Here is a 56,752-nt window from a genome sequence, read left to right as displayed (position 1 = left end):
CCGGACCGACGATCTCCCAGCCTGTGGGACCGTGCCGGATCTCCGTGGCCGCCCTGCGGCGCCACCATCCCGCCACCTCGTGCGGCAGCGCGTGCCACACGTGGGGGTCGTCATGGACAAGCGCGAGCAGCTCCTCGTATGCGTTCACGACGCGGGGATCACACGCATAGTCCGGATGAGTGAGTGCGAGGGCCATCCCGCCGCGCGCACGGAGGTACCCGACCTTGCGGCACCACAGTCGACCATCGGTGTGCGAGAGGATGGCGAACAGCGTGTGGTCCTGAGGCAGCGTGATGGGGAGCTCGACCAGATCGTCGTTCAGGAACGGCCAGACCGTGCAACAGCCGCCGGGCTGAGGCTCGTACGGGTCCGTGTCGGTCGACGACGAGTCGTAGGCGAAGCCGAGCTGGGGCATCCACTCCCACCTACGCTGGGTGGCGGGAGCTCGAAACCCCACTGCGGCCCAGCGAGCCGCGGCGGCGTGCATGGCCGGAAGCCGCTGCCGGAGGAAGCGGGCCGACCCGAGATCCCGTCCGTCGTGCCGGAGGCCGTGGACGCCCACCTCGCATCCCTCGTCCCACAGCGTTTGGACCACGTCGTCCGGTACCACGTACCTCTCGGCGACCAGGTTCCACGACGATCGGAGACCGTAGGCGCGCTCGCGGGCTCGCAGCAGGTCGCGTTGGCAGAGGCCTGCGGCCGTCTCGACGTCGTGGGTCAGCACCATCGCCCACGAGGCTCCGTCCGGCCATGGTGCCAGCCAGGGCACCGGCCGACCGGCAAGATCGCCGAGCAGGTGGAACATCCAGTCGTAGAAGCCGTGCAGGCCGTCCTCGATGGGCCAGCCCGGAAACGACGCGCGGCGCTGGAGTCGGGTGAAGGCACGGCGAAGACCCAGCTGCACCCTACGCGGCATCAGCGGGCGCACGAGGTAGTAGGTCGACAGCGCTGCCCCCCGCATCAGCCGTTGGATTCCTGATCGGTCTGCTCGCCGGTATCGCTCGCTCCAGAGCGTCGCCATCACCTCGCCGGGGTCGAACGGCAACAGGACGCTGCCGTCCTTCCCGTGCCGCCACACCGAGCCGATCGCTCGGCCTGCGTCGTCCCGCAACGTCTCCCTCGGCTGCCATTGCCCGTCGAACCCGTTCCCGCGGTGCCCGAGGGCAAACCGGACCCTGTCGTCGTCGAGGACTCGGCCGGCAAGGCGGTACCCTGCGCAGTCGAAGCGGATCGGCCGGCGTCTTGCACCGCCGTCCGGCAGAGCGCGATACCAGTACAGGCTCGTCGTCGAGTCCGGGACGGGCCAGAGCCTAGCCAGCACGGGGTCGTCCAGGGTTGCCGGCGCAGCCTGCTGCCGGATCCGATACGGCACCCGGAAGTAGTCGAAGAAGGCGAAAGGTTCGACCGACTCGAAAGCCACCTCGGGGACTGACATCAGAGGCTCCGGTGCCGCGCGAGATAGGGCAGGTGTGCCACCTCGTAGAACCACGGGAGGGGGTCCCGAAGGGAGAGCACAGCCTCGGTGTCGAGACGCCTGAGGGTGCGCAGGTAGTCCCCGGGGTGGAGAGAACCCCGCGCGATGTCGCGCCCGGCGTTCGGAAGGTCGGTGAGCAGGCGAATCCATTTCACGCCCGCGCGGGTCGAGAGCGTGCTGTCCGGCGGACCGACACCGAGTTGGTCGCGGAACAGCAGGTACGGGAAATCGACTCCGGCGGCTGCCCCCAACGAGTGGTAGCCCCACGTACGGGCGTTCACGTCCAGCAGCTTGAACTCGCCGTCCCGTCGGTCCCGCTTGTACTCCAACTCGACGAGCCCCTGGTAGCCGATCGCCGATAGGAACCGGAGCGACGGCTCTTCGAGGTGCGGCAGATCGACCGTCTCGACGAACGTGCTCGCCCGCCCGAAGTCCGACGGGTGTTGACGGCGTCGTCGCACGGTCATCCGGGCGAGCGCGCGGCCGTCCCGCACGAGCGCACAGTACGCGTACTGCTCCTCGCCGCCGCCGGGGACGAGCTGCTGAACGAGCACCTCACCGTCGCCCACGATCTCGGTCGCCCGCTGTACCACGCGCACGAGATCCCGTGGATGGTCCACCCGCCACGCCTTGACCCCGGTCTGGTAGAAGAAGTGCTCCTTGATCGCCGGCTTGACGACGAACGGGCCGGCGTCGTGTACGGCGGCCAGATCCGATGCCGTTCGCAGAACCCACGTCCGCGGGTGCGGGATGCCGGCCTCCGCGGCGATGCGATAGGTCTCCCGCTTGTCCCAGCACGATTGGACGGCGCGCCAGTCCGCAACCGGCACCCGCCAGCGTCGGGAGAGATCGTCCCGATGGCGCGCGAGCGCCGCCACGGTCTCGTCCCTGGTGGGGTACAGAACCCATCCGTCGAGGCCCCACCGCAGGCGGAGATCCTCGAGGCTGCTCAGCGTCTCGCGCTCCCCGCGTAGGCTCGGGACCCGGTGGAACCCCTGCACGTAACGGGAGGCGCGGGAGACGGAGCGCTCGTCGTCGAGAACGCGCACGGGTATCCCGCGTCGCCCGAGGCTGCGGGCTACGCCCAGACCTTGGTAGTCGCCGCCGATGACGACCGCCCCCAGTGCAAGCTGTCGGCTGCGAGGGGCCTCGTTCGGCTCGAGCCCGACCACCGCCGCCATCATTCGACCGCCGCGAGGTCGGAACGGGCCGGGGCCGCCGCAGATCGGTGGCCGGTCGCGATCCGCGTCAATTCGCTGCTGGCGTACCAGCTGCCCGCGACGAACCGCATGATCGGCCCGAAGGTCCACGCAGCAGGAGCTCCGACGAAATGCAGCCCCGGTACCGAGGACTCGAGTCCCGCCTTGAGCAGGGGGTAGCCACCCGCTCTCGCGACTCCGGACGCCAGGCCGGGCGCCAGGAAGGAGTACTGCTCGATGTCGACCCGGTACCCGGTGCCGAGGAGAACGTGGTCGACGTCCGTCTCCGTTCCGTCGGACATTGCGACGCGGACGCCTCCCGAGGCGACCGGCACGATGGAGCGCGGTTCGGCGGCCAGTCGGATCGGTACCGCGCGCAGCCTTGGCAGCAGCCAGGCCGCGCCTGCCGGTCGGACTGCTCGATACGCCAACGGCTCCTGCAACCCTCTCGGGAGCCGGCCGAAGAGGTTCGGCACCGCGACCAGGCGTGACAGCCCCATCGGGCCGACGTCCGTCGGCGCGTAGACGAGCGGTGCCAGCCGGCCGAGCTTGCGGTGGTACTTCCCGCCATGCAACCAGTTGATCCGGCGCGCGCGCACGACGACCTCGACGTCCGTGTCGCACTCCCGGAGCAGCGCCGCCGACTCGAGGGCGCTCTGGCCACCACCCACCACGAGCACCCGGCGCCCGCTGAACACCGCGAGATCCCGGTGCTCCGAGGTGTGGGACACGAGGTCGGGAGGCAGCCCGGCCGCGACGGCGGGACGATGGACGAACGACGCGATACCCGTCGCAACGACGACCCGGCGCGCGCGGACGCGTTCACCGTCGGCGAGATCGAGGGTGAAACCCTGGCGGTCGCGGTCCAGGACCGCGACATGTCGGCGGTCCACGTCCTCGGCGACCTTCCGCTGCACCCACGACCCGTAGTCCAGGAACCTGTGCAGGGGATAGGGAAGCGTGACCGGCTCCCCGACGTCCTCAGCGTAGGAGTCCAGCGACAACGGGCCGCAGTGTTCGGCGATGCTGGTGGCGGTCCGGTTGGAACGGAGCAGCATCCCTTTCGGCATGGTGCGCCAGAAGGACATGGGCTCGCCGAAGAGGCGGACGTCGACCCCTGCCCTGCGCAGGTGCGCGGTGGCGGCGAGTCCGTAGGGTCCGGCTCCGACGACCGCTACCTCAGAGCTGATCACTCTCACTCCATTCCCGGAGGCTCGTGTGGACTCCTCCGTGCGGTCGTTGCCGGTCGGCGATCACCGAACCGGAGGGGGGTGGCGGCATGACCGACAGATAGGTGGCTGCCTGGCGTTCCCAGCTCAGTTCCTCGGCGACCCGCCGCCGGCCCAGCAGGCCAAGCTCGGCCCGGCGGGCCGGGTGGCCGAGCAACGCCTCGACGGCATCGGCGAAGGCGTCCACGTCACCCGGTGGGACGAAGACGCCGCCGTCGCGCACCGTCGCCGCGGTCTCGGGGAGGTCGAAGGCGACGACCGGGAGACCGAAGGCCATGTACTCCATGGCCTTCACCGGTGACACCTCGGGCTGCAGCGACGTGTCGAGTCCGATCCGGGCCTCTGCGAGCCGAAGGTAGAGCTCCCGCTCCGACAGCCATCCCGGAAGGGAGACCCAGGGCTCGAGGGCCATCGACCTCGCCTGCCGCCTCAGGTCCTCGAGACATTCCCCGTCCCCGAGCAGGAGGAAGCGGCAGTCCGTCCGACGCCTGCGGTGCACCAGTTCGGCGCACACCTCGAGAAGCAGGTCGAGCCTGTCCTGCCGACCCATCTTCCCCGCCCAGCACAGGAGATGACCCGGCTCGTCGCGGTTCTCGACGGCCCGGCACGCGGCAGCGATGTTGGCCATCAGGGGGCCGTTGCGGACGACCGCGACACACCGTGGGTTCGCGCCGGCACCGATGAGACGATCTCGGAGGTGATCGTTGACGACGATGGACCGGTCCGCGACGCACTGCGTCCGTCGCTCCAGCCAGCGGAGTGCCTTCAGCACGGGCGCGGGACGCAGTGTGTAGCGAGCGGCGAACAGTTCGGGCATCAGATCGCGCTGGTCGACGACGACAGTCGCGCCGGTGAGGCGGAGCAACCAGGCGAGCGGGAAGTAGATGTCCGGGGGCTGGCAGAACTGGACCACGTGAACGGGATGGCGTAGGCGAACACGGACACAGAGCAGGGCGGCCCAGCCGAACGCGAGCGTGTACTCGCGAAGGTAGCCGGCAGCATGTCGGGGTTCCTTGAACGGCGGGTGTTCGAGGAGCGTCAGCCCGGACATCGCCCGGAATGGGGCGTTCTCCGGCGCGCTACGGGTGACCACCGTAACCCGGTACCCCGCGTCGAGCAGGGTCGGGACCTGCTTGCGCAGTCGGTGGTCCATCCCCAACGGGATGTTCTCGACCACGATCAGGATCTCCCGGGCGCTACGCCTCGATCCGCCCGATTTCCTCGTCCGCCACGTCATCCGCGTCCCCCTCCCGGCCCGGGATGGTCCCGGCGCTGCGGCTCATCGTCGCGGGCCGGGCTCGCCGTCCGGATCGCTCAAACGACGTACATCACCTCGTCCGGGTTCCTGAGCCCGACCTGGCTCCGACCGAGCATCGGCCGTGGGTCGTCTACGTCGTCTGCGGGATGCTGCTCGAACGCCTCCTCCGCGAGGCTGCTGAGCGGCGCGATCGGCATCCTCCTGCGCTGTCGTTATCAAGGGGGCAGGGCTTTGGCTCCACGACCGGCTCCAGGCCGCAGCACCGTTCGAACGAGGGGCGTCCCCGGAGGAGGCGCCGGCGGCGTCCGACCTGCTCTGGCACGAACGGGACTCGCCCTGGGGGTCGCAGCCGCACTCCTGCTCGGGGGATGCGTCGCCGGGCCGTCGACAGCTCCGACAGCAGCACGGCCGCCGCACATCGCCGTGTCGCTCACCTTCTCCGACGGCCACCGCAACCAGTACGACAATGCCCGGCCCGTGCTCCTCGCGCACAGGATGCGGGCGACCTTCTACGTGGTCAGCAGCTGGATCGATCAGCAGCGCGCGTGCTGCATGGCGTGGTGGCAGATCGACGACCTGTACCGCGACGGCAACGAAATCGGCGGGATGGGCCGGGACCACCTGGATCTCGGCGTGCCCTCACCCGGGCCTTGGCGACAGGACGTCGAGCAGAAGCGGGCCCAGGTCTGTGACGATCGTCAACGGCTGGCCGCTCGAGGCTACGACCCGCGGAGCTTCGCCTATCCCAGCGGAGCGGTCGGTGCAGCCTTCCCCGACGGCACGACCGCCCGCGACATCGTGCGCGCCTGCGGCTACTCGACAGCACGGGCTGTGGGAGGCGGATCGACTGCTGCGCCGGCCGACGCACTACCGCCGGTCGATCCCTTTGCCCTTAGGACGGCGGCCCGGCCGGATACCGGCCCGATCACCCTGCCGAGCCTCACCGATGCCGTGACGGCCGCCGACCACGACGGCGGGTGGGTGCCCATGGCGTTCGACCAGGTGTGCCGCCGCGACACCCCTGACTACACGGAGTGCATGGCAACCCCCCACGCTGTGGAGGACACGACGCTGAGCGCGTTCCTCGACTGGCTCCAGGCGGCCGGGCGGCCCGGTGGCGCGCCTGCCGGGACCGTCGTCGAGACCGTGCGCGAGGCGATGGGTGTTCCCGAGCAACCGCCGCTCCCGTCCCGGCCGACGATCGTCTCGCTGACGTTTGACGACGCGCACCCGTCGCAGTACCTGGTTCGTCCCGTACTGCTCGACCACGGCGTCCGGGCCACATTCTTCGTCAACAGCGGGCTCGTCGATCGGGGCAAGGGCGCGGCCATGACGTGGGACCAACTCCGGGAGCTGGCCGCCGACGGCAACGACATCGGCGGGCACACCGTCGACCACCTCGACCTGTCCGCGCTCGCGCCGGCCGACGTTCACACGCAGGTCTGTGCAGACCATGATCGATTGGTCGCCGAGCGACTGAACCCCGTGAGCTTCGCGTACCCCGAGGGCGGGGTGAACCCGGACATCGAGCGTACCGTGCAGCAGTGCGGCTACCGTTCCGCGAGGGCGGGGGGTTCGGTCACGCCGGTCGGCCCCATCTACAGCGAATCCCTGCCTCCGCGCGACCCCTATGCGACCATGGCGCTCGGGGGCGCGACGGGCCCGCTGCGCTCCGACTACCTGCAGTCGGCAGTCTCCTCGGCGGCAGCGCACGGCGGTGGGTGGCTCCAGATCGTCTTCCACATGGTGTGTCAGCCCTCCACCCCCGACTACGCGCGGTGCATCAGTACTCAGACGCCGATCGAGATCGGCGAGCTGCGGGACTTCATCGACTGGCTCACGACGAGGGCGCCACCCGACACCACCGTCCGCACGGTGGACTCGGTCATGGCCGACCGGTGAGGGCCGTCGCGGTCCTCGGCCTCGTCCTCGTCCTGGTTCTTCCCGCGTGCAGTTCCCAGTCGCAGTCCGCAGAGTCCGCACCGGCGCCGTCGCCCCCGCCGACGGCGCCCGCAGCGCCGTCCCCGCCCCTCTCCGCACGAACGGTCGTGGTCGACGGTGATCGCCTGGTGGACGGGACGGGCCAGCCCGTGCGGCTCCTCGGGGTGAACCGGTCGGGGACGCAGTACATGTGCACCGAGGGACCGAACGTGTTCGACGGCCCCACGGACGACCACGCCGTCGCCGCGATGGTCGCCTGGCGGATCACAGCCGTTCGGATCTCGCTCAACGAGCAGTGCTGGCTGGGGATCAACGGGCTTCCGGTCGCCTATCCGGCCGCGGTGTACCGGAGGGCGATCACCGACTACGTCGACAGACTCATCCGAGCGGGCCTCTACGTCGTGCTCGACCTGCACTGGAACGCCGCCGGGACCGCCCAGGCCCGGAGCCAGCAGCCGATGGCCGACCGGGATCACGCAGGCGCCTTCTGGACCAGCGTGGCAGCGACGTTCAAGGACCGCACGGCTGTCCTGTTCGATCTCTACAACGAGCCGTACCCCGATCACGACAGCGATTCGGAGGCCGCCTGGCAGTGCGTCCGCGAGGGGGGCGTGTGTCCCGGGGTCGACTTCGTCGCCGCCGGGATGCAGGAGCTCGTCGACGCGGTGCGTTCGACGGGCGCACAAAACCCCCTTCTCGTCTCGGGTCCGCAGCATGCCGGAACGCTCACGGAGTGGCTCGCTCACCGGCCCCACGACCCGCTGCAGCAGGTCGCGGCGACCATCCACATCTACGGCCCACCCCCGGACGCGTCGCCCTGCTGGACGGCGACCTGCTGGGTCGACATGCTCGAGCCGCTCGCCCGGGACGTGCCCGTCGTCATCGGCGAGATGGGCAATACCGACTGCACGCCGACCGTCGTCGCACCTCTCATGACGTGGGCGGACCGGGCCGGCGTCAGCTACCTCGCGTGGTCCTGGGTGACGAGCAGCTGTGCCGTCGAGCCGGCCCTCATCTCCGGCTACGAGGGGACACCGACCCCGTACGGGGTCGGTGTCCGTGATCACCTACGGAGCCGCTGAGTGGTGAGGATCCGTTCCGTGGTGCGACCTCTGAGTGCTCGCTCATGCCTCACTCACCCTCGGAGCCCGACGAGCCCCTCTCGCCGGGCGTCTCGGTTCCGGAACACGAACCGGCCGACGTCGCACTGGCTTGCGCACCGTTCACGGGCAGCGTCGACGGATCCGGTGCCGCTTGCTCGAGCCGGTCGGAGTAAGAAGGCCCGGGCGCTCCCTCATGGTCCGGAACCGCACGTCCGCGCGGCCGGCGCTGGGGGAGCGGCCGGCTCAACGAGCGTCGAGACCCCTGCTCCGAGGTCACGAGAACGGTGCCGACGAACTCGGCACCCACCTGCGTCAACTCGGCGACCGCTCGGTCGACCTCTGCGGCCGGCGTGCCTGTGCCGACGACGAGAACGACGCCGTCGGCCGAGGCGATCAGACGAACGGCGTCGGCAGACTCGAGAACGGGAGGGGCTCCGACGACCACGTGACTGAACGACCTCGTGAGCGTGGCGGAGGTCGTCGACCACGCGCGTTCGGAGATCCGACGACCGAGGTCGGGTCCGGGCTGTCCAGCGCCGAGCAGGGCCGGCCCGGCAGCCTCTCGTCGCACTGCGGCCTCGACGGGCACCCGCCCGGCCAGGACGTCGAGCAGCCCGGGACCCGTCGTCGACCTCCCTGCGGCGCCCGCCCGGGTGTCGCCGTCCACGACGACGACGTGTCGGCCGTCGACGAGCAGGGCTGTCGCCAGCCGGCGGCCGAAGGTCGCGACGGCGACGTCGCCGACGCCGGTCAGAACCAGGACGTTTCCGTGAGCCCGTGCGCGCGGGACCAGGCGCCCGCTCCCGGACCGCTCGACGGCAGCCCTGATCCGCTCGGCCAGGATCTCGTAGGCGACGTCGTCGACGGTCTCCCCGCCGGATGCATCCGCGCCATCGTCCGTCGCCGATCGGTCCGCATCCGGTCCAGGGGTGAGGGGCGGAACCTCACCGAGGACGTTCAGCCCTCGCGCCTCCAGGCCGTCCGACCCGCGGATGCGGTGATCGAGCCTGTCCCTCGCCATGGCCACTAGCAGGCCGAGCAGTCCTCCGACGACCAACCCGATGAGGATGTTCAACCCCGTCTTCGGGCTGCTCGGACCCGACGGGGCCGCGGCGGGCGTGAGGACGCGAGCGCGCTCCGGCAGGGTCGGAATGGGCTCGGTGTCCTTGTACGTGACGAAGGCTTCGGCGACTTCCTGGGCGCACTCGCGTGCGGCGTCCGGCTGTTCGCGGGTACAGGCGATCTCCAGGACATGAGTGTCGACCGGGACCGTGACGGCGAGGTCCTGGCGAAGTTCCCCCAGCGGGACTGCCAGTCGTCGGGCGGCGGTCGAGACGACGAGGTCCGAAGAGGCGATCTCCTTCTCCGTACCCATGCTCGGTTCCTGCGGTGGCGGGTTGCTGGAGGAGACCAGGGGAAGGACGACGACCCGCGCCGTCGCCTCGTACAGGGGTGTCTGCCACCAGGAGAAGACCGCGGCACATCCCGCCACCAGCAGGGCGATGCCGGCCACCCACGACCATCTGGCTCGTAGGAGGCGGGCGGCACCGCCGGCCGGCCGCCCGGCCACCCGCGGTACGACATCTGTCATCGCTGGACTCTCCCGTCGTGCTCGTGATGTGGAAGTCGAGGGGGTCCCGCCGGTCGGACGACGAGGTCCGCCGTCGCGGTCCTCGGGTCGGTCGAGGCGTCCCGTCGTCTCGCCTCGAGCGCCGCGGCCAGGGCGAGGAGGATGAAGAGGAGGTCACCGGAGCCGCGGTAGGTGAGATGCGGGTCGAAGAGCATCAGCACGGCCACGACGAGGACGGCGACGAGGACTCCCGTCGCGACGACCCCTTCGAGGTCCGCGCGCCGCCCTGCTCGCCAGCCGTACCGAAGGGCCAGCGCCACGAACAGGATGTAGGAGGCCAGGAGGGGAAGACCACCTCCCCAGAGCAACCACGTGTAGCCGCTCTCGATCCACACCCATGGCAGTGCGAGGGTCCGCGGGCTCGGCACCCGCGCGCTCGGTTGGACGCCGAGGACGAAGTTGTAGTCCGAGAAGAGACGCGGCCAGAAGTAGTTGCGGAGGTTTTCGAGCCTGCCCACCCAGCTCTCCGGCAGACCCGACACCCGACCGAACCCTGAGAGTCGGGTCGCGATCACCGATTGCAGCGGCCATGCCGCGGCGAGGGTGACCAGCCCGAGCAGGACCGGTAGGCGTGCGCGACGGAACAGGAGTCCCAGGGCGATGATGACGACGACCAGACCGATGGCCGCCGAGAACTGACCGGATGCCAGGGTGCCGGCGACGAAGAGCGCGCCGAGAGGAGCCAGCAGGGACAGCCGAGCAGCACCTCGCCACCAGAGTGCGGCCACCAGCGCGAGATTGAAGAGCATCAGGTCGGCGGTCGCCGCCGCCAGACCCAGGGTGGCGCTACCCCGGTTGTTCGTCACGAGCGACGTGTCGCCGAACGGCGCGTAGAAGGAGTCCAGGAATCCCTCGACGCCGAACAGGTCGAGTGCCTGCAGCACCGCGATGCCGGCGACGAGGCTCGCAGAGGCGATCGAGATCCACAGACACCGGTTCACCTGACTGGCGACGCGTACGCCCGCACGCACGACCGCGTAGAGCGCAAGATACTTCCAGAGGACCACCGCGTACGAGACGTCGTCGTCCGTGATCGGCACATCGCGAAGGGCCATCCAGAGCAGGGGCACGATCGAGTTGCACACGGCCATCAGGACGAGCGACGCGGCGATCGGACCGATGCGGGGGCGGACTCGGTCCCCGGTCCTGAGGTTCCATATGCCGCGTGCGCACAGCGCGGCCGCGCACAGCAGGAGCAACGCCTCGTTCGGCCGTAGCGCCGGGACGAGGCGTCCCCTGTCGATTCCGGCCAGGAGCGGTGTCAGGCCGGTGAGCAGGTACGCCGCCCACGCGGGGCGTGCGACGACGAGGGCTCCCAGGCCGAGGGCGAGAGCGACAACGAGTACCAGCAGCGGAGCCCGGGCGGTCGCAGCCCCGACGACGATCGCCCCGGACAGTACCGAGGCGAGGACTGCCATCGAGCAGCGGTCCGCCGAGCGTGGCATCGCGACACGAAGGGTCATCTCGTGACCTCCGCACCCTCGACCGCGAGATCACGTCGCCTGCGCCGCAGCGCCGCGAGGAGCCAGGCTGCCTCCGGTGCGCGCAGTGCACACTGGACCCCGAGGTAGGCGGCACCGCCGACAAGGCACGTGACGGCGGTGCCCGCCAGGACCAGGCGATGGTCGGTCGCCCCCGAGAGCAGGTGGGCGCCCACCCAGAGCGGACCGGCCATGACGACCGCCGAGGCGAGTGTCCGCAGCGCGGACGGGACGAGCCGCTCGCGTCCCCCCGGAAGCCCGGACAGCAGAGAGGAGACCCGATGGGTCGCTCCGGCGATCGCCGCGGCCGACACCGCCAGACCGACGACCGCGACCACCGCGGCACCGTGAACCGTCATGGCCACGGCGAGGAGCGCGAGGCACGTCGCCGTCTTGAGCGTAGTCGAGACGAGGGGGGATCGCGTGTCCGACCGGGCGTACGAGGCATAGATGGTGACGAGGAAGGCGGTCTCCGCGACCACACCCGGTGCGAGCGCGAGGAGCGCGGCCGCGACGAGGGCGTCGCCGCCGTCGGCGACCATGCGGCCGTAGGAAACGGTCAAGGCGAGCGGCTCGCAGAGCACGGCGAGGACGGCCGCGGCAGGAGCGGCCACGAAGAGCGCGAACCGCAGCCCGCGCACAGTGGTGTCGCGGAAGGCGGGGTCGTCGTTCCGCTGGTGCAGCCGGGACAACCGAGGCAGCAGCGAAAGCGCGACCGGCGTGGCGCCGAGCGCCAGCGGGAGGAAGAAGAAGTTCTGGGCGACCTGATACGCGATCACGCCTCCCGCGACACGGTTGGCGACGAAGAGGACGCAGAGCAGTTGGACCGCCTCGAGCGCGGCCTGGAGCAGCGCGGGCAACGAGCGCCGCACCAGGGCCTTGACCTCGGCGTCGCGCCAGCCGAGAGCCGGTCGCAGAACTATGCCGGTGCGCCGGGCGCCGTACCACTGGAGCGCGGCGTGCAACCCGACCGCCGCGGTCGTGCCGAGGCCGAGGAGGAGGATCTCGCCCAATGGGATGTCGCTCAGGGACGACGGGACCGGATAGCACAGCCCCGTCGCGACGAGGACCGCGATCGAGCCGAGGTTCTCGACGGCCGGGGCCCCCGCCGGGAGGGCGAAGCGCCGGTGCGCGTTCATCACCGCTGCCGAACACGCCACGACGGCGTACAGGAACACCTGCGGCAGGAGCAGGAGCAGGAAGAGCCGGGCGATGCGCTCCTGCTGCTCGGCGTCGGCGGCCGCCACCGATCCCAGTGCGGTCAGTTGGAGCAGGAGGGGCGCCGCGAGGAAGGCGACGGGCAGGAGACTCGCGACCCCGAGCAGGCTCAGTCCCAGGACGCCTCCGCCGAGTCGCTCACATGCTGCGCGTCGCCCGTGGTCGATGTGACCCACCAGGGCGGGGACCAGCAGCGACGACATGAGCGAGCCGGCCAGCAGGCCGTAGTACACGATGTTGGGCAGGGCGTTCGTCGCCTGGTAGGTGTTGCCGAAGTACGTGGGCCCGAGCACCGCGGCCGTGACGGCGACGCGGACGAACCCGGTCATCCGGCTGACCATCGTCCACGACGCGACGACGACGGAGTCACCGACCGCCCCGGTCGGGGCGGACAGTCCGTCGGGCTCCGCGGCGCGTTCGGACCGGCGCCTGATCCTCATCGCGCTTCCCGACTGGCCAGCACCCCTGCCGTACGGACAAGGATCGACACGTCGAGGAGCAGAGTGCGGCGCCGTGCGTACTCGACGTCGAGGTCCAGGGCCTCGGTCATGCTCAGCCGGCTCCGTCCGCTCACCTGCCAGAGGCCGGTGATACCAGCGGGGACGCTGAACCGTTCCCGGTGCACGTCCCCGAGAAGGTCGGTCTCCCACGGCAGCATCGGACGCGGCCCCACCAGCGACATGTTCCCCTGAACGACGTTGATGAGCTGAGGGAGCTCGTCGAGGCTCGTGCGCCGCAGGATCGCACCGAGCCTTGTCACCCGGGGATCGTCGTCGAGCTTGTAGAGGCCGTCGCTCACCGCGTTCCGGACGTCGGCATCGGTGAGCATCCGCGTCACGTACTCGCGGTGCAGGTGGTCGCTGCACCCGGACCTCATAGTCCGGAACTTGTACATCTCGAAGGGCTGCTCGTGCTGACCTATCCGGGTCTGACGAAACAGTGCCGGCCCCGGAGAGCAGACCCGTACGAGGACGGCGAGCGCGAGGAACAGGGGCGACAGCACCACCAGGGCAGGCGCGGCGACGGCCAGGTCGAGACAACGCTTGCCCCGAAGTCTGGCTCGGCGCACTCCGGCCTCGGGAGGCGCCGTGACGACCGAACTCTCACAGACCAACTCCGATCACCGCCTCACGGCCGATGCGCTTCAGAGCGGCGCAGACGCGATCTACCTGGACCGAGGACATGTGTGGGAACAGGGGAAGGGACAGGACGTGCCGCGCAGCCGCCTCGGAAGTCGGTAGGGCCCTGTCGGCGAACCGGCGGTACGCCGGCTGAAGGTGGCAGGGCACCGGGTAGTGCACGGCGGTGTCGATTCCCTCCTCGTCGAGGATGGCCATGGCCCGCCGTCGATCTGGAACCTGCACCACAGCCAGGTGCGGAGCGGCCCATGCACCCGGTGCGACCGTCACCGGACGGATCGGGGCGTCCTCGAGTTCGGTGTGATAGCGGTGCACGATCTCTCGGCGTGCCGCGATCCACTTGTCGAGGTGGCGGAGCTTCGTGGAGAGCACGACCGCTTGGAGCGTGTCCAGGCGGCTGTTGGTGCCCACCACGACGTGGCCGTGGTGGGATCCGCCGGACGGCCGACCATGATTTCGAAGCGCCCGCAACTCACGGGCCAGGGCAGGGTTCGAGGTGACGACGGCCCCGCCGTCACCGAACGCTCCTAGGGTCTTCCCGGGGTAGAAGCTGAAGCAACCCGCGATCCCGAGCGAGCCCACACGGCTGCCCCGCCAGCGTGCGCCGTGAGCCTGGGCGGCGTCCTCGATGACCACGAGGCCCGCTGCGATCGCGAGGCTGCTGATCGAGTCGACGTCTGCCGGTTGGCCGTACAGGTGAACCACGATCACAGCCCGTGTGCGCGGCGTGATCCTGCGGGACACCGTGTCGGCCGTGAGGAGGAGCGTTTCCGGGTCGACGTCCGCGAACCGCGGCGTGGCCCCGGCGAGGACGACGGCGGCAGCCGTGGCGATGAACGTGTTGGCGGGGAGGATCACTTCGCAGCCACGGCCGATACCGAGGGCGCGCAACGTGAGGGTCAGGGCGTCCGTTCCGTTGGCGACGCTCACGGCCTCGGTCGCCCCGCAGTACGCCGCCCACTCCCGCTCGAAGTCGCCGACGGCGGAGCCCCCGACGAACTGGCCGTCGTCGATCGCCGACGACCACCCGGCCTCCACCTCGTCACGTACCTCATCCGTCGCCAACGTCAGGTCGAGAACGGGGACACGCTCGTCCATCAACGATCCGTCCCGAGCAGGGACGCGGTCAGGGAGTGTCCGTCGCGTTCGGCCGCTCCGTCGCCGGAGGCAACGGTCCCGGTGGAGCCGCTCGATCGTCGGTCGCGCACCTCGTCGAGCCCGACCTTGCGCTGGGTCTGGAGGGCCAGCTGCAACGCCTCGAGGACCTCGACGACGGCGAGCCCGTTCCAGCCGTCCGTTCGCGGGCGCCGCCCCGTGAGACAGCAGTCGGCGAAATGGCGGTCCTGGTTGACGAGGGGCTCCTCCGGTCGCAGGAAGGGCACCGTGATGTCGCCGTACCGGTACACCATGGGAGCCTGCGTCATGTCGCCGGTGTCGGCCGCCGGGTCGACACCCTTGTCGTGGATACGCACGAGGTCCTCGGCGGCTAGATCGTCGTAGACCGCCATCTTGCGGCTGCCGACCAGGGTCATCCGCCGGACCTTGCAGGGGTCGAGCCAGCTGACGTGGATGTTGGCCGCGAGGTGGACGTCGCGGAAGTAGAGACGCAGGTACGCGACGTCCTCGAACCTGCGGTGCGCGTGGCGCGAGCCCCAGGCCTCCACGGCGACCGGTGGCCGGCCGAGGACGTGGTTGATGATCGAGATGTCGTGTGGTGCCAGGTCCATCACCACGTTGACGTCACCTTGGTAGAGACCGAGGTTGAGCCGTGCGGAGTCGATGTAGTAGAGCTCGCCGAGTTCGTTCTCCTCCACCAGCTCCCGCAGTTTCCAGACCGCCGCGTTGTACTCGAAGGTGTGGCCGACCATGAGGACCCGCTCGGCGCGGTCTGCGGCCCGGATCAGTCGCAGAGCGTCAACGGCAGTCGTGGCCAACGGCTTCTCGACGAGGACGTGCTTCCCCGCCTCGAGCGCCCGTAGCGCCAGGGGGACGTGCGTCGTCGGCGGCGTCGCGACGACCACGGCGTCGACGAGCGGGAGGGCTTCCTGCAAGGTCGTGGAACACGCTGTTCCGGGAAAGGCCCGACCGAGGGCGGCCAGGCGGTCCTGCCGCCCGTCGACGAGCACGACTCCGTCGATCTCGTCCAGGCCGTGCAGCACGCGAGCGTGCTTTGAGCCCCAATATCCGCAACCCAGGACGGCGACACGCATGGTCATCTCGGAAGCCCCGTTCCCGGCGTCGTCGGTCGTCGTCACGACCGCGTCGTCGATAGCCTTTCGTGATGCCCCCGACGATGCCGACCTCGACGCGGTGAGGCGTCGCGCCCGCGGCGTAGGGTCCTACGTCGTTTGCTCCGGCAAGGACGCGGACCGGAAGATGTTGCGCAGCGTGATTGTCTCGTAGTCCAATGCGCACTGCTGCGCCGAAAGAGTGGTGAGCTGGCCGTGCCCTAGTAACGCTTCGCCACTATCCGCCGAGTTCGATCGATGGCTGCAGCGGGCCGACGTCTTCGCGATGCGCGTGGCCTCGGCTCGTCGGAAAGGCAGTACGCAACTGCTCGTCGACTCATCGTGGTGTCGGACGATCGGGGGTACTCGGTGCGTGTTCTGCTGTGTGACGGTCATCGCCTGCTTCTCGAAGCCCTGAGAGCCGCGCTGTGCAGTGCCGGGCACGAAGTCGTCGGGATGACCACGGAACCCGCGCAGGTGGCCGACACCGCGCGCCGCTGCGAACCGGACATCTGTCTCGTGGACGTCGCCTTCGCCGACTGCGACGGCTTCGCCACGGTCGCCGAGATCAGGTCGACCACGGGAAGCAGGATCCTCGTGCTCTCGGCGCGGGCCGACAAGGAGACGGTCGACGCCGCCGTCGCGGCGGGGGCTGACGGCTTCCTCGGGAAGTTCCAGAGCCTCGAGGACATCCTGCGCGGCCTCGACCGGGTCGCTGGCGGAGAGGCATTCGTGCCGGACGACATCTGCATCGCACGCGAACCCGCCGCCCTCGCGAAGCGGGTCGAGGAGTCGACCGTCCTGCGGTTCCTGACCGAGCGGGAACGCGAGGCATTGCGACGTATCGCCGACGGGGAGAGCACCAAGGAGATCGCTCGGTCGATGGACGTCGCCTACAGCACGGCCCGTACTCACGTCCAGAACGTGCTGACCAAGTTGGGTGTTCGTTCCCGCCTCCAGGCCGCTGCCCTCGCGGCGAGGATCGGGCTCGCGGAGGGATCGGAGCGGGCTTCGCGGAAGGCTGTCGTCACGCATGTCCGCCCCGGCTCGGACCGGGCGGGTCGGGTTGGTGGCGGGCCGCCCGTCGGATCGCGGCCGGAACGCCGACCCGCATGATCAACATCGTGGTGGTCGACGCCAATCGTGTGTTCGCCGACGCGGTCGCCGCGCGCCTCGGCCAGGAGAGGGACATGACGATCCTGCGCTGCGCAACCGGTGTCACCGCACTCCGACAGGCGATGACCCGCTCCTCGGCGGACGTCGTCATCGGCGACGCCTCCCTTTTCGATCCCGAGCTCGTCGCGCCGGCGGACGGCCTCGCGTTCCGGACCCGTCCACAGGGGATGGATCGGGCCGACGGCGACCCGATGCGCGTCCTCGTCCTGGTGGCGGCGGCGAACGAGTGCGACCGGCTGGCCGACTGTCTCGTGCGAGGGGTGCGCGGTTGGGTGCCGCGCAGTGCGTCCATGGAAGAGTTGATTGCGGCGGTCCGACATGCGGCGGACGGTGGTACGTGGATCCCGCCACGGCTACTGACCGACGCGCTCCGGGAGCTGCTCTGGCCGCAGGCCGTCGAGGACCCGGCCGAAGCGTTGCTGAAGCGCCTCACTCCGCGGGAGCGCGAAGTTCTGTCCTGTCTGGTCGAGGGGCTCGACCGGTCGGGCGTCGCGGCGCGGCTCCAGCTGTCACCGAACACGGTGCGGACCCACGTTCAGAGCATCCTGGGCAAGCTCGGCGTGAACTCCGCCGTGGCTGCGGTCGCGCTCATCCGAAGAGCCGGATCCACCCTCCGGCCGCCACCGCCGGGTGTTCCCGTGCCCACCGTGTCGCCGATAGCGGGCGGGGCGCCGCTCCACAGCGCTCGTCGCCACCAGCACGTCGCTCGCTGACACGATCCCCCGTTCCTACCCCCCACGGTTCCCCGCGCCCGTCCGGCGACCTGCGGGACCGCGGGGACCGGACGCGCCTAGACTCTGCGCCGTGGCAGGTCGGATCCGGGACAGCGACATCGCGGAGGTCCGCGACCGCACCCGGATCGAGGAGGTCGTCGGCGAGTACGTCGCGCTCCGCCGGGCCGGCGCGGGCTCGCTGAAGGGGCTGTGCCCCTTCCACGACGAGAAGACGCCGTCGTTCAACGTGCGGCCCACGCACGGCACGTTCCACTGCTTCGGCTGCGGCGAGGGCGGCAGCGCGATCGACTTCGTCATGAAGATGGAGCACATCGGCTTCGTCGAGGCCGTCGAGCGGCTGGCGGACAAGGCCGGGGTGCGGCTGACCTACGAGGGCGGCGGCTCGAGCGTCCAGCGCGACCGCGGCACCCGCTCCCGGCTGCTCGAGGCGAACAAGCGGGCCGCGGAGTTCTACGCCGCGCAGCTGCGCACCCCCGAGGGCGCCACCGCGATGCAGTTCCTCACCAGCCGCGGGTTCACGGCGAGCGCCGCCGAGCAGTTCGGCTGCGGCTACGCGCCCGCGGGCTGGGACACGCTCACCAAGCACCTGCTGGGCAAGGGCTTCTCGCTCGAGGAGCTGATGAAGGCGGGCCTGTCGAAGGAGGGCCGGCGCGGCCCGATCGACCGGTTCCACCGCCGGCTGCTCTGGCCGATCCGGGACCTGGGCGGGGACGTCGTCGGCTTCGGCGCCCGCCGGCTCTTCGACGACGACGGCATCGAGGCCAAGTACCTCAACACCTCCGAGACCCCGGTCTACCGCAAGACCCACGTGCTGTTCGGGCTCGACCTCGCCAAGCGGGAGATCGCCAAGCGGCGCCAGGTCGTGGTGGTCGAGGGCTACACGGACGTGATGGCGATGCACCTCGCCGGCGTCCCGACCGCCGTCGCCTCCTGCGGCACCGCCTTCGGCGCCGAGCACATCACGGTGCTGCGCCGGCTGCTGGGCGACGACTCCTTCGACCGGGGCGAGGTCATCTACACCTTCGACGGCGACGCGGCGGGTCAGGCCGCCGCGCTCAAGGCGTTCGACGGGGACCAGTCCTTCGCCGCGCAGACCTTCGTGTGCATCGCGCCGAACGGGCAGGACCCGTGCGAGCTGCGCCAGACGGCGGGCGACGCCGCGGTCCGCGATCTCGTCGCCCGTCGCGAGCCGCTGTTCGAGTTCGCGATCCGCCAGATCCTGCGCGAGCACGACCTGGACAAGGCCGAGGGCCGCATCCAGGCGCTGCAGCGGGCGGTCCCGGTCGTCGCCAAGATCAAGCGCGAGGACCTGCGGGACGAGTACGCGCGCCGGCTCGCGGGCTGGACCGGCTGGGACGACATCGCCATGGTCGTGCGGCGGGTGCGCGAGGAGGCCGGGGTCGCCCCCGAGCGTCCGCGCGGGCGTCGCGCGGAACCGGTCGCGGCGCCCCGGCGGGACGATCCGCGCCTGCACCTGCAGCGCGAGGCCCTCAAGTCGGCCCTGCAGATCCCCGTGGTCGCCGGCCCGGCCTACGACGAGCTGCCCGAACAGGTCTTCACCCACCCCGCCTTCGCCGAGGTGCACCGCGCCATCCAGAAGGCGGGCGGGGCGTGCGCCGGGATCGAGGGCCCGGCGTGGATCGAGGCCGTGACCGCCGAGTCCGGCCCGGAGGAGCGCGCGCTGGTCAGCGAGCTCGCGGTCGAGCCGCTGGAGCTGCCGCGCAAGGTCGCCGACGAGGCGCGCTACGTGGGCAGCGTGCTCGCCGGCGTCAAGCTCGCGCTGGTGGAGGCGCAGATCGCCGAGGTGAAGTCCAGGCTGCAGCGCACCAACCCGACCGAGGACCCGGAGCTCTACAACGAGCTGTTCGGCGACCTGGTGCCGCTCGAGCAGTACAAGATCGCGCTGCGCGAGCAGGCGTCCGGAGCCCACCGATGACGCTCCCGACGACGCACTATGGAACCATGATGCGAATCTCCCTGTCGGTATTCCACGTCGTGGAACCATGATGGGATTCCTCGCGCGGTTGTTCGGGCGGGAGGACCTCCCCGAGGGGTTCGCCGGCGAGCTCGACCCGGAGGAGCACGTGGTCGCGGTGGCGGCGGTCGTGCGCGGCGGTCACCTCGTCGTCACCAACCTGGGCGTGTGGTTCCCGGGCGAGGCCGAGCGGGTCGGCTGGCACCTGGTCAGCAAGGCGACCTGGGCGGAGGGCGCGATGACCTTCGTCGTGGCCACCCAGGAGGACCTCGGGAAGGCGTTCCTGCTGCAGGACGGCCCGCCCCGGCGCTTCCCGCTCGACGAGCCCGGCAAGGTGCCGCAGGCCGTGCACCAGCGCGTCACCGGCTCGATCGTCTCCCGCGAGCGCGCCACGATGCCCGACGGCCGGGAGGCCTGGGTGATCGAACGTCACGTCCCCGGCCGCGACGGCACCGTCCGCCAGATCCGCCCCGACCCCCGGTGAGTGCGGACGGTCGCCGGGGCGACCTCCGCAGCACGCGGGCCGACCAGGGAGAACGATGACGACCACCTGGGATCCCGCCCTCTACCTCGATTTCGACGACCACCGGGCCCGGCCCTTCCACGACCTGCTGGCCCGGGTGCGCAGCGCCGAGCCGCGCCGGGTCGTCGACCTCGGGTGCGGGCCCGGCCACCTCACGCCCGTGCTGGCCGCGCGGTGGCCGGGTGCGGTCGTCGAGGCGCTGGACGCCTCGCCGGACATGGTCGACGCGGCACGCGCCGCGGGCGTCGACGCCCGGCTGCAGCCCGCCGAGGACTGGACGCCCGCCCCGGACACCGACGTCGTGGTCACGAACGCGGTGCTGCAGTGGGTGCCCACCCACACCGAGCTGATCCCGCGGTGGATCGCCGCCCTGCCGGCCGGGGCCACGTTCGCGATGCAGGTCCCGGGCAACTTCGGCGCGCCCTCGCACGCGCTGGTCCGGGAGCTGGCCGCGGAGTGGGAGCGGCCGATCGTGCTGCGCGGCGAGGCGGCGGCGGCCGAACCCGCCGCGTACGCGGACCTCATCGCCGCCACGGGAGCCGCCGCGGACGTCTGGGAGACGACGTACCTGCAGCGCCTCACCGGCGAGGACCCGGTGCTGCACTGGATCAGCGGCACCGCCCTGCGCCCGGTGCGCGACGCGCTGGGGGAGGAGGAGTACGCCCGGTTCACCGCGCGGCTCGCCCCGCGCCTGCGGGCCGCCTACCCCGCCTCCGCCGACGGCAGCACCTGGTTCCCCTTCCGGCGGATCTTCGCGGTGGCGCGGAAGGCCTGAGTGCTCTGGTCGGCCCCGGCCGGAGGTCCCTGCCGGGTCCGCCGCCCCGCTCCTACCGTGTCGTCCGGGCGCGGTCAGGGCACGGGCCGCGCCCTTCGCCCCTCCGGATCTCCGGCTCGTCAGCCGAACGTGAACACGTAGGCCTCGGCGCCGGGTTCGAGGAAGGTGATCTCGAGCGTCCGCTCCCGGACCTCGTCCCGCTGGCGCACGAGCTGGTAGAGGCGGCCCTCCCCGAGGGAGCCGGTGCCGTCCTCGTCGACGTCCACGCCGTGCGAGCGGCCCGGGGCCTCGCCGTCGAGCAGCACCCGGAAGGGGATCGGCTCGCCCGGGCCGTTCAGGACGAGGTGCGCGTCGCGCGCGTGGAACCGGTAGGCGATGCTCCCGCCGGCCCGCTGGAGCACCACGGCCTCGCGCCCGATCGTCCAGTCGCCCTCCAGGGCCCACCGGGCGAAGGGCAGGTCACCAGGGATCCGGTAGGTCGCGGGCTCGTCGAAGGCGACCGGCTCCGGCGACGCGAAGTCCTGGCCGCGCGCGTACCCCAGGTAGGTCTCGGGCGTCCGCAGGTGCTCCCAGTCGGCCTCGGCCTCCACACCCAGGCCCTCGACCGGGCCCTCGCCGGAACCCCCGGCCGACAGCTCGCGCTCGACGCCGAGCAGCCGTTGCAGGACCCGTTCGGAGGTCGCGTACCGTCCCTCGCCGAAGTGGTGGTCGCGGACGACGCCGTGCCGGTCGACGAAGTAGAGCGCCGGCCAGTAGTGGTTGTCGAACGCCCGCCACACGGCGTACCCGTCGTCGACGGCGACCGGGTGGTCGAGGTCGCGCTCCGCGGTCGCCCGGCGCACGGGGGCGATGCCGTGCTCGAACGAGAACTCCGGCGTGTGGACCCCGACCACGATCAGCCCGTCCTCCCGGTAGGCCCGCGCCCACGCGCGGATCCGGGGCGCCGTGCGCAGCCAGTTGATGCAGGTCAGCGTCCAGAAGTCGACCAGGACGACGTGGTCGTGCAGCTCCGCGGGGCCCAGCGGTCCGGAGTTGACCCACCCCGTGGCGCCGGCGAACGAGGGCATGTGCAGGCGTTCGGACACCTTCGTCATGGCGCGGACCCTGCTCGCGGTGCCGGCGGTGCGCACCCGCCGAAGGTCCCGGCCCGTCGTCGCGCCGGCGCACACTCCGGCGGCTACCCGGCGGCACGCACGTCCGGCCGGTCGGCGGTGTGCACGGAGAGGCCCGCCCGCCCCGGCGCGAGGTGCGGGCGCAGCACCAGCCGGTCGTCGTAGTCGTCGCCGTGCTGCGGGCGGAAGGGCAGCGGGGCGTCCGTCCCCAGGCCGGCGAGCCGGGCGCGGAGCGCCGCCCCGGCCCGGACCCGATCCTCCTCGGTGAACCGGTCCGCGCCGGACACGAGCAGCGGCGGCAGGACCGTGGCCCCGGCGTAGAAGAGCGTGCCGTGCATCAGCGGGAAGAGCAGCTCCTCGGCGTGGCCGTTGATCCCGCGTGGCCCGAACGCCGAGTCCGGGCCCCCGGTGCTGGTCACGACGAGGGCCCGCTTCCCGGCCAGCACCCCGTCGCCGTAGCGGCGGGTACGCCCGTCGGCGCCCCGCACCCCGTAGGCGAAGCCCTCGACGAACACCCGGTCCACCCAGCCCTTGAGGATCGCGGGCATCCCGAACCACCACAGCGGGAACTGCAGCACCAGCGCGTCGGCGCGGCGCAGCTTCTCCTGCTCCGCGCGGATCTCCGGCGGCAGCGTCCCGGCGTCGTACGCCCGTCGGGACCCGGCCGAGACGAACAGCCGCTCGTCCGGGTCGAGCCCGTAGTCCGCCCGTGTCAGCACCGGGTCCCAGCGCATCGCGTACAGGTCGGACACCTCGACCCGGTGCCCCTGCTCCTCCAGCGCGGCGCGGCCCTCCGCGGCGAGCACTCCGGTCAGCGAGCGCGGTTCCGGATGCGCGACCACCCACAGAACGTCCATGCCCCCGATCGTCGGCCCGGGTGGCACCACCGAACCAGTGGCTCGATGGACAGCATGTGCGAGGATCGGGCCATGACGCGCGCACGGCACACGGTCGCGGTGCTGGTGCGGGACGGGCTGCTGCCGATGGAGCTCGGGATCGTGCACCGGCTGTTCGGGCAGGCCCGCGACACCGCCGACCGGCCGCTCTACGAGGTGCTGACCTGCACGCTCGTGCCCGGCCCGGTGCGCACGGACGCCGACTTCCCGGTCCTGGTCGAGCACGGGCCGGAGGTCCTCGACACGGCCGACACGGTGATCGTCCCGGCGTCGGACCTCGACTACGCGCCGGCGCCGCCGCCCGCCGGCCTCGCCGAGGCGCTGGCCCGGATCCGCCCGGGTGCGCGCATCGCGTCGATCTGCACCGGCTCCTTCGTGCTCGCCGCGGCGGGGCTGCTCGACGGCCGTCCCGCGACCACCCACTGGAAGTGCGCCGCCCGCTTCCGTGAGCTCTTCCCGGCGGTCGACCTCGATCCCGACGTCCTCTACACCGACTCGGACGGGATCCTGACGTCGGCGGGCGAGGCGGCCGGCATCGACCTGTGCCTGCACATGATCCGGACCGACCACGGCGCCGCGGTGGCCAACGAGGTCGCGCGCGGCACCGTCGTCCCGCCGCACCGCGACGGCGGGCAGGCCCAGTACCTCCGACGACCGGTGCCCGAGCCCGCGGTGTCCTCGACGGCCCGGGCGCGGGCGTGGGCGCTGGAGAACCTGCACCGCCCCGTCACGCTGCGGGAGCTGGCCGCGCGCGAGTCCACCAGCACCCGCACCTTCACCCGCCGTTTCCGTGACGAGATGGGCACCTCACCGGGGCAGTGGCTCACCCGGCAGCGCGTCGAGCGCGCGTGCACGCTGCTGGAGGAGAGCGACCTGTCCGTCGACGACGTCGCGCAGCGTGCCGGGTTCGGCACGGCCGGCTCGATGCGGCTGCACCTGCAGGCGGAGCTGGGCGTGTCGCCGACCGCGTACCGGCGGACCTTCCGCACCCGGGCGCTCCACGCCAGCAGGTGACGACGGAGTGCGGTGCGGCGGGCCCGGCTCAGCGTGCCGACCCGTTGGCGCTCGGCGAGGACTCCTTCGGGCCCTTCACGACCTCCTCGACGCGGGCGCGCACGACGCCGGCCGCGCCCTGCACCGCGGGGTGGTCCGCGACGCGCTGGTAGGTGCGGTGCAGCTGTTCGTAGCGCTCGCGGCCGGCCTTCGCGCCCAGCACGTAGCCGACCGCGGCACCCAGCAGGAACTTCAGCATGTCGCCTCCACGGCGGGTCGGTCGTGATCGGTCGTCCCATCCTGCCCCAGTACCGCGGTCGTGTCCGCGCGGAGGGCGGGGAGGGGGGTGGGAACCGCCCGAACCCCCGTGTTGTAGGGTTCTCCCGTCAGCGAGCGGGACGCCGCTCGCGGACCGGCGGTCCTCCGTAGCTCAATTGGCAGAGCATGCGACTGTTAATCGCAGGGTTACTGGTTCGAGTCCAGTCGGAGGAGCTTTCTCCCCAGGTCAGAGCGGGTCTCGTCTGATCTTGCGAAGATCCAGTCACAGGATAGTCATATGATTCACTTCGTGATGTGATCTTGTGCCCTGTCCGCGTCTGCGGACCTTAGGTCCGCACATGCGGCACCTCACTCCTGCGCCGCGAACCAGGCTCGGACCTCCGCCTGCTCGTAGCGGACGTAGCGCCCAACCCGGCGGGACTTCGGGCCGTAGCCGCGCTGGCGCCACTGGTACAGCGTCGCGACGGGCACTCCGAGGAACTCGGCGACGTCCCTCACGCCCCACAGCCGATCCTTCATGGCAGTCCGCCTCTCACGCGTCGGGCTCGGTGACAGCTCTGGAGGGTTGTGGCTGATCGTGGTCGTCGTCGTGCGCGGTCGTTCGGCCAGACGGGCGGTCAGCGGCTCAAGGCGAGACGAGTCGCTCCTCGGCGACCTTCAGGCGACCTAGGTCGAGCGCCGGGCGTCCCCCGTCGAGAGCCGGACCAATCCGCTCGCTCGCCCTGTGCTTCCCGGGCGGAGCAAGATATACAGAAGTGAACCTTCTGCGGTCGCGGGGGCGCGACCGAGAGGGGTGCGAACGGGGGCGTCCGCACTGCCGATTGATCCACAGCGGGGCGTGCTGTGGGGGCTTTCATCCCCAGGGCCCTCTCGACTGTCGCGAAGCGGGCGGGGCGGTGGTGGTCTCGACGAAGGTGCGCTCGCGTCCTGCGGGCGTGCTGTTCGTAGGTGACCAAGTGGGCGGCCCCGGGCCGGCGTTGCAGCGCCAGCCGCGGGGCCTGACCGCCCCTGCAGTGACAGGAGACGGCCGTGCGCAACCCTTCCATGCCTCCGCCCGGTAGAAGTCGAATCGGAAGATCCCGCCGCCATCGACGGACCGGACAGACATGGCCGCCACCGACCGGCCTCGCCGGGCCGCACCGAGGGATGCTCATCCTGGTCGTGGCAGCGGCGATGCTGATGGCAGGCTTCGCTCTTGGGCTGTGGGCGGCGTCCTGGTGAGCTGATGTGTCGGCCCAGGCTGCAGCTGCACGCGGCGGTGAGCTGAGCGGTCCCGAGCGGATCGAGGATCCATCTGTAGCAAGCCTGCGGGGGTGAAGCCGCGCGCAGCTCGACGTCCACGATCTGCGGTGCGAAGGACGCGATCGGTGCGGGTCGCGTTCACTGCGCAGGAGCACGCTCTGGTGGCCGAGGCAGCGCTGAGCGCAGGCGCCGCGGTCGGGGCGTGGCTGGGGGAGCAGGCGCTGCAAGCCGCCGCGCCCGAAGCCACGCCGGACAGCCTGCGCGGGGTGGTGGCCGAGCTGCTGCGACTGCGTCTCGAGCTGACCGCGGCCGCCGAGCTCGTCGACCGCGGCGAGCTGGCACGGTTGATCGACCGGCTTGACGAGCTGCTCGACCGGCTGGTCGCCGGCGCAGGGCGTGTCCGGTGATCGCGAAGGTCGTCCATGGTTGGCGGGCGGGCGGGCTGTTGGCCTATCTGTTCGGCCCGGGCGTGGCCGATGAGCACCGGAATCCGCGGGTGGTCGCCACCTGGGACGGCCGCGATGCTGGCTGGCAGCCCGCCCGGCGTGGGGCGGGGGAGCACGATCTGGAGCTCGGCTCGCTGATCCGGGCGTTGCAGGCGCCCGCGGTTGCGGCCGGGCTACCGCTGCGAGCACCGAAGGACGCCGGCCGGGGCTATGTGTGGCACTGCTCGGTGCGGCTGGCCGAGTCGGACCGGGTACTGCAAGACACGGAGTGGGCGTCGATCGCGCGCGAGTTGCTGCACGACGCCGGCGTCGCCATCCGTGGTGATCGGGGCGGACCACGGTGGGTGGCGATCCGACATGCCGAGGACCACATCCACATCGCCGCGGTGCTGGTGCGCCAGGACACCAGCCGCCGGTTCTGGCCCCGCCACGACTACCCGAAGCTGCGCGCCAGCGCCCAGCGGATCGAGGCCCGGCTGGGGCTGCGAGCGACCGCCCCGGCGGCGAAGGTCGCCGCGAAGCGCCCGCACCGGGGCGAGCTGGCCAAGGCCGAGCGTGAGTCGCGTCGCCCGGCACGAGAGGTGCTGCGGGCCGCGGCACGCCGGGCGGCGTTGCGGTCGACGTCGGTGGTGGAGTTCGAGCAGGCCCTGCAGCGCGAGGGGCTCCTGGTCATGATTCGCCGCGGCCCGTCCGGGGACGCGCTGGGCTACGCGGTGGCGCTGCCACCGGACCTATTGGCGGCGGGCGAGCCGGTCTTCTACTCGGGCAGCAAGCTCGCCCCAGACCTGTCGATGCCGCGGCTGCAGCAGCGCTGGGACGCCCAGCCGCGCGGCCCGCTCTCGCGAGTAGCCGCTTCGACCGCAGCGCGACGTGTCGGCCGGATCGCCGATGCACTGGGCGCGGGCCACGGAGACTTCGCCGCCGCGGGGCAGGGCCTGTGCGACGTGCTAACCGCGATGTCCGCCGTTGCGGATGTGGGCGACCGTTATCGCTTCAGCGCTGCCGCGGACCAGATCCGCGCTGCCACTTCGACACAGCTGCGCCTGCAGGGAGGCGGGGAGTTGACGCAGCTTGCCCGCCGCTTGCTGCTCGTCCGCCGCTTGCAGAGCGACGGCGAGCAGGCCGGGGTCGAGCTGACGCTCGCGCTCGCTCGCCTCGCCCTCGTCGTCGCCGAACGACATCGCCGACGTCCGCATGCCCGGGCGGCGATCGAGTCCGCGGCGCGGATCATTCGCTCGCTCGAACCCTCCGCCCGCTCGGCCCAGGCACGAGTCGCGATCAGCCGCGAACGAGCCCGGAGCCAGACACGCTGACCCTCACCGGCATGAGCATGTTCTGGAGTGCTGTCCTGCGCCGTCTCAAGGGGCTGCGGTGAGCACCGTCGGTCGCCGGGCCGAGCAGGCGGTGATGGCGGTCGCGCGGCTGGCCGGGCCGCAGCGCACCGAGGTGCAGATCCTGCACGCCGGCACCGACGACGCCGCCGTCAGCGTCCGGATCGGGAAGGTCCTGCTCTACATCCACCAGGAGAGCACCGCCGAGCACTTCCAGCGCGTGTGGGAGGAGGCCAAAGACGCCATCGACGCCCTCCCGGCCTCGGCCGACCAGCGACTCACCCGCGCCCTGCGCGGTATGCCGGAGCCGGCCATCGCGGCGAACGCGGTTGGGATGCCGGCCTGCGCGGTGACCACCGGCAAGACCAAGGGCGACCCGCCCAAGCCCTACATCCGGGTCCAGCTCGGTCGCATCGCCTACGAGGTGCGGGACCGCGACGCCTTCAACACCTGCGCGAACTCCTTCGCCTACGCCCGAAAGCAAGCCGCCCTGGCGTTCGTGCAGCCGGGGAAGAACCTCATCGTGCACGGAGCCTTCGAAGTCGCCGGCGACGTGTTCTACCCGACCAGCGACATCGACGACCTTCGCGCGCCGAAGAAGCGTGCGGCTCCCACGACGACCGAGCGGCTCCAGGCGAACGCCGGCCTGGCGGTTCCCAAGCCGGCACCTCAGATTCAGGCCCACTAGGTTGCTACGCGGGGGCACGCAGTTGCCGCGCCGATAACTCCCCTCCAAGATCAGGAAAGCCCCTGCGCCCAGGCATCGAGATCTTCTGGAGCGCTTGCCTGGCGTGGATCCACGACCTCGCGGAGAACGTTGGCGAGGCCGCGGACGGCTCGGTGCACACCGATTGGGAGGCGAGCGATCACCCCGGAGTCCGATGGCGGCGCGATGCAGGACGTTGCCGATCTGTATCGCGCTAGCGCTATCGCCGATGATCTCGTCGCGGTACGCGTCGGGCAGCTCGGCATTGGTGGAGTAGGCCTGAGGCTTTGCTGTGGTGTCGCGGTCCACCTGTTCTGGCTGCTTATCGTGTGGCTCCGCCCGGTCGAAGAGGGGGCGCGGAGGTCGCCGTACTTCCCCTACACCGGACGCCGCGCTGGGCAGATACAACGCCAGACCCGAGCATTTGTTCGACCTACTCGCACCACCACAGCGGATCCCGCCTCGGCGTCCGCTCGTCGGAGAACTCCGCGAGCTGATCAATACGCCGAACACCTCAGCCTCGGCGGCAGCCGAAGAGTGCGTCCCAGCCAGGGCCTACAACCTGATCAGGCACGTCCTCGGCTAGCGGGCGGCGAGCACCGTCGAGCGGATGGAGGCCGGTGACCTCAACCTGAGGCGAATAGCCGATATCGTGCAACCATCCCGCACTCTGCAAGATCATTGCCTCATCCCAAGAGGCTCCGCAGCTGCTTCGACTCGTGACGCAACCGCAGCAACGCGCTCCCATCTCCTCGGCATTGGCTCCGCCAGGAGACGCCGAGCGAGACCTTCAAATCTACTAGCCAGGCACACCCACCATCACAGACCGAAGCCGAGCCTTGTGATCTCCGATCGCAGGAGATCTTTTCGAGCTACTGACGCGCACTATCCGGCGGATTCGACGATTGCTCTAACTGCAGTTCTCGCTTACGTTGCTCCTCCTTCAGGTCCTTGACCTTCCTGGCGAACGTTCGAAGATCTTCGAGCTCGCCGTTGCCGTAGGGGTCGATCGTCAACTCGACCGCCTTGAATTCTTTCTCAATCGCATCTGCAGTCTGCTGCTGATTGAAACTACGCTCGCGGAACTTGAAGTAGCCAGTGAAGCCAGCGGCCACACTCACCAGTCCTGCGACAACAGCAGCGGTCCAACGGCTCCACTCTGCTTCAAGGCCAGCACTTGTCAGACTAGTCACCACAATCGACCCCACGATAATTACACCTTGGAATGTATTGTGAACTCGACGATTTCGCGCTGCCTGCTGCCGGTACCGAGAAACATCCTCCTGCGAAGAAACTCGGTAGACCCTCAGGGATGAGACCGGGTCAGCCTCAGTCAGCGCCGCTGCACGAATCTGATCATTCTCCAGAACCACCAGATCATAGCGCATCTGCGAAAGAGTGGGGCGCCGGCTTAGAACAGCACGAGATGCGAACACCGTAGAAAGTAGACCGGCAAGGAGGCCAATGTAGCTGAAAGGTGCTGGATATGACTGCCAAATCCCGACGACAGTGGCCCAACCCAATAAGGCAGCAACGCACAGACTACTCAGAAGCCACGTCAGTCGGAGCCTCTGCCCAACCTTGAATTCCCTGATCTGCGACTGCTTCAGATCCAACCGTTTGTCGATCTCACGTCGCTCATTCTGATGAACGACATCTCTATCGGTGGAAGTCAAATTGGCACTCCAGTCACATCAACTAGAACTGCTGGGAGAAGGTCCTATAGGATGGCCTCGTGTCACCATGGACCTCGGTACTGAGTAGCTTTATTGGTGGGGCCCTCGCCTTGGCGGGCGCAGCCTTGGTGCAGCAGCTTACGAAACGAAGGGATCACGAAGCACGAATCTGGGAGAAGCGGGCAGAAGCTTATGTCGCGCTCCTTCAGTGGAGACTATCGCCTCCCAATGATGAGTACATTTCAAATCCTTATGAGCTAGAGGCTGCGACGGACGCATGGCTAGAACGAGGTCACCCGCTTCTCGCCGAGGTCAGCCTTTTCGCCGGGCCGGCACTACGACCGCATCTCGATGATAAGCCATACCTCTTCCAGGCAGCGCATGCCTTCTCGAAGCTGAAGCCGGGCGAGTTGGCAGCCCTAGCGCGTGCTGACGTTGAGAGCCTCACAATGAAGCGCGCTCGCCGATCCAGAAACTTGCGATCGTAGCTGCCCTCCAGTGGCCGGATTACCCGCTTACCGGTCAAAGCGCGCTACGTGTGGGTCTAGCGCCGCCTTGCCGCTCCGCTCGCGGCGGCGCCGAACCCTGCGATGAACGGTCTCTAGATGATCTGATGAATGCCATGAACGATCCCCGCCACATCGTCGATCGCGGCGACCGCATCCGTCGAGGTCATTGGTTTGAACTGCCCAACGTTACCCGGATCCGCATCGCACGAATGAACGATGTCATTGCGCCGCCTGACAATAACGCGTAACCGTAGGATCGTCCTCTCCGCGTCAGCACCAAATGCGAGAGTCCATAATTTCGAGATTCCAACCATCGCGAACGCTTGCGCAACTGCGTCCGGTCGCTGAAACGTCTCAATGCTCAGCCTCTGCGCGACGTGCATTCGTGCCCGAAGTTCACGTTCCATAAGATTGGGTGCATCCAGGAGATCCGACACAATGCCGAGATGGAAGCCGAACTTGGATGCAGAGCCAGAAGGCCGTCGCCCAAGCAGTATCTCCACACCAAAGTCCAGCACGACGCAGTGGACGTAGGTATCTAGCGCAGCAACTGCTTGAACCAATGCTGACCGGTACAGATCAGTGGCATCGAGCCGTCCGCCGGACAAGCCTATGATTGAGTCGCCTAGACCCACGATCTCACGAGCCCTCGCGATGTTGGCGTCGAACTCCGACAGCCTTGCCGTCGACATCTACTGCGTCAAAGATTCGATCCGGCTGACGAGAAGCTCAAATGTTTCTCTGAATGTCTGAATATTACTTCTCGTGATGTCGCCAGCTCGGCCGCCACGGCCCGCTTCTTCGGGCGTCAGAGTAAACACAGGCTTACGGAGTTGTTGCGATGTGGCGATAAGCGTGTTGAAGTCAGATATCTCGGAAATCACCATTGAGTCGGCAACGCCTGCCTCACTGTATTGCTCAGGCGTCAGCAACATCCCCGACCTTTCGAGAGCTGGCTTCAGAACATCGCTGATGGAAGCACTCAGCTTGTCGAAGTACGCTTGAAAAGCCTTGGTAGGCCGACTATTTTTCAATCTGAACCGCTGAATCACGACCCCCAGAAACTTTAGGTCCGGGGCTGGGAACTCGTAGTCCGCGTCTTTCAGTGCCTCAAGTTCCACCGCACGACTAGCCCATGTGCCCCATCGAGGTAGGACGCGAGCCAGGGACTCGACCGCCATTACTGAGAAGATGTCCGGACTGCAAGGGACGATGAAGTAGTTGGCGGTCGCCACTAGGTTCTGATTGACAGCGCCGAGGCCTGGACTCAGATCAATGAGAATGTAATCTGCGTCGTATTTCTCTGCGGTGATCTTGAAAAGATGATGAAAGCTGCCCGGCAAGTTGCGCAGACCTTGCAGCGACTCCGAAAGTTGATGTGCAATACTCAGCGAAGACTCGTCCTCGGCAAGGGCGACGTGGCCCGGGATTAGGAAGAGGCCAGAGCGAGACTCAACTTCCACGCAATTGACTGGCGCAAGGGGAATGGGTCTTGAATTGAATGCGGGAGAAAGTGCATCTTTCAGGTTCCGCCCAGGGTTCGTTTTGTAGAAGTCCTCGAGGGCGTCCTCGCCGCTAAGATCGAGGACCATTCCCGTTAAATTGCACTGAGGATCCGCGTCGACCATAACCACACGGTGGCCGCGTTCAGCCAACATCCAACCGACGTTGAAACAGGTTGTCGTCTTGCTCACGCCGCCCTTGTTATTGAAGAACGCGATAGACCTAGCCAACTTGCTTCCTTCGTCGCCGTTCCAGTGCGCAGGCTACGTCGTCGGACGAGCACGCAGCGTTACTGACCCGTCTTGGGCCCTACAAGATCGTCACACGCCGCGCCCGCGGCGTCCAGGGGTCTTCAGGTCGCTGCGCGACCGGCTGCCCCGCCGCCACTTGCCACCACCACAAGCAAGGCGACATGCACGAGGGCTCCGGGAAGAGAATGGTCTGCTCCCTGCAGCCCCCTGTGCGCCCCACCTTCACCCGGGGACGTCCGGACCGGCCACCGCCGATGACAGACGTCCTCGGAGCTCAGCGGTAGATTCCGGGTCAGCCCGGACTACCGCGCACGACGATCTTGCAATCTCTGGTTCACAGGTCGCGGTCGGGTCGGCGACGGGTCGACGGATAGCACTCACTAGGTGCGGGGGAGACGGAGCGCCCTCGGAGTACCGCCGGAGGTCCACGGCAGAAGTCCACGACGAACCGACGCCCGCGGCAGGTGCGCTCCTGTGTTCCCGATCGTATGAGGGGCAACGGCAGCTATCGGGATCCCGCCGCTGTCGCGGATCTTGATTCCGCGTGTTCATTGTTTGAGTAGTCGCGTGTGGGTGTCTTCTCCGGTCGATTTGTTACCCGGTCGTGCTGAGACCGAGGGCAATAGACGCGGCTCCCACGAGGGAAGGTCCGTACGGCACGAGCGATGCATCGCGGCGCCTCAGGAAGTCCGCGCTTGCGGTCGCAAAGAGTAGGACGGCGCTTAGCCCGGCCGCGTTCATGAAGCATGTCCAACTGATTGTTGCCGTTGCGGCAGCGAGACTCGGTGCCAGCTTGAGATCACCCCATCCGATTGCAGCCGGTGCGACGAGGAGTATCAAGCCCGCCGCGCCCAGCGTGACCGTCGCGGCGACGACCATGCGCTGGAGTGGCTCTGAGTTCTGCAGCATGGCTAGTATCCCTATTCCGGCAACCGCGAGCGAAAGTGAGCCGGTCAACATATCCGGAAGGCGGCGCTCGAGAACGTCCACCTCGGCCGCCACGGTGCCGAGGACAGCGACAGCGGCCAGAAGCAGAGTGGTGACACTTAGCGGTTTCGCTCCGGCGGCTGCGCCTACGCTCGCCATCCAACCGCTGATGACGGCGATATGACGGCCTGGTAGCACGTTCTCACGAGCTGTCGCTCGTACCAGCCGGATGACGATGGGCGTGAGGAGCAACCCACAGGACATGCCGAGCAGATAAGGGAGCGCCGCAATCATTCGTCGTCGACCGCTCGGCTGAGGCCATTGGGGAAGAGCTCGTGGAAGACAGCGAAGCTCTCGGGCGGGAGGTCCTCGCCTATCTCGAAGTCGCGCTCGGCGAGGAGCAGTTCGGCGTACTGGCGCATGGCTCCGGTGTTGCCCTCGGCGTGTGCGATGCGCATGAGGTCGAGGAAGGGACGGTCGTGGGTGGAGTCGGGGTCGACAAGCCGGCCGATATCGGCGGCCCAGTGAGCCAGTTCGAGATCGTCGTCGGTAATCGCGAGGTCGACGAGTTCGTGGGCGGTGTCGATGACGAAGCCTGGGATGAGAATGTCGTGGTGTTGGTCGGCGTCGCGTAGCCATGCGTAGCCGCGGTCGCGCACTGGTCGCAGGATCGGACCTCGCACGAGGCCGAGGGCGCTGACGTAGTCGGCTCTGGCCTCAGTGGAACGTCCAGCGGCTGCTCGGGCCTGGGCGCGCTTGCGAAGTCGTCGGAAGAGGTCCCAGTCGAGGAGGTGCCCGACGATGCGGTAGCGGTCGTCGCCGCTCGTGCTGATGGTCGGGATGAATTCCGTCTCTGGCTGGTCGGGGTGCTTGCCGACCCATGGGCGGATCTCGGCGATGGTGCGTCGCACGCTCGATGAGCTCACGGTCTTGCCTTCGGGCCAGAGGTCGGTGGCGAGCTTGTCGCGGGTGACTCCGCGTTCATGGAGCGCGAGGTAGACCACGACCTCGCATTGCCAGGCCGCTCGTCCGGTGGGAGGTGTGCCCGGTGCACGCAGCGCCGGCTCGCCGAGAATGCTGATGAGCGGGCGTTTTGGTTGGCCAGGTTTGAGCCATTCAGACAGGTCGTCGTCCAGATGCGGGTCGTCGTGCTCGACACGTCGCAGGTGTCTGCGTTCGCGGGTCAGCCGTTCAGAGTGGTTGGCTGCTTCGGCATCCCCATCAGCCCTGGAGGGGCTCGGCGCGGGATCGTCCTTGCTTGGCTGGGCGGCGGGTTGATCGGAGGTCGGCGGAGCCCAGGAGCCGTCGATCGTCATGTCGGAAGCCCAGGTCTGAGTGCCGTCCACCGCCGGTACGGGCTCGTCTTCGTTCCTGGCTGCGGTGCGGATCGCAGCGAGTAGGGACACCGCGATGTCGCTCGGCATCTGCTCGGCGATGATCGGGACGCCCGGCAGGTCGACGTCGGCCACGGTCCGGTCCTCCTGGACCGTCAACTGAGGACCCGGCAGTGACGTTGCAGAGCTTGAGGTCACGATGGCGGCGCAGGTGCGGGGCCGCTCGAGCAGTCGGCTGCAGATGCTCGTGAGGCTGGGCTGGTTCTCGAGATCGACCCCGGCAACGACAAGGATCGTGACGACGAGTTCGTCGCCGATCTCGCCGGCTGCGCGAAGCTCCGGTGCCGGCCGGTGCGCCGATTCCAGGCTGCGTTCGGCGCCGTCTACCGCCGATATGAACAGGGGCAGCGCCTGCCGCAGGCTCCGGAAGCAACGGATCCGATGGCGAGGAAGGGCCTCGAACTCGTCCTCGAGCCCCACGACCATCAGCTCGGTGTTCTCCGCCCAATTTGCTGTTGCCAGCTCGAGTGTCATGTTGCGAAGCAGGTCGCGTGCACGTCCCCGTTGACCGACGAGATGCAGAACCCCATCCGCCTCCAGGTCGACGAACACCGTCCGTCCGTCATCGAGGCGGCCGACCGACGTCAGCGCCGGGTAGCCGATACCGACGTCGATGCGGGCGGCCTGGTCAGCGGTGAGCCGCCATTCGCCGTCCTGACCACGCGCGAAGCCACCGGCCAGGTCCGTCTCGCGCGTGCCCAGGAGTTCGACGCTGTCACTGCCGACCACCGCACCGGTGATGTCGGGAAGCGGTGTGGTGGCCGAGGCAAGGCGAAGAGCGCTCTCGAGCAGCGCGAGGTCAGGGTTGCGAACGTCCGCTCGCACAGCTGCCACCTCCGCGACGGCGTCGATCGGATCTGGCAGCGCAATCTGTCGGCGATAGCGGCGTAGACGGCGCTGGCGACGGCGTAGGTGTGCGAGAAGGCCGAGGACACCTGCCGCGACACCGCCGCCGACCGCAACTCCCCCGACGACATCAAAGGGGGCTGTGTCTGTGCTGTCATCCGCCGGGGGCTCGGGCGCTGGCTCTGGTGCGACGGGCGGCACCCTTAGTGGTGTCGGGTCAGCAGCAGGCCCTGGCAGCGGGCGGGATGGTGTGGGCGCTGGTTCTCGGGCCGGGGTCGGGCTTCGCTGACCTTCGGTCGGCGGCGTCTCCCTACTGAGGCCGGTCCTAGGGATGTGGAGAAGCCAGCCCGGCTTGATGACGTCGGGATTTCGCAGAGCTCCGCCGCCGGGTTGAGCGAGGCCCTGGGAGGCCTCGTAGATCTCGCCGTAGCGTCTCGCGTCGCCGAGCTGGTCTCTCGCGATCGACGCCAGAGTCTGACCGGCATGGACGACCACGACGCCGTTGTCGACGGTCTCCGTCGGCAGCGTGAGCCGCCAACCCGGGATGAGGCGGGCCGCGTCGGTGAGCCGGTTCCCGTCCGGTTGTGTTCTGCCCCGGTTGAGATCGAGGATCTCCCGCCAGCGGAGCGGATCTCCGAGCTCGCGGGAGGCGATGTCCCAGAGGGTGTCGCGCTCCTTGACGACATACAGGTGTGCCGGTTCGGCAGGCGCGGGATTCAGCTCAAGCGCCGCCGCGACCAGCACCGGTGCTGCTGGGGTCGCAGGGGCGTGGTTCGTCGCGAAAGTTGACGCGAGCCAGAAGATGAGCAGACCGGTGATCGCGCGCGGGCTGGTCCGCCGCAGCGAGACGGCGCGCGCGCCATGGCGGACCATCGTTGCCGTGTCCACGACGCATCCGAAGGCCAGGTAGGTCCAGAACAGCCAGCCGGCCACCACGATCAGGCCGAGCAACAGCCTCCCATCCTGCGGGTGCAGGATCGCAGCGGATGCCTCGTCAAGCCGCGGTAGCGAATCGGGTAGATGGCGTGCGCCGAGCCGGAGGAGCGCGAGCGGAAGGCCGATGAGTACCGCAGCCAGACCGACGAGTGCGACGAGCACACGGCTCGCCCGGCCCAGACCCATCATCCGACGCCTCCCGACGGCATGAGCAGCGGCTCGGACTCCGCAGAGCCACGTGTGTCGAGCTCATCGATGCCGATGAGGCCGAGCAGCGCTGTGGGGCGACGAACGACTGCCTCGACCCGCACCCGGTCGTCGCCCACGACCTCGATGGAGCCCGTCGCCCCGGACCGGTCGAGGTATCGCTGCGCCTCGACGGCGGCTCGCGCAGGCTCCAGACGGACCTCGCCTGCGCGGAGCGCGGCGATGTCGAGTTGCTGAGCGCCGGCACGCGCGGCTTCCTCCGCGATCGAGTCTGCTGTCGCAATCTGCTGAGCCTTCCGCACACCGTCAACTCCGAGCCCGGCGGCAACCACCAGCACGAGGGCCAGCAGCGCGCCGGGGACGGTCAGGGACCCACCTCCGATCTCGTCCATCAGCGCTCCCTCAGGGGATCGATACTGCTCGTTGCGGTGGCCCGGCTTCGGTGCGTTCCGCGGATGCCGGGGATGCCCAGGTCGGACCACGGCACGTCGCACACGACCTCAGCGCGCACTTCTGCCGCTGCGCCGAGTGCGGGCGTGCTGCTCACGTCCACCCCGACGTCGAGTGCGGTGCACCGGACACCGCGCGCGCTGAGTGCCTCGCGAGCCGCCGTTGTGGCCACCGTCGCGGCGCCTGCCGGTTGTCGTTGGATCGACGCCAGGCGCGCGGCGGCTCGGGCCGCCTGCTCGGTCGCGGACTCGGCTGCGGCGACTCGGACGCCGGCGACGGTGAAGGCCACCAGCAGCCCCAAGATCCCGGCCACGATGGCGGCCTCGACGGCCGGTGCGCCTCCACGCTCGTCGGTTCGTGGGATCACGCCGCCGGCCTTTCCAGGGCACCCGTCGCCTGTCGAGTCACGGTCAGCGGTAGCCCGGGAAGCAACGCCGCGACGCTCGCGCTGACCGTGACGGTGAGCCGTCCGCCAGGTTCCTCGTGGGCCTCTGCCTCGACTTCGCGGAGCAGGTTGCCGGTGGTGCGGTTGGCAAAGGCCGCGGCAGCCTGCCGGGCGACGTCCGGAGACTCGATCCCGCGGTATCGGCCGGCGCGAAGGCCGTCTTCGGCTGCGGACAAGGCGAGCTGTGAAGCCATTGCGAGCATGGCGACCTGAACGCCGACCAGGACGAGAGCGAGGGTTCCGGACCAGAGCAGCGCGAGCTCGACGCTGGTGGCGCCGCCGCGCTCGGAGTTGCTCACTCGAGTGCTCCGAGCTTCTTGGCGACGAACGCGCCGACCGCGGTCGCGATTACGCCGCCGATCACCGCGCCGGCCCCGATGTGGAAACCCTCGTCGGAGTTGCGACCGCCACCGCGCTCGTCGATCGGGCCCGTTCGCTGTATCAGGGCGACGTAGAGTTCGGTGACGGCCAGCCGCAGACGTGTTGACGCTGTACGCATGGTGGAGACCTCCAGAGGGATTCACAGGGACAGCAGGACCGTCGTGGCGGGATAGAGGACCCATGCGGCGATGAGGAGGACCTGCAGGGCGCCCGGCGTGCTCATCCGGCCGCTGGCTCGGTTCGCCTCGGCGCGGGCGTCCTCGCGCAGCTCGTCCTCCAGGGTTTCCGCCCGGGCCAGGAGTGTCTCGATCACCGCACCGCCGTCCGTTCCCGCCGTCCGGGTGATGACCGCGAGATCGTCGAGCTCGGGCAGGTCGATCGTCTCGCTCAGCTGGCGGAGGCCTTCCCAGGGCATCTGCCCGCTGCGCTCGGCGAGGTCGAGCTGACGCGCGATCTGCCCCATCGCCCAGCTTCCTCCGAGCAGGCTCGCCGGGGCGCGCAGCGCGGTGGCCACCCCGGCGCCACCTCGACGCAGGAGACTGACCTGTTGGAGGTAGGCGACGAGGGCGTATCGCATCTCCTCGCGACGAGAATCGGCGTGCCGTTGGATCCGACGCGCCGCTCCTGTCCAGCCAGCCGCTCGGCCGACAACGGTGAAGGCAAGGGCGACAACGCCGGGTAGCTCGATGCTTAGCAGCTCCATCACCAGCAGTAGGAGCGGACCGGACGCCGCACCGCCGAGAGTCTCCAACGCCCGGCGGGCGAGGACCTCGTCCCGTTCCACGCCGACAAGCCGCAGATCCTTCGCGTCGACGGCGTCGGGCAGATGGCGAAGTAGCCGGGCAGCCCGCACCGACGGCGCCCGCCGTTCGCCGGAACGGCCGGGACGGCCGGGCCGGTGACGCTCGTCCAACATCCGCAACCCGTCGACGAGGGCGGGATGCCAGGGCCGGAAGAAGTCGAAAGCGATAGCCAGGCCGAGACCGAGAAGTGCGCCCGCGATGGCGCCGAAGACGGTCGTGGTCATCGGAGGCGACCAAGGAAGCGAGGAGCAGCCGAGCCGAGGGCGAGCCGGCGCATCCAGATCAGGAGAGCGGCGGTGCCTACCAGGAGCGCCGCCATGACGAGCTGGCCACCCAGAGTCCGATACGCGTCGGCGAACCCAGGGGCGAGTGCAAGGAGGACGAACACGCCGGCCTGGATGACGAGGAGCATCACGATCGACTGTCGGGACTCCGCGCGGTCGGCCTCGACCTCTCGCCGGCCACGGACCTCGCGCTCGACGGAGGTCGCAAGCTGCCGCAGGACCATGCCCACACCGGGCGTCTGGTGAAGAAGCGCGAGCGTGAGAGCGGCCGAGATACTGTCAGCAACCCGGTCGTCGATCTCGTCCGCGAACGAGGCAAGGGCGGTCACTCTGTCCTCCCGCCCGTGCCTCAGCGCTGCGGCCAGGCGTCGGACCGGTCCGGCGATCCGCTCCGGAGCCGAGTTGCCGGACGCGATGATCGCCTCGGTGAGCCCGGCGGCGCCTCCACCGACGAGCACATCAGCCATCCGTCGACACCACGTTGCCAGGTTGGCCAGGACCTCGATCTGCTCGCGGGCCACGCGCGCCGACCCGAGCAGCCAGGGCAACCACATTCCCGTGCAGACGATTGCGAGCCCGATGAGGGGCCACCCCGTCAGCGCGGCGGCGGCGATGCCGCCGATGACCCAGGCGAGGATGCGGAGACGCTGCGTCGGCGAAGTGGCGTGAACCTTCCGGAGTGCGCGGGCGAGGTGACGAGCTTGGGCCTTGAGCCGTGTGGAGCGTTCAGCGGAGCGCTGGTTGAGCGGGCCTGCCAGCCGGGCCACCGCCATACCAAAAGCGGCGCCCGACGCAGCGGCGAGCAGCACTGTGGAGATCATCCTTTACGCACCTGCCCGTTCCGAGACTGCGCCCCGACGAGAAACCCGAGATCGATCCCCGCCTCGTCGAATCGCCACCGCATCTGCGGCAGCATGTGGAAGCGTGCACGCGGATCATCGGCAGAAGAGTCCGGGCAGAAGATCCGGTTCATGGAGACAGCGCCGGTCTCGACGACGCCGGTGACCTCGGCGATCTCCGACACCACTCGACCGCGGCCACCGAGCGCCGGATGGTCGAGCTGCCGGAGATGTACGACGTAGTCGATGCCTTGGGCCGCGAGCCTCGTCACGAAGGAGACCGTCCAGCCGTTGCCTGCTCCCTTCATCGCCGCTGTCACCAGCCGCTCGAACGCGTCACCGGCGGAGCCCGCATGCAGGGTGCACATCGAGCCGGGCATGCCCGAGTTCATCGCCTCGAGCATCGGCAGGGCTTCGGCGCCTCGGACCTCGCCGACGACGACTCGTGTGACGGACATTCGCAGGGTCTGGTGAACCAGGTCCGCGAGCGTGATCTCGCCGGCTCGTTGGCCGCCCATGCTCTCCGTCGAGCCTGGTCGGGCTTCAAGCGCCAGGACCAGCGGTGAGGAGCCGGGCAGTTCGTGCAGGCCCAGCTCGAACTCGGTCTCGAGCGTGGCGATGCGTTCGGTTGCAGGGATCTCCCGGGTGAGACACCTCAGCAAGGTCGTCTTGCCCGACGACGGTGCTCCTGTCACGACGACGTTCGCCTTGGCCGCGACGATCGCTCGAAGGAATCCGGCTGCCTGTGTGGACAGCGTGCCCATGCGCACGAGGTCGTGCAGCGTGATGCTCTGCAGGCGGTGCCGCCGGATGGTGACGGTGGGCCGTGGCACGACCTCTCGCATGGCGGCGAGACGGGAGCCGTCGGGAAGCCGCATGTTAAGGAAGGGCTGGGCGGGGGAGAAGGAGCGCTCCGACGAGCCGTGGTGAGCAGCGATGTACTGGATCTGCTCCACGAGCGCGGCGTCGGACTCGGCGATCGGGTCGGGTGCCACGCGCAGCGCGCCGCCCCGCAGCCGCAGGTACGGGCGGTCGCAGCCGGTGATGTGCACGTCTTCGATGTCGGGGTCGTCGAGGAGCTCCTGCAGGCGGCCGAGTCCCCAGATCGCGTTGTCGACCTGCCGGACGACTGTGGCCTCTGCTTCCGGCGACAGCAGGGCTTTGCCCGAGTTGAGTCGTCGGCGCGCCTCGACGGCGAGCTCCTGCTCCACCCACGACCTGACGAGTTGTCGCTGATCCGCTGCTGTGAGCCGCTCCCGGCCTTCGTGTCGCTCCAGCCGGCCGATGACGGCGACGCGTAGCCGTTCGATCAGATCAGCGGTCATGAGCTCGCCGTCCTTGCCCATGTCTGAGGTCCGGAGAGCACTCGTGTAGCGAAGGCACGAACCGCTTGTGTGAGTGGCGATCGGATGTGCCGGGGGGCGGGTGGGGCCGCCTCGGTCCAGACGAGCGCAGCGCGCCGGTCGAACGGGATCTCACCGATCACGGGCATTCCGCACGCACGCGAGACGTCGGTGGCGGAGTAGGGACGGCCCGGATCAACGATCACGAGCCCCGTCGGCGCACCGTCGGTCTCGCTCTGCAGCGCTGGGAGTGTCCTGGCCGTTGCCCGGATCGCCCGCAGCGATGTTCCGGTGACGACCGCGACCAGATCGCTGCATCGCAGCATCGCGTTGGCGGGATGTGAGATCACGAAGCGGCCGAGGTCGACCAGGACGTCGGCGTCCACGATCTCGGTCACTGTCGCAGCGAAGCTCTGCCACGGGACTGCATTGGCTTGCCCGGCTGTGCCGAACCCCGCGAGGAGATGCGGCCCATGCTCGACTGGGCGGCTTACATGCTGACGGAGTGCTGACTCGGGTCCGGTGAGCCGGGCCTCGAGCAGGACGTCGACGATGGTGTGCTCGGCGGGGACGGCGCCGCCGGTGAGTCCGGCGAGCAGATCCCCACCCTGCGGATCGAGATCGAGCGCTATGGCCGGTCGCGGCCACGTTGCTGCCGCGGCCAGAGTGAGCGTGCTGACACCCGGGCTGCCTTTGACCGACACGAAGGTGATCAGCATCGGTCACCGATCTTCGAGCAGCACGATCGCTGCATGACCGGTCCGAGCGAGCCGAGCAATGGCCGCGGCGTCGGCAGCATCCACCAGCACGTCGACGGTCCTCCTGCCGTCCGCACCCAGGTCCCGCACGACCTCGGCGGTGATGCCGGTGCTCGTCGAGGTCTCGGTGTCGATCACCCCGATGCGATCTTGGGCGGTCAGGACGCTCGCCGGCGCTTGCCCGATCTCGACCGCGATGCCCACGATCGCTTGCCCCGGCCCGGGCAGCGGCGAAGCTCCGGCCGATCCGGGCACCACGATCTGCCCGGGCATCAGGGTGACCGCCGCGGTCTGCCCCACGATCTGGTCGAGCTCTGCCCAGGGCAGCGCCGTGAGTCCGGAATCGGCGGGAACCTGCGCGGCGACGAGGTCATCAGCATTGATCTGAGAGCCGACGGGAACTGTGCGAGCAACGGCGACGATCTGGACCCGCTGCGCGACCGTGTTCAGCACCGCGACTCCGCCCAGAGCCCCGAGGATCGTGAGGGCCGCCGAGATCGCGAGCGCGCGTCGTCGGTGTAGGCGCCGGGGACGAACGGGCACGAAGTCATCGACAGGCGCATCATCCATGCGCGTGGTCACTCGCCACCTCCCACGACCAGCACCTGGATTTCGTCCACGGCGATCGACGTTTCGGATGTCAGGCGCAGCTCCTGGCCGCCGGCCACGGGTGCACCGCCCGAAATTCCGCGCCAGCCGACCTGCCAGACCGCAGTGGCTGTGACGGGCCACCGCCCGGTGCCTCCGGTGCGCTCGGGAAGGGAGCGCTCGCGATAGACGTAGCCGCAGTCCGGTGAGGCGCCGACTTGTCCGTTCCACGGAGTGCCAGGTCCTGCGCAACTCACCGTCGCTCCGCTGGGTCCCAGGGTCCACTCGACCGAGGTGAGTCGGGCTGTGGCGGTGACGCGTGCGTCGCCGACGGCAGCGGTTGCCGTGGGCGCGGAGTCGGGGATGTCGTCGAGCCAGAGCCACACGGGAACGCCGACCACGGCCGGCGCGCCGCCCGCCAGGCGGATGCTGGGCTCATCGAGCTGAAGCTGGTTGATCGCCGAGCGAACGGGGATCCCGGGGTCGTCGACCGGCGCTGCTCCGCCAGTCGACCTGGGCGCTGTAGTCGCGGCAGCCGAGGCGAGCTGCGGCGAAAAACCGAAGACGCGCTGAAGCTCCTCGACGACGTCGTCTGCCTCTTCCCGGACCACGGCTGTGGTCGGGCTCGAGATGGTTTCTCGGGCATGTGGGCTTGTCGACGGCCGGGGTTGCACGGCGGGTGGCCCGGCCGGCCCGCCCGGCCGGCCCGGCTCCGCTGCCGTGATGAGGCATCGCCCCGAACTCATGATGACTTTGCACTGGGCAGGCTGTTGCAGCGCGGGTAGCGGCCCGGCGGCCGGAAGCATAAGGACCATCGAGACCGCGACGCGCTGCGCCGCCTCGTTCAGCACGGCTCCGCCAGGGCGGGCGCCGTCCGCTCCACGAACCACCGCTCGCCCTCCCGTGCGAGCTCGGCACGGTAGCGGTATCTGGTGCTCTGGTTCTGCTCGTCGTCGAGGACGCCGCTGCCCGTGTCGGACACCAGGCGCGAACCGCTGAGGTCGATGCAGTCGAGGACCGCCACCCGGTCCATGGTGGGCACGCTAGTCGGATCGAGTTGGGGCGCGACGGTGACAGAGCCGTCCACGTGCGCGGACAACGAGGCGTAGTTCCGTACCTCGAGAAGCAGGTCGTCGAGGGCCTGGCTCCGAGCGACGGTGGCGAGCGGAACCGACCAGTCCTGGCTGCGCGGCGCCTGCATCGCCAACTGGCTGAGCCGCCAGAACTCGGCGTACACCGCCAGGGCATCTGACGACGATGCCGTTGGGGTGGGCGGAGGCGGTGGGTTGCTGGGGGACGTCTGCGAGCAGCCGGCGATGGACGCCACGCAGATCGCGGTGGCGGCAGCGAGCGGGTAGGCGCGTGGACGGCAGTAGTGGAGCACGGCTCCGAGCCTGGCCAGGGCGGCTCGCCTGTTGTTCGCGTTCGTTCGCTGCTCGATTCGCACTCGCTGCTCCTGTCGACGAGGCCTGTCCGTGCTGATCACCTTCCCGACGCGGTCAAGGTGACAGGTCATGTCCGTCCGCGGAGCGGAACGACCAGCGATCGCCCATATGGAGTAGTAGAGGCGAGCGAGCGCGAGCGGCTGACGAGCACGCAGCTCGCTGGGCGAGAGCGTCGGCGAATCAGCGACCGAGCAGGCGCCGGCCACGGTGAAATCCGCCGATGAGCTGGAGGAACGTGTGTCGGGCAACAAAGGACAGCGGGGGAGTGGTTTGGTCCGCTCGGCGCTCGAGATTGCTGGGCGGGGGTGGCCGGTGTTCCCGCTCCGTCCGGGTCGTAAGGAACCGGCAATTCGCAACTGGGAACGCCGGGCCACGACGGACCCCGATCTGATCCGCCGTACCTGGGAGGTCGCCCCATGGAATATTGGCGTCGGCTGTGGACCGGCGGGCCTGCTCGTCGTCGACCTGGATGCAGGGGACCGCGGTGACCACGGGCGTCAGCGCCTGGCCGCCCTGGCTGCGGGCGCGGGCCAGGTGATTCCGTCGGACACCTATACCGTTCTCACGCCCGGGGGCGAGCATCTCTACTTCTTGGCGGGCGACGGCGGCTACCGGAACACCGCCGGTCGCCTCGGCGCGAAGATCGACACGCGCGGATCGGGGGGCTACGTCGTGGGGGCCGGCTCGGCCGTGGCGGGCCGCCGCTATCGCCTCGCTTGCGACCTGGACCCGGCCGCTCTACCCGGCTGGATCGCTGATCGTCTCGCCATGACTCCGCCGACGCCGGCACTCGCGAGCGTTCATACCGCCAGCAGCAACTACATCGCCGCCGCGCTTCGCGGCGAGGTCGGGCGAGTCGCCGAGGCAACGGCCGGCAACCGTAACCACTCGCTGTTCGTTGCCGCCGTCCGCCTGGGCCGTTTCGTCCACGCCGGACGTCTCGACGAGGGCGTGGTCCGGGACGCGCTCCTGCGCGCGGTCGACCGGCATCGAGGGCCGGGTGGACTGACCGACGGAGAGATCAACCGGACTATTGCGTCCGGGCTGCGTCGATACGGGTCGGCCACAAGCGGCACTCCGTCGCCGACCTCAGCCGAGTGCCATCGTTCCCGCTAGTTGCCCAGCCGTAGGCCGCGTGGATACCGGCGCATGCGGAAAACTCGTAAGCTGTGAATTCGCTAAGAGAATGCGGTCATCGTATGATACCCGGTGATTCGGCTGGACTTCTTCTGCTGAGCCCGCATACTGCGAGACGACCCCTCAGGACCATCGAACGGAAGTGGAAGAATATGGCCCAGGTCACTGAAGTGACGCTGGTTGACGACCTGGATGGCGGCAAGGCGGACGAGACCGTCGCGTTCTCCTTGGACGGTAAGTCGTTCGAGATCGATCTGAGCGCTGCGCACGCCTCGCAGCTTCGCGATGCGATGGCGTCGTACATCGATGCGGCACGGCGCGCGACGACTGGCGGTGGACGTCGCAGCCTTGCCCGCGTTGCGTCGACCCCGCCCAAGTCGAACCGCGAGGAGAACACGGCTGTCCGCCAGTGGGCGCAGCAGAACGGATACAAGGTCTCCGAGCGCGGACGGATTCCGTCCGAGGTGTTGCATGCCTACGCCGACCGCGACGACACGCCCGCCCCGGCCGTGGTCGAGGAGAAGCCGAAGCGTCGCAGGCGCAGGAAGGCCGCCGACGCAGCCTGATCCGGCAGCGGAAGGGGCCGAGGCCGCTGCCTCGGCCCCTTTCTCGTGCTCACTCGTCCGACACGGCCCGGTCGAATGAGCGGGCGTCGGATCGACGGCGGCCTCGAGTGGCTGCGTGAGAGCGCTATCCACAGCAATGGCCGCCTCCCTGAATTGGTCCACAGGGCTGGCAGCGAGATCCGGCGTGGTGAAGCACCGCGTCATGGTGTCGTCATGTCGCTTCTCCGACGAGCACTCGCACTGTGGGCGGTAGGACTGGCGCTCTGGCTCGCCCTTGCCACTGCGTTCCCAAGCAGCCCGGTCCTGCGTGCGCTCGCGGGAGTCGGCTGCCCCGACCATCCGGCCTTCGAGGTTCAGCAGGCGGCCGGCGTCCAAGTCCTGTCGGTCGAGGCGGACTCCTGCCCGGGCATACCTGCAGAGGAGGCGGTGAGACGGATGGCCCTGGCCGGCTGGACGGCCTCGCCGTACTCCGTCGATGCCGTTTCCGCGACCGTGTCTCGCACCGTGAGCGGACGTGCACTGAGCATCGTTCTGCGCGCCGACGAGCTGAGGGCGGCTACCGGCACGAGCTTGGATGGACTTCCCCGGGCAGAGAGCCGGGTTGGGCCCGCCACCCGTGTGACGGCTGTCGCCGAGACGGCAGTTCCCGCGTTGGCGAGCGGGGTCGCGCTGCTCGTCGTCGCCCGCCTGCTGCGTTCTACTCGGACGGCGACCCTCTGTCCTGCGTTGGTCTTCAGTCGGCGACGCTGAGGTGGATGTGGTCGTAGTGCCCGCCGGTGGGGTCGCTGACGTTGTAGATTCCGCCTCCGTTGTAGGGCACTCCCCAGCCGTTCTCGTCCGCCGTCGTGCTGTCCCAGTAGCGCCCCTGCCAGATCAGATAGTGCACGTGCAGGGGCGCGGCGTTGGTCCGGAGCCAGTTCGCGATCTGCCAGCCGTGCGCGAGCTCGTCTCCGACGGGGAAGGTGCCGGCCGTGGTGGGGAAGATGTCGCAGGCTCGGCCCTTCGGATGATCGCTGCTGGGATTCTGCAGGTGAGGATCCCAGCACGACACGGCCCGGATCGCTCGGCCAGTAGGCCCGAAGGCTGCCAACACCGCGTTCAGCGCGTTCAACGTGGCAGGCGTCAGACAGCCCCTCGTCGTCGGATCGTCCTCGGTGCAGCCAGCGCTCGATCCCCGGAATGGCTGCGCGGGAGCCGGCCCTGCAGAGTCCGAGCTGTTCTGATCGGAGAAGACCACGCCGATCATGCCGAGGAGAACGGCAAGCATGAGGGTGATGACGAGCAGGACGGCACTCAGACCCGCAGCACCCACAGCGATTACTCGCACGGCTCAGGCGGCCGGGTATGGCGCGGTGGGCAGCGTGGGAAGCGGGGTGTGACCGGCTCGGGCGCCGAACCGGTCGTCGTGACCGCAGTCCACGAACGGTCCGTCCGCGGCGAGCAGCGCGCGCAGGCACGGATCGAGGTGGTCTCGGATCCAACTGGACATGGCGGTGCCGGGATCGGGAGCGAGTTCGGTCCAGGCCCGGCGGAGTGCCTCGAGCCGGAAGACTGCTTCGGCGTGTTCCCACCACAGTGGGCACCAGTGCAGCTCGCCTCGCAGCGGGCGTGCGATGACCGAGGTGACATGGCGGTGGACCCAGCGGACGAGACGGTTCGGGTCCAGACCTGCGGTGGGGATGTCATCCTCGTCCGGCCCGGTTCGGTCGAGAAGGTCGTCGAGCAGGGCGCTCTGGTGTTCGCGCCACGTTTCGAGCGCGGCCAGGCGGGTCTCGGTCTTGGCATCGTCTGTCACGGTGTCTTCTCCTGTGGTGACTCGTACAAGGCGCCGAGGACCCGGTGAGCGGTCTCGCGGAGTTCGTTGAGAGCGGAGTCGGCGTAGGCGCTGATGTCCGCGGCGTGTCTCTCGCGGTACCACGGCAGCAACTGCACGAGTCCGGCTCGTCGACCGGAGGTGAGCAGTACGGCATGGGTACGTTCAAGTGCCCGTAGTGCATCCGGCGGCAGGATCGGTTGGCGTGTGGTGCTGGTCTGCCAGGTACGGCCGTTTCCTCGTCCGTAGCTGGTCGATCTCTTCTCGACGTCGTGATCGCCGATCAGGCCGGACAGGCGCTGGAGGAAGGCGTGATCGTCCACGCCGGCACCGACCAGTTTGATGGTCGCGGCGGACCAGAGAGAGTCCATGCCCTGAGCGCCCCAGACGCCGACGCCCTGCTGGTAGCTCTGGAGCATCGTCAGGACCTGGATGCCACGGGAGCCGTAGTGGCTGTACAGCTGGGGGAGTTGCTGGATCGGGCAGATGTTGGCAGCTTCGTCCAGAACAGCGACGACGGGTGGATCGAGTCGGCCCCCTGCGGCTTGAGCCTGCATCTCGGCGACCTCGAGCAGACGGTCGACGAGCGCCGCGACGACGGGCGCCGCCGTCCCGGCGCCTTCCTTCGACAGTAGGTGCGCCGTGACCGGCTGCTCGGACGCTGTGATCAACAGTTGCGAGGGGTCGAGCTCGACCTGCATGTCGTCGGGGGCGCTTCGCCACGTGTTGGGCGGCGTGATCCAGCGCAGGATCCGTTCGGAGGTGAGGGCTTTGGCCGCGGTGCGTGCGGTTTGGTAGATGCCCTTCGCGGTGATGTCGGCGCCGCGCAATGCTGCGTCCAGATCGGCGGCCTCGACGACCGCGCCAACACGGTCGAGAGCGGCGACGGCGTCGCGGCGGCCGTGCTGCAGCCAGATCACGACGTCGCGCATCGTCCGACGACCGAGCGCGGCAGCCAGCAACGTGCCGGTGAGCACCTGCTCGCCGGCGGCGTGGAAGAACGGATCCCGGCGCTGTCCGCCGATGGTGCCCATGAAGTGCCCGGCCAGCCGCGCGGCGGCCTCGTAGCGATGGTCGTCGGGGGCGTCGCGGATCGAGCGAAGCGGATCCCACCACCATGTCTGTGGGGCGTAGGCGATCTGCTGCGGGTCGAAGGTCCAGACGGGGCCGACCTCGGCGCGGGGGCCGGAAGTGAGGGCCCAGAGATCGGATTTGTTGGAGGTGGCGACGACGAGGCCGGGGGCGCTGAGGACTGCTGGAACCGCTACGGCGCTGGTCTTGTTCGACCTGGGACCCATGATCACGAGGGCCACGTCCTCCCAGGACATCCACACCTCGTGCCCGCCGAGGATGCCGAGCCGGATGCCGCGGTCCGCGGTCGTGAGCGTCCGATCATCCGGCAGGCGACGAAGTGAGCGGGCTCGCTTCTCCTGCGCGGTCCCGGTGAGGTCACCGAGCTCGGTGGCGCGAAGGAGCGTCCGCGGGCTGGCCTGTCGGAGCAGCCGGCGGGTTCCCAAGCCGATGAGCACGACGGCGAGGGCGAGCACGACGAGCGCACAGCCGAGAACGGCCGCGAACCATCCGCGTGCCGGGGCATCGGTATAGACGAGCAGGCGGGGTGACCAGTCCGGCGGGGCCCAGCTGCCGGTGGCCGCCAGCCGGGACACACCGGAAGCGAGCCATACCGCAGTGGTGGTGCCGGCTCCGAGAGCGATCGCGCTGAGCAACGCGAGTGGGGCTGCGGCCTCCCCGAGACCTGGTCTGATCATGACGCCTTCCGGAAGGCGCCATCGGTGTCGTAGAGGCGGCGCTCGCTCGGTGTCAGGGTCAACGCGACGGGGAGCCCCATCCGTTCACCGGACTTGATCAGGTACTTGCCCCGGCCCGGGTGCGCGCGCCCGGAGTGCCAGGTGGGTGGGGCCGCCCACGAGGTCACGAGGGCCGCCTCCCCGGTGGTCAGCGAGGTGATCCGGCGGAGCCCGTCCAGTTCCCTCTCCGCCATGCCGCCGAGAATGAGGACGCCGTTGCGACTGGCCATGCCGCGGGCTTTCGCCCTGTCGGACTCGGTGGGCAGGGCCTCGAGGTCGTCGAGGGAGTGAGTGACCTGGACGGAGACGACGCCGCGATGGCGGTTGAGTCGAGTGATCCTGTCGGACCGCTCGACGAGTCCGGGAGCGACGCGTAGGGCTCGCCAGAGCTCGTCCTGGACCTGGACCACGTTGCGTCGGCGGCCGTCGGCGGTGTTCGCATCGATGACGCCCGCCGCCCAGGCCCAGGAACACAGCATCGCAGCCGCCACCGCGTCGTCGTCCTCCTCATCGAGCGCCGACAGGTCGAGAGACAGCGCGGTGGTGCCCGTGTCGGCGCGGACGCTGGAGCGGCGATCGAAGATGCCCCGCAGGGCTCCGTCGCAGAGCAGGCCGAGGGTGTTGATCAGTTCGCGGGCAGAGCGGCGGTACTCGTGCTCGTCGCTGGCAGCGGTGATGGCGACGAGGTCGTCCGCAGCGGTGCTGAGGACGTGAAGGACGTCGGGGATGAGGGGCTGACTGGTCTCGCGCACGCCGACGACGAGATCGAGGGCCGCGCCGAGCAGCCGCCGCTCGGTAACAGTGATCTCTGCTCGCCGCACGATCGTGGTGAGCGCCTCGAGCAGCGAGAGCCTGCGGGCGCGGATCGTCTCCGCGAGCCGTTCCCGTTCGGCTCCCTTCACGGTGTCGAGGGCAGCGGCAAGTGGGCCGGCGTCGAGTGGGTTCAGGGAGTGGGCGCCGCGACCTACCTCCCAGACCGCACCGCCGAGGGCAGCGATCAGCTCGCTGTACTCGCCCTTCACGTCACCCGGCACCACTGCCGTCATGCCGAATCCGACGAGGCCGACCAGTAGCCGTTTGGTGAGGGAGGACTTGCCGATGCCGGGCTGACCTTGCACCCAGACTCCGGTGTTCGAGACGAGCCCTGTGCGAAGCCATCCGGCGGGGTCGAGACCGATGGGCTCCGAGGTATGGAGGTGCCTCCCGATCGGTACTCCCTGGACGACGGCACCGGAGGAGACGGCGAACGGGTAGAGGCCGCAGGCCTGGCTGGTCGTTGCGGTGTAGCGGGCAGCGGCCTCGACGTTAGCGGCGCGGCCGCCTTCGCGTACGGGCCAGCCCCACCTCCGCGGTACCGGCGAAGTAGTCATGTTGTCCTCCGAATCAGCGCCCGCCGCGGCGACGGGTGAGGTCGACCGGATCGAGACCGACGCCGAGCGCGACGGCGAACCCGGAGGCTTGGCTCCCGCGTAACCGACGGAGCCTGAGCTTGGCCTGGCCGGCGCGGGTCTCGACGTCGCCGACCGCGGCAGGAAGATCCGCGGGATCCAGCACGGTCGTGGTGACGTAGAGGCTGAAGCGGCCGACCCCGGCTCCCTCGGCCTCCTCGCGGGCGGACTGCAGAGCGCGGTTGCGATCGTCGCGGTCACGCTGGGTCTCGTCGCGCCGGGTGCGTTCGGCCCAGGCGCGCCGGATCTGGCCGCTGGTGATCTCTGCCTCGACCTTGGCCGCGGCGTGTTCGGCGTCGTAGGGCTCGTAGAGCAGGGTGACCCGTCGGGGGAACGGCCCAGGGGCGAGGAGCGGGGTCAGGATGTGCGGGCTGACGGACTGTCGCGGTGCCTCACGCATACCCCAGGTGACTGACACCCCGGAGTCGTGGCGATAGTCGTCCCAGGTCTCGGTGGCCGCGACCGGGCCGGCCTCCGACCACTCCTCGAGCAGGACCCGGTCGGTGGCCAGGTCACGGCGGGCCGAAGGATCGAAGGCCGCTCGCAGCCGGCCGGCCAGCCACCCGGTTCCGGCCCGACCGAGCACGGCGACACCCGCGCCGGCGAGGGCCTGCTCGATCCCGGGCAGCCCGCGCCCGGCGGTGATGGTCGCCTCGACAAGGTCGCCCGGGCGGGGTGACGCCTGCTGCGGGTCCATGGTGACCGTGACGCGGGCGTCGATCTCGGCCGTGGCTTCCGGATTGGCCGCGACCAGCTCCTCGAGGACGCGCCGGGCCAGAGCGGGAGCATCCGGATCGAGCGAGGCCGCGACATGGTCCCGGGTCGTTGTCCCGCCGGTCGGCGCGGTGTCGACGGTGACCGAGAGGTGCGTGACGAGGCGCTGATACCCGAGGTCAGCGAGGAGTGCGGCCCAGCCGGCCACCCAGCGGTCCATCTGATCGTTGTCGGCGAGGTCGAGGCCGACAGGGGAGACGCGTAGGACCGCCGAAAGACGTCCCGTGCGGCGATCCCACAGCCAGCACTGCCGACCACCGCGCCCGTCGTCGGCGTCCACCGGCACGACCGGGGCGAGGACGCCCGGAAGGTCGACGCCGCGCGGGTGGGTGGTGAGGATGCCGCCGGCCCAATCGGTCCACCCCGCGGCCCGAGCCCGGCGAAACCGCAGCACACGCGTGAGGACGTCGGCGAGCGTGACGCCGCCGACGCGGACCACCACTGCCGCGACGACGACTACTGCCGCCCCAGTCAGAGGGATCGCCGCGCGCGGAACGGTCGAGAAGGCCAGCAGCGGGACGAGGATGGCCAGGAAGAGAACGACTGTTGAGCCGGTTCTCAACGAGCCGATGCCCCAGCCGCGTTCTGCACGCCAGTTCCCGTAGAGGCGGGGCAGGGAATCGCTGGGAGGGGTCACTTCTTCGCCCCCGGCTCCTCATCGGTACCTCCCGTCGCCGTGTCCCGCGCCTTCTTCACAGCCGCGGACCCGACGGCCACCGCCGCCGTCGCAACAGATCCCGCAGCTCCTGCAGCCGGGCCCGCACCTCGCGGTCCGGCTCCGGCGGATCCAGGACCGGTGGCTTCCTGGGCCGAGGCGCGTTGGCCCGGGGAGCGGCTGGACATGGCTATGGCACCTGCCGCGGACACCAACCCGGAGCCACCGATGCTCTGGCCGCCGACCTGGGTGCCGGACCAGGAGAAGAACTTCATCAGGGCCGGCATGGCGACGAGCGCGAGAAGGAGCACGACCAGCCCTGCCAGGAGGGTGCTGATCTCGCCGGGCTGGTTCGACGATCGGGTGGACAGGTAGGTGAAGCCGACGAAGTAGACGAAGGCGGCGGCGGGCTTGTAGACGGCGATGGCGATCAGCCAGGGCAGCAGCCGCGTGAGCCAACCCCGTGTCGTCCGGGTGAGGGAGCCGGAGGCGGCAAGCGGAAGCATCGCCGCGAGGACAAGCAGCCCGGCCTGCCGCACAAGCATGAGCACCCACTGCAGCAGAGACAGGACCGCCGCCACCAACCCGACGAGCAGCAGCACGAAGTTGTTCTTCATGCCCTCCTGACTACGGAGGTTGTCCACCATAAGTACGGCGAAGTTGTTCGCGGCGTCATCGAGGATGTCACGGCTGAGTTGATCGCCGGCTCGCAAGCCCGCCTGCAGAACGATGAGTCCGAGGGCTGACACCGCGACGAAGCGGAGCAGCCCCGTCGCGACGGTGATCAGCGGCTCGGCCTTGCGGGACAGGATGAGACGCCCGGCCTGTACGACGACGGAGACGGTCAGGATGACCAGGACGAGATAGCGCAGCTCGCCCTGCGCCGCGAGCACTGCGGGGTCCAGAGGGTTGACGCTGTCGGTCTGCGCCCACCAGGAGGTTGCTGCCACCACGAGGTCGGCCGCGCCTTGCGTGACGCGGAAGACGACCTCGTCGAAGGCGTTCTGGACGATCTGAGTCGACTTGCACTCGAGATCGAAGACCCCGCAATCAGCTCCTGCCTGCGCCAGCCCGTTCATGACCGCCCCCCCCCCCGCGATCACGTGCTGCTCGGCCGGCAGGGGGCTCGTTGGCGCCGGAAGGTCGATCTGCCAGGGAAGGGTCTTGTCGTGTCGACACATCGGCTACACCTGGAACGCGCCGACGATGACCGCTGCGACTGAGGCCAGGGCGAGGCCGCCGAGAATCCAGGCGGATCCGATCAGGCCCTCGTAGGCGGTGGCCGAGCGGTTGCGCCGTCCGACGATGATCATGACGGCGCAGATCAGGAGACCTGCTACCCCGGCTGCGAGCACGCCCCACTTGAGCCAACCCAGAATCATGTCGGCCATCCCGTCCAACCCGGGCGGACGGGTGGGAGCCGGGTTGGGTGGCTGGGCCACGACTACCACCTTCACCGAGCACGCTCCGGACGCAGGACGTGCCCGACCATCGGCACGAGCGTGCTCGCGACGCGGGGCGCGATCGGGGCGGCGCCGGCAATCTGGTCGACGGCGTCGAGCCAGCGCCGACTGCTGCGGTCGAGATCGCGCCGCGCTGCCGTCGTGAGGGCTTGGATGTCGTCGATCGGGCGGGGAAGCTCGCGCCAGCGCGCGACGTGGGGGAGCAGGACCGTGCGCGCGGTGTAGGGCGCGATCAAGGTCATCCGGGCTGTGACCGCTCGGCCCGGCCGTGCGCCATCGACGGCGTTGACAGCCAGGATGGGCTGACCGGGCATCCGTCCGATGGCTGTGGCGGCGCGGAGCAACGACTCGGTGGTCGCTCGGCACACGAGAACCTGAACGCGCTGTCCTCGGTGCACACCGCCGTCCTGGGCGCGAAGCGCGGTGGCGAGGCTGGTGGTCCCGACGCCACCGGACACGCCCGCTACTAGCGGTGCGTCTGCGGACTGGGCAAGGGCATCTGCTGGCATGACGATCTCCTGACGGCGAGCTGTGTCGCCGAAGATCCGTCATGGCCGCTCCGGTCCTGTTCGCGCTTGCTCTTCGACAGAAGTGAGCAGCGCCGAACGAGCTCAGGAGCAGCACCAAGGCGGGACGAGCGGGCGGCCGCCGCGTGGGCGGCTCCTGCTCGTCGGCTTCCCGGCTCAGGTCGGCGCGGTCGGTCCGGGCGGAGCGTTGTTCGACGTCGCCGAGCGCGGCCTCACCCATCACCTGGGCGAGGTCCGCCGATTCTCGGCCGACTGGGACGTGGTGCGTCGCTTCGACTGCGCGAGCGGGATCCCGATGCGTTGGAGGCCTACCAGCGGCACGGCCGGCTCATCGAAGCCGGCACGGTCGACCAGGCCGAGACCGTGGCCGCGCGGGCATGGATGGCCGACACCCTCGGCGGCCGGGACTCGATCCTCATCGTCGGGAGCAACGACGCCGCCGCGCGGGTCAGCGCCGCGCTGCGCGCGCAGCTGGTCGACCTCGGCCATGTCGGGGCGGCCGGGGTCGAGCTAGGGATGCAGGGCACGGTCGTAAAGCGGGAACGGGTCCGGGTCGGCGCCCATCAGACGGCCCAGCAGCTCCGGAACGGTCTCGGTCGACGTCATCGGCGCTCCCTCGTGTCCGTGTGCCCCGACGCTATCCGCGGGCCGCGCCCCGGCGCTCTGACCGGCGCGCACGGGTTTCGGACAGACGCGCAGGGGGGCTACAGTCCCGCCGATCCCCTCCCACCACGGCAAGGACGCCAGGGATGTACGAGGTCGAGACGGTCAGGACCCGGCATGCGCCCGCGGCGCAGCGCGCCGCCCTGTGGAGCGAGACGATCACCGCCTTCCAGGGCAGGCACAGCTACGACTACCCGGTCCCAGAGCGATTCGACGCGACCGCGACCCGGCAACGCAGCGACCGGTTCCAACTGGTCACCTGGCACATCGCGCAGGGCCAGACGATCCGGCGGGCCCGCGGGGACGACGACGACCACTACCGGCTGCTGTTTCCCTCGTCGGCCGGATCGATCTGCGGCTGCCGGACGGGGACCGCCGCCTGACCGCGGTGGACGGCCTGCTGATCGCCCCCGACGCCCCGTACGACCTGCGGCTACCGCCGGGCAGCCGGGGGCTGGTCGCGACACTGCCCCGTGCGGACGTCGAGGACCGCACCGGCCGGTTCGCCCACCGGCACCTGCGCCTCGGCCAGGCGTCCGGGCGCGTGCTCGCCCTGATGCTCACGACGCTGGTCGACGACCGCGCCTCGCTCACTCGCCGCGCCTTCGACACCGTCTGCGGCCAGGCCGCAGAGCTGGCCTGCCTCGTGGACGGGGACCTGGCAGCGGTCTCAGAGCACGACCTCGTCGCCCAGCTCCGGCTCGTCGTGCGCCGCCGCGCAGCCGATCCCGAGCTGACGGGAACTGCGCTCGCCCAACACGTCGGATGGTCCCTGCGGCAGGTCCAGGCCGTGTTGCAGCGGGAGGGGACGACCCCGAGCACGCTGATCCGCGAGACCCGGCTGCAACTCGCCCGCACGCTCCTCGGCGGGACCGCGACGATCACCGCCGTGGCCCGGGCCAGCGGTTTCCGCTCCATCGATGCCTTCGAGAAGACCTTCCGTCGGCGGCACGGGATGAGTCCGTCGGAGTACCGGAGGTCCTGCGGCGCGTGCCGGGGACGGTAGGTACCCCGTGGTTTCCTGCGCGTCGAGACCCACCCGTGGTGAGCAGGACGGGTACCGCCGGGTCGTCAGTCGTCCGGGCGCATCCCCGCCATAGCAGGTCGACAAGCGCTTCGGTATGGCCGCGCCAGTCGCCCGCGGGGGTCGAGGAACAGCAGGCGCCCAGGCCGCGCAGGACGTTCTCGGGGGCGAGGCCGGGGCGGACGGTGCCGGCCTCCGCGTTGGCTTCGAGCAGGGTGCGCTCCCGTCGACCATGGCTTTCGTAGGCTTGCCCGGGACGTCCTCGTCGTCGGCGTTCGTGGCGGCGCCCAGAGCGTCCGCGAGGCCGCGCTTGGTCATCATGTACCGCGCGGGGTCGTCGACGGCATCAACCTCGCCCGCACCATCGAGCCCCGCGGCCTGCGGAACTTCGTCGACCACGCCGTTCCCGAGCTGCAGCGCCGGGGCCGGTACAAGACCGAGTACACCCCGGGCACGCTGCGAGAGAAGATGACGGGTGCCGGCGCGTTGCTCGGAAGCAACCACTACGGAGCCCGCCGCCGATGACCCTCTCCTGCGAGCCGCTCACCCCGACGGCCTTCCTCGAGCGGGTGGCTGCAGCACTCGGTCTTGACGAGCGAACAACGGCCCTACTCGCGAAATTGCCACCCCAGACTTGCCGCGCCGACCGACATGCCCGGTGGTCGCCGTCCTCCACGCAGACGTGGCAATCGACGCTGCGTTGGAGGCATCGGACGTAACCAGCGAGGGGCAGTCGGTGCCGATTAGGCTAGCTGCTCGGTTCGACCCTGCGCCGGAGGATCTTTCCCGTCGGTCCCTTGGGCAGGCTTTCAACAATTCGGATCGACCGGGGGTATTTGTAGGCGGCCAGCACCGACTTGGTGAAGGACTTCAGGTCTTCGGGTTGCGCGGTTTCGCCGGGCTTGAGCGACACGACCGCAGCGACCTCCTCCCCCAATGTCGGATGGGGGACTCCCACGACGGCCGCCTCGGCGACCGCGGGGTGCAGGTACAGTGCTTCCTCGACCTCCCGGGGGTACACGTTGTACCCGCCTCGGATGATCAAGTCCTTCTTCCGGTCGATGATCGTGTAGTAGCCGTCGGCGTCTCGGGTGCCGATGTCGCCGGTGCGGAACCAGCCGTCGCTGATCGCGTCGGAGGTGGCGTCCGGGCGGTTCCAGTAGCCCTTCATGACGTTCTCGCCGCGGATGGCGATCTCGCC

55 protein-coding genes, 1 tRNA gene and 1 pseudogene (1 of these 57 cut by a window edge) are annotated in these 56,752 nt (G+C 69.6%); 17 read left to right on the top strand and 40 right to left on the bottom strand.

The features are described 5' to 3' along the window. The 4 genes in view from ACFQH9_RS28415 to ACFQH9_RS28400 are tightly spaced (at most 8 nt apart) and all read right to left on the bottom strand, a layout consistent with a single transcriptional unit that may run on beyond the window. Positions 1-1,435: the 5' portion of a polysaccharide deacetylase family protein gene (locus ACFQH9_RS28415; protein WP_379570858.1), read on the bottom strand. It extends 125 nt beyond the left edge of the window; only the first 1,435 of its 1,560 coding nucleotides appear in the window; the start codon lies at positions 1,433-1,435; the stop codon falls past the left edge of the window. Continuing rightward, positions 1,435-2,646, bottom strand: coding sequence for a carboxylate--amine ligase (locus tag ACFQH9_RS28410; protein ID WP_379570856.1), 1,212 nt, complete (start codon positions 2,644-2,646; stop codon positions 1,435-1,437). The genes ACFQH9_RS28415 and ACFQH9_RS28410 overlap by 1 nt, the downstream gene beginning before the upstream one ends. 8 nt (positions 2,647-2,654) lie before the next feature. Then, on the bottom strand, positions 2,655-3,866 hold the full coding sequence (locus tag ACFQH9_RS28405) for an FAD-dependent oxidoreductase (protein WP_379570854.1): 1,212 nt from the start codon (positions 3,864-3,866) through the stop codon (positions 2,655-2,657). Then, on the bottom strand, positions 3,853-5,079 hold the full coding sequence (locus ACFQH9_RS28400; protein ID WP_379570852.1) for a glycosyltransferase family 4 protein: 1,227 nt from the start codon (positions 5,077-5,079) through the stop codon (positions 3,853-3,855). Before ACFQH9_RS28400 ends, ACFQH9_RS28405 begins: the two co-directional genes overlap by 14 nt. A 504-nt stretch (positions 5,080-5,583) precedes the next feature. Between ACFQH9_RS28400 and ACFQH9_RS28395 the strand changes: the two genes are divergently transcribed. Then, positions 5,584-7,062: a polysaccharide deacetylase family protein gene (locus ACFQH9_RS28395; protein WP_379570850.1), complete on the top strand. Its 1,479-nt coding sequence runs from the start codon at positions 5,584-5,586 to the stop codon at positions 7,060-7,062. Positions 7,063-7,229: 167 nt separating this feature from the next. Beyond that, on the top strand, positions 7,230-8,183 hold the full coding sequence (locus ACFQH9_RS28390; RefSeq protein ID WP_379570848.1) for a glycoside hydrolase family 5 protein: 954 nt from the start codon (positions 7,230-7,232) through the stop codon (positions 8,181-8,183). A 49-nt stretch (positions 8,184-8,232) separates the two neighbouring features. Here the strand turns inward: ACFQH9_RS28390 and ACFQH9_RS28385 are convergent, their stop codons facing one another. From ACFQH9_RS28385 to ACFQH9_RS28360, 6 genes are all read right to left on the bottom strand, one after another. Next, the gene (locus ACFQH9_RS28385) at positions 8,233-9,717 is read right to left on the bottom strand and encodes a hypothetical protein (protein ID WP_379570846.1); all 1,485 of its coding nucleotides are present in this window, start codon (positions 9,715-9,717) and stop codon (positions 8,233-8,235) included. Between the two features lie 74 nt (positions 9,718-9,791). Continuing rightward, entirely contained in the window at positions 9,792-11,297 is a 1,506-nt protein-coding gene (locus ACFQH9_RS28380; protein ID WP_379570844.1) for a hypothetical protein, read from the bottom strand. Then, the gene (gene murJ, locus ACFQH9_RS28375) at positions 11,294-12,973 is read right to left on the bottom strand and encodes a murein biosynthesis integral membrane protein MurJ (RefSeq protein ID WP_379570842.1); all 1,680 of its coding nucleotides are present in this window, start codon (positions 12,971-12,973) and stop codon (positions 11,294-11,296) included. The genes ACFQH9_RS28380 and murJ overlap by 4 nt, the downstream gene beginning before the upstream one ends. After that, positions 12,970-13,602, bottom strand: coding sequence for a sugar transferase (locus tag ACFQH9_RS28370; protein ID WP_379570840.1), 633 nt, complete (start codon positions 13,600-13,602; stop codon positions 12,970-12,972). Before ACFQH9_RS28370 ends, murJ begins: the two co-directional genes overlap by 4 nt. Positions 13,603-13,636: 34 nt before the next feature. Then, positions 13,637-14,770, bottom strand: coding sequence for a DegT/DnrJ/EryC1/StrS family aminotransferase (locus ACFQH9_RS28365; RefSeq protein WP_379570838.1), 1,134 nt, complete (start codon positions 14,768-14,770; stop codon positions 13,637-13,639). Further along, positions 14,770-15,831, bottom strand: a complete 1,062-nt coding sequence (locus tag ACFQH9_RS28360; protein ID WP_379570836.1) for a Gfo/Idh/MocA family protein — start codon at positions 15,829-15,831, stop codon at positions 14,770-14,772. Before ACFQH9_RS28360 ends, ACFQH9_RS28365 begins: the two co-directional genes overlap by 1 nt. Before the next feature lie 49 nt (positions 15,832-15,880). Here ACFQH9_RS28360 and ACFQH9_RS28355 point away from each other — a divergent pair, with 49 nt between their 5' ends. The 6 genes from ACFQH9_RS28355 to ACFQH9_RS28330 all read left to right on the top strand — a co-directional run bounded on the left by ACFQH9_RS28355 (position 15,881) and on the right by ACFQH9_RS28330 (position 21,083). Continuing rightward, the gene (locus ACFQH9_RS28355; protein ID WP_379570834.1) at positions 15,881-16,075 is read left to right on the top strand and encodes a hypothetical protein; all 195 of its coding nucleotides are present in this window, start codon (positions 15,881-15,883) and stop codon (positions 16,073-16,075) included. Between the two features lie 194 nt (positions 16,076-16,269). Further along, the gene (locus ACFQH9_RS28350; RefSeq protein WP_379570832.1) at positions 16,270-17,016 is read left to right on the top strand and encodes a LuxR C-terminal-related transcriptional regulator; all 747 of its coding nucleotides are present in this window, start codon (positions 16,270-16,272) and stop codon (positions 17,014-17,016) included. Then, on the top strand, positions 17,013-17,789 hold the full coding sequence (locus ACFQH9_RS28345) for a response regulator transcription factor (protein WP_379570830.1): 777 nt from the start codon (positions 17,013-17,015) through the stop codon (positions 17,787-17,789). Before ACFQH9_RS28350 ends, ACFQH9_RS28345 begins: the two co-directional genes overlap by 4 nt. A 91-nt stretch (positions 17,790-17,880) precedes the next feature. Next, on the top strand, positions 17,881-19,746 hold the full coding sequence (gene dnaG, locus ACFQH9_RS28340; RefSeq protein WP_379570828.1) for a DNA primase: 1,866 nt from the start codon (positions 17,881-17,883) through the stop codon (positions 19,744-19,746). A 67-nt stretch (positions 19,747-19,813) separates the two neighbouring features. Then, complete coding sequence (locus ACFQH9_RS28335; RefSeq protein WP_379570826.1) at positions 19,814-20,269, top strand: hypothetical protein; 456 nt, start codon at positions 19,814-19,816, stop codon at positions 20,267-20,269. Between the two features lie 55 nt (positions 20,270-20,324). Beyond that, on the top strand, positions 20,325-21,083 hold the full coding sequence (locus ACFQH9_RS28330; protein WP_379570824.1) for a trans-aconitate 2-methyltransferase: 759 nt from the start codon (positions 20,325-20,327) through the stop codon (positions 21,081-21,083). Positions 21,084-21,202: 119 nt separating this feature from the next. On the opposite strand, the gene ACFQH9_RS28325 is transcribed toward ACFQH9_RS28330, so the two are convergent. Both ACFQH9_RS28325 and ACFQH9_RS28320 read right to left on the bottom strand, forming a co-directional pair. After that, a complete protein-coding gene (locus ACFQH9_RS28325) occupies positions 21,203-22,177 on the bottom strand; it encodes a thioredoxin family protein (RefSeq protein WP_379570822.1) in 975 nt (324 codons plus the stop codon). Positions 22,178-22,260: 83 nt separating this feature from the next. Continuing rightward, positions 22,261-23,052, bottom strand: a complete 792-nt coding sequence (locus ACFQH9_RS28320) for an NAD(P)H-dependent oxidoreductase (protein ID WP_379570820.1) — start codon at positions 23,050-23,052, stop codon at positions 22,261-22,263. A gap of 45 nt (positions 23,053-23,097) precedes the next feature. Between ACFQH9_RS28320 and ACFQH9_RS28315 the strand changes: the two genes are divergently transcribed. Then, positions 23,098-24,105 carry a GlxA family transcriptional regulator gene (locus tag ACFQH9_RS28315; protein ID WP_379570818.1) on the top strand — a complete coding sequence of 336 codons (1,008 nt, stop codon included), beginning with the start codon at positions 23,098-23,100 and terminating at the stop codon, positions 24,103-24,105. A gap of 28 nt (positions 24,106-24,133) precedes the next feature. Here the strand turns inward: ACFQH9_RS28315 and ACFQH9_RS28310 are convergent, their stop codons facing one another. Next, positions 24,134-24,343: a hypothetical protein gene (locus tag ACFQH9_RS28310; RefSeq protein ID WP_379570816.1), complete on the bottom strand. Its 210-nt coding sequence runs from the start codon at positions 24,341-24,343 to the stop codon at positions 24,134-24,136. Between the two features lie 160 nt (positions 24,344-24,503). Between ACFQH9_RS28310 and ACFQH9_RS28305 the strand changes: the two genes are divergently transcribed. Continuing rightward, a tRNA-Asn gene (locus tag ACFQH9_RS28305) sits at positions 24,504-24,576 on the top strand. Between the two features lie 135 nt (positions 24,577-24,711). Here the strand turns inward: ACFQH9_RS28305 and ACFQH9_RS28300 are convergent. Continuing rightward, positions 24,712-24,882 carry a helix-turn-helix transcriptional regulator gene (locus ACFQH9_RS28300; protein ID WP_037043590.1) on the bottom strand — a complete coding sequence of 57 codons (171 nt, stop codon included), beginning with the start codon at positions 24,880-24,882 and terminating at the stop codon, positions 24,712-24,714. An 848-nt stretch (positions 24,883-25,730) separates the two neighbouring features. On the opposite strand from ACFQH9_RS28300, the gene ACFQH9_RS28295 reads away from it, so the two are divergent. Genes ACFQH9_RS28295 through ACFQH9_RS28285 form a run of 3 tightly spaced genes read left to right on the top strand, consistent with a single transcriptional unit; the run spans position 25,731 to position 28,070 of the window. Beyond that, positions 25,731-26,012, top strand: a complete 282-nt coding sequence (locus ACFQH9_RS28295) for a hypothetical protein (RefSeq protein WP_379570814.1) — start codon at positions 25,731-25,733, stop codon at positions 26,010-26,012. After that, positions 26,009-27,364 (top strand): relaxase/mobilization nuclease domain-containing protein, encoded by a 1,356-nt coding sequence (locus ACFQH9_RS28290; protein ID WP_379570812.1) that lies wholly within the window; start codon positions 26,009-26,011, stop codon positions 27,362-27,364. The genes ACFQH9_RS28295 and ACFQH9_RS28290 overlap by 4 nt, the downstream gene beginning before the upstream one ends. A gap of 58 nt (positions 27,365-27,422) precedes the next feature. Continuing rightward, positions 27,423-28,070, top strand: a complete 648-nt coding sequence (locus tag ACFQH9_RS28285) for a hypothetical protein (protein WP_379570810.1) — start codon at positions 27,423-27,425, stop codon at positions 28,068-28,070. An 890-nt stretch (positions 28,071-28,960) separates the two neighbouring features. Here the strand turns inward: ACFQH9_RS28285 and ACFQH9_RS28280 are convergent. The 16 genes from ACFQH9_RS28280 to ACFQH9_RS28205 all read right to left on the bottom strand — a co-directional run bounded on the left by ACFQH9_RS28280 (position 28,961) and on the right by ACFQH9_RS28205 (position 43,675). Then, positions 28,961-29,476: a DUF4231 domain-containing protein gene (locus ACFQH9_RS28280; protein ID WP_379570808.1), complete on the bottom strand. Its 516-nt coding sequence runs from the start codon at positions 29,474-29,476 to the stop codon at positions 28,961-28,963. Positions 29,477-30,365: 889 nt separating this feature from the next. Further along, positions 30,366-30,965, bottom strand: a complete 600-nt coding sequence (locus tag ACFQH9_RS28275) for a hypothetical protein (protein WP_379570806.1) — start codon at positions 30,963-30,965, stop codon at positions 30,366-30,368. Continuing rightward, positions 30,966-32,006 carry a ParA family protein gene (locus ACFQH9_RS28270; RefSeq protein ID WP_379570804.1) on the bottom strand — a complete coding sequence of 347 codons (1,041 nt, stop codon included), beginning with the start codon at positions 32,004-32,006 and terminating at the stop codon, positions 30,966-30,968. 615 nt (positions 32,007-32,621) lie between these two features. Then, a complete protein-coding gene (locus ACFQH9_RS28265; RefSeq protein ID WP_379570953.1) occupies positions 32,622-33,113 on the bottom strand; it encodes a prepilin peptidase in 492 nt (163 codons plus the stop codon). A 131-nt stretch (positions 33,114-33,244) separates the two neighbouring features. After that, positions 33,245-36,319 (bottom strand): LysM peptidoglycan-binding domain-containing protein, encoded by a 3,075-nt coding sequence (locus ACFQH9_RS28260; protein ID WP_379570802.1) that lies wholly within the window; start codon positions 36,317-36,319, stop codon positions 33,245-33,247. Further along, positions 36,316-36,729 (bottom strand): hypothetical protein, encoded by a 414-nt coding sequence (locus ACFQH9_RS28255; RefSeq protein ID WP_379570800.1) that lies wholly within the window; start codon positions 36,727-36,729, stop codon positions 36,316-36,318. Before ACFQH9_RS28255 ends, ACFQH9_RS28260 begins: the two co-directional genes overlap by 4 nt. Then, positions 36,729-37,154, bottom strand: a complete 426-nt coding sequence (locus tag ACFQH9_RS28250; RefSeq protein WP_379570798.1) for a hypothetical protein — start codon at positions 37,152-37,154, stop codon at positions 36,729-36,731. Before ACFQH9_RS28250 ends, ACFQH9_RS28255 begins: the two co-directional genes overlap by 1 nt. After that, on the bottom strand, positions 37,151-37,531 hold the full coding sequence (locus tag ACFQH9_RS28245; protein WP_379570796.1) for a hypothetical protein: 381 nt from the start codon (positions 37,529-37,531) through the stop codon (positions 37,151-37,153). Before ACFQH9_RS28245 ends, ACFQH9_RS28250 begins: the two co-directional genes overlap by 4 nt. Continuing rightward, positions 37,528-37,731 (bottom strand): hypothetical protein, encoded by a 204-nt coding sequence (locus tag ACFQH9_RS28240; protein ID WP_379570794.1) that lies wholly within the window; start codon positions 37,729-37,731, stop codon positions 37,528-37,530. Before ACFQH9_RS28240 ends, ACFQH9_RS28245 begins: the two co-directional genes overlap by 4 nt. A 21-nt stretch (positions 37,732-37,752) precedes the next feature. Further along, complete coding sequence (locus ACFQH9_RS28235; RefSeq protein WP_379570792.1) at positions 37,753-38,640, bottom strand: type II secretion system F family protein; 888 nt, start codon at positions 38,638-38,640, stop codon at positions 37,753-37,755. After that, positions 38,637-39,521: a type II secretion system F family protein gene (locus tag ACFQH9_RS28230; RefSeq protein ID WP_379570790.1), complete on the bottom strand. Its 885-nt coding sequence runs from the start codon at positions 39,519-39,521 to the stop codon at positions 38,637-38,639. Before ACFQH9_RS28230 ends, ACFQH9_RS28235 begins: the two co-directional genes overlap by 4 nt. Further along, positions 39,518-40,864 carry a CpaF family protein gene (locus tag ACFQH9_RS28225; protein ID WP_379570788.1) on the bottom strand — a complete coding sequence of 449 codons (1,347 nt, stop codon included), beginning with the start codon at positions 40,862-40,864 and terminating at the stop codon, positions 39,518-39,520. The genes ACFQH9_RS28230 and ACFQH9_RS28225 overlap by 4 nt, the downstream gene beginning before the upstream one ends. Next, on the bottom strand, positions 40,861-41,601 hold the full coding sequence (locus ACFQH9_RS28220; RefSeq protein ID WP_379570786.1) for a CpaE/TadZ family protein: 741 nt from the start codon (positions 41,599-41,601) through the stop codon (positions 40,861-40,863). Before ACFQH9_RS28220 ends, ACFQH9_RS28225 begins: the two co-directional genes overlap by 4 nt. A gap of 3 nt (positions 41,602-41,604) precedes the next feature. Further along, positions 41,605-42,222: an SAF domain-containing protein gene (locus tag ACFQH9_RS28215; protein ID WP_379570784.1), complete on the bottom strand. Its 618-nt coding sequence runs from the start codon at positions 42,220-42,222 to the stop codon at positions 41,605-41,607. After that, positions 42,219-43,079 carry a hypothetical protein gene (locus tag ACFQH9_RS28210; RefSeq protein ID WP_379570782.1) on the bottom strand — a complete coding sequence of 287 codons (861 nt, stop codon included), beginning with the start codon at positions 43,077-43,079 and terminating at the stop codon, positions 42,219-42,221. Before ACFQH9_RS28210 ends, ACFQH9_RS28215 begins: the two co-directional genes overlap by 4 nt. Next, positions 43,073-43,675 (bottom strand): hypothetical protein, encoded by a 603-nt coding sequence (locus ACFQH9_RS28205; RefSeq protein WP_379570780.1) that lies wholly within the window; start codon positions 43,673-43,675, stop codon positions 43,073-43,075. Before ACFQH9_RS28205 ends, ACFQH9_RS28210 begins: the two co-directional genes overlap by 7 nt. Before the next feature lie 205 nt (positions 43,676-43,880). Between ACFQH9_RS28205 and ACFQH9_RS28200 the strand changes: the two genes are divergently transcribed. Next, positions 43,881-44,789: a bifunctional DNA primase/polymerase gene (locus tag ACFQH9_RS28200; protein ID WP_379570778.1), complete on the top strand. Its 909-nt coding sequence runs from the start codon at positions 43,881-43,883 to the stop codon at positions 44,787-44,789. 173 nt (positions 44,790-44,962) lie between these two features. Then, positions 44,963-45,289 (top strand): annotated as a pseudogene (locus ACFQH9_RS28195) (histone-like nucleoid-structuring protein Lsr2); the annotation flags it as partial. Between the two features lie 820 nt (positions 45,290-46,109). Here ACFQH9_RS28195 and ACFQH9_RS28190 read toward each other — a convergent pair. The 9 genes from ACFQH9_RS28190 to ACFQH9_RS28150 form a co-directional block, all read right to left on the bottom strand. Next, on the bottom strand, positions 46,110-46,688 hold the full coding sequence (locus tag ACFQH9_RS28190; protein WP_379570776.1) for a VldE C-terminal domain-containing protein: 579 nt from the start codon (positions 46,686-46,688) through the stop codon (positions 46,110-46,112). Positions 46,689-46,706: 18 nt separating this feature from the next. Then, entirely contained in the window at positions 46,707-47,171 is a 465-nt protein-coding gene (locus ACFQH9_RS28185; RefSeq protein ID WP_379570774.1) for a DUF4913 domain-containing protein, read from the bottom strand. Further along, positions 47,168-48,856: a type IV secretory system conjugative DNA transfer family protein gene (locus tag ACFQH9_RS28180; protein ID WP_379570772.1), complete on the bottom strand. Its 1,689-nt coding sequence runs from the start codon at positions 48,854-48,856 to the stop codon at positions 47,168-47,170. The genes ACFQH9_RS28185 and ACFQH9_RS28180 overlap by 4 nt, the downstream gene beginning before the upstream one ends. A gap of 98 nt (positions 48,857-48,954) precedes the next feature. Further along, complete coding sequence (locus tag ACFQH9_RS28175; protein ID WP_379570770.1) at positions 48,955-50,115, bottom strand: hypothetical protein; 1,161 nt, start codon at positions 50,113-50,115, stop codon at positions 48,955-48,957. A gap of 265 nt (positions 50,116-50,380) precedes the next feature. Next, positions 50,381-51,856 carry an SCO6880 family protein gene (locus ACFQH9_RS28170; RefSeq protein ID WP_379570768.1) on the bottom strand — a complete coding sequence of 492 codons (1,476 nt, stop codon included), beginning with the start codon at positions 51,854-51,856 and terminating at the stop codon, positions 50,381-50,383. Further along, positions 51,853-52,953, bottom strand: coding sequence for a TrbL/VirB6 family protein (locus tag ACFQH9_RS28165; RefSeq protein ID WP_379570766.1), 1,101 nt, complete (start codon positions 52,951-52,953; stop codon positions 51,853-51,855). The genes ACFQH9_RS28170 and ACFQH9_RS28165 overlap by 4 nt, the downstream gene beginning before the upstream one ends. Positions 52,954-53,058: 105 nt before the next feature. Continuing rightward, positions 53,059-53,316, bottom strand: a complete 258-nt coding sequence (locus ACFQH9_RS28160; RefSeq protein WP_379570764.1) for a hypothetical protein — start codon at positions 53,314-53,316, stop codon at positions 53,059-53,061. A gap of 11 nt (positions 53,317-53,327) precedes the next feature. Then, a complete protein-coding gene (locus tag ACFQH9_RS28155; RefSeq protein WP_379570762.1) occupies positions 53,328-53,795 on the bottom strand; it encodes a hypothetical protein in 468 nt (155 codons plus the stop codon). Between the two features lie 288 nt (positions 53,796-54,083). Beyond that, entirely contained in the window at positions 54,084-54,353 is a 270-nt protein-coding gene (locus ACFQH9_RS28150) for a hypothetical protein (protein ID WP_379570760.1), read from the bottom strand. Positions 54,354-54,613: 260 nt separating this feature from the next. Here ACFQH9_RS28150 and ACFQH9_RS28145 point away from each other — a divergent pair, with 260 nt between their 5' ends. Further along, entirely contained in the window at positions 54,614-54,910 is a 297-nt protein-coding gene (locus tag ACFQH9_RS28145) for a hypothetical protein (protein ID WP_379570758.1), read from the top strand. 5 nt (positions 54,911-54,915) lie between these two features. Continuing rightward, complete coding sequence (locus ACFQH9_RS28140; protein ID WP_379570756.1) at positions 54,916-55,533, top strand: helix-turn-helix transcriptional regulator; 618 nt, start codon at positions 54,916-54,918, stop codon at positions 55,531-55,533. A 766-nt stretch (positions 55,534-56,299) separates the two neighbouring features. Here the strand turns inward: ACFQH9_RS28140 and ACFQH9_RS28135 are convergent. Then, positions 56,300-56,752 (bottom strand): AMP-binding enzyme (locus tag ACFQH9_RS28135; RefSeq protein WP_417715130.1); only part of this gene is annotated, 453 nt, incomplete at its 5' end.

Origin of the sequence: Pseudonocardia lutea, assembly GCF_042658055.1 — a bacterium.
GTDB classification, from domain to species: domain Bacteria; phylum Actinomycetota; class Actinomycetes; order Mycobacteriales; family Pseudonocardiaceae; genus Pseudonocardia; species Pseudonocardia lutea.
Note: the sequence above shows the minus strand (reverse complement) of the source record. Positions and strands in the feature narration are given on the sequence as shown.

What these genes read in the sequence shown, in the direction of transcription:
- ACFQH9_RS28280 (WP_379570808.1), bottom strand. Translation starts at nt 29,476, where the DNA reads ATGCGCTATGATCTGGTGGTTCTGGAGAATGATCAGATTCGTGCAGCG.
- ACFQH9_RS28355 (WP_379570834.1), top strand. Translation starts at nt 15,881, where the DNA reads ATGGTCATCTCGGAAGCCCCGTTCCCGGCGTCGTCGGTCGTCGTCACG.
- murJ (WP_379570842.1), bottom strand. Translation starts at nt 12,973, where the DNA reads ATGAGGATCAGGCGCCGGTCCGAACGCGCCGCGGAGCCCGACGGACTG.
- ACFQH9_RS28230 (WP_379570790.1), bottom strand. Translation starts at nt 39,521, where the DNA reads ATGATCTCCACAGTGCTGCTCGCCGCTGCGTCGGGCGCCGCTTTTGGT.
- ACFQH9_RS28220 (WP_379570786.1), bottom strand. Translation starts at nt 41,601, where the DNA reads ATGCTGATCACCTTCGTGTCGGTCAAAGGCAGCCCGGGTGTCAGCACG.
- ACFQH9_RS28235 (WP_379570792.1), bottom strand. Translation starts at nt 38,640, where the DNA reads ATGACCACGACCGTCTTCGGCGCCATCGCGGGCGCACTTCTCGGTCTC.
- ACFQH9_RS28310 (WP_379570816.1), bottom strand. Translation starts at nt 24,343, where the DNA reads ATGCTGAAGTTCCTGCTGGGTGCCGCGGTCGGCTACGTGCTGGGCGCG.
- ACFQH9_RS28150 (WP_379570760.1), bottom strand. Translation starts at nt 54,353, where the DNA reads ATGGCCGAGGTCGACCAGCTGCGCGCGCAGCGCGGCGCTGACCCGCGC.
- ACFQH9_RS28330 (WP_379570824.1), top strand. Translation starts at nt 20,325, where the DNA reads ATGACGACCACCTGGGATCCCGCCCTCTACCTCGATTTCGACGACCAC.
- ACFQH9_RS28145 (WP_379570758.1), top strand. Translation starts at nt 54,614, where the DNA reads ATGTACGAGGTCGAGACGGTCAGGACCCGGCATGCGCCCGCGGCGCAG.
- ACFQH9_RS28265 (WP_379570953.1), bottom strand. Translation starts at nt 33,113, where the DNA reads ATGGCGAGCGTAGGCGCAGCCGCCGGAGCGAAACCGCTAAGTGTCACC.
- ACFQH9_RS28255 (WP_379570800.1), bottom strand. Translation starts at nt 36,729, where the DNA reads ATGGACGAGATCGGAGGTGGGTCCCTGACCGTCCCCGGCGCGCTGCTG.
- ACFQH9_RS28345 (WP_379570830.1), top strand. Translation starts at nt 17,013, where the DNA reads ATGATCAACATCGTGGTGGTCGACGCCAATCGTGTGTTCGCCGACGCG.
- ACFQH9_RS28320 (WP_379570820.1), bottom strand. Translation starts at nt 23,052, where the DNA reads ATGGACGTTCTGTGGGTGGTCGCGCATCCGGAACCGCGCTCGCTGACC.
- ACFQH9_RS28260 (WP_379570802.1), bottom strand. Translation starts at nt 36,319, where the DNA reads ATGATGGGTCTGGGCCGGGCGAGCCGTGTGCTCGTCGCACTCGTCGGT.
- ACFQH9_RS28325 (WP_379570822.1), bottom strand. Translation starts at nt 22,177, where the DNA reads ATGACGAAGGTGTCCGAACGCCTGCACATGCCCTCGTTCGCCGGCGCC.
- ACFQH9_RS28315 (WP_379570818.1), top strand. Translation starts at nt 23,098, where the DNA reads ATGGACAGCATGTGCGAGGATCGGGCCATGACGCGCGCACGGCACACG.
- ACFQH9_RS28275 (WP_379570806.1), bottom strand. Translation starts at nt 30,965, where the DNA reads ATGTCGACGGCAAGGCTGTCGGAGTTCGACGCCAACATCGCGAGGGCT.
- ACFQH9_RS28225 (WP_379570788.1), bottom strand. Translation starts at nt 40,864, where the DNA reads ATGACCGCTGATCTGATCGAACGGCTACGCGTCGCCGTCATCGGCCGG.
- ACFQH9_RS28300 (WP_037043590.1), bottom strand. Translation starts at nt 24,882, where the DNA reads ATGAAGGATCGGCTGTGGGGCGTGAGGGACGTCGCCGAGTTCCTCGGA.
- ACFQH9_RS28380 (WP_379570844.1), bottom strand. Translation starts at nt 11,297, where the DNA reads ATGACCCTTCGTGTCGCGATGCCACGCTCGGCGGACCGCTGCTCGATG.
- ACFQH9_RS28365 (WP_379570838.1), bottom strand. Translation starts at nt 14,770, where the DNA reads ATGGACGAGCGTGTCCCCGTTCTCGACCTGACGTTGGCGACGGATGAG.
- ACFQH9_RS28335 (WP_379570826.1), top strand. Translation starts at nt 19,814, where the DNA reads ATGATGGGATTCCTCGCGCGGTTGTTCGGGCGGGAGGACCTCCCCGAG.
- ACFQH9_RS28165 (WP_379570766.1), bottom strand. Translation starts at nt 52,953, where the DNA reads ATGAACGGGCTGGCGCAGGCAGGAGCTGATTGCGGGGTCTTCGATCTC.
- ACFQH9_RS28240 (WP_379570794.1), bottom strand. Translation starts at nt 37,731, where the DNA reads ATGCGTACAGCGTCAACACGTCTGCGGCTGGCCGTCACCGAACTCTAC.